This is a genomic window from Thiocapsa sp. C2-2m (assembly GCF_041903745.1).
Classification (GTDB): domain Bacteria; phylum Pseudomonadota; class Gammaproteobacteria; order Chromatiales; family Chromatiaceae; genus Thiocapsa; species Thiocapsa roseilacustris.
Window position 1 is genome coordinate 1 of the sequence record NZ_JBBWVD010000039.1, and the last position, 52,190, is coordinate 52,190.

At 63.0% G+C, this 52,190-nt stretch carries 47 protein-coding genes and 1 tRNA gene; 30 read left to right on the forward strand and 18 right to left on the reverse strand.

All coding sequences use genetic code 11. From position 1 onward, the window contains the following. Positions 1–203: 203 nt before the first annotated feature. From AADX97_RS23675 to moaA, 5 genes are all read left to right on the forward strand, one after another. Complete coding sequence (locus AADX97_RS23675; RefSeq protein ID WP_374236675.1) at positions 204–2,687, forward strand: molybdopterin-dependent oxidoreductase; 2,484 nt, start codon at positions 204–206, stop codon at positions 2,685–2,687. A gap of 209 nt (positions 2,688–2,896) precedes the next feature. Further along, positions 2,897–3,661 (forward strand): 4Fe-4S dicluster domain-containing protein, encoded by a 765-nt coding sequence (locus AADX97_RS23680; protein WP_374236674.1) that lies wholly within the window; start codon positions 2,897–2,899, stop codon positions 3,659–3,661. A gap of 143 nt (positions 3,662–3,804) precedes the next feature. Continuing rightward, on the forward strand, positions 3,805–4,959 hold the full coding sequence (gene nrfD, locus AADX97_RS23685; protein WP_374236673.1) for an NrfD/PsrC family molybdoenzyme membrane anchor subunit: 1,155 nt from the start codon (positions 3,805–3,807) through the stop codon (positions 4,957–4,959). A 183-nt stretch (positions 4,960–5,142) separates the two neighbouring features. Then, complete coding sequence (locus tag AADX97_RS23690) at positions 5,143–5,988, forward strand: molecular chaperone (RefSeq protein ID WP_374236672.1); 846 nt, start codon at positions 5,143–5,145, stop codon at positions 5,986–5,988. A gap of 466 nt (positions 5,989–6,454) precedes the next feature. Continuing rightward, the gene (gene moaA, locus AADX97_RS23695; RefSeq protein ID WP_374236671.1) at positions 6,455–7,441 is read left to right on the forward strand and encodes a GTP 3',8-cyclase MoaA; all 987 of its coding nucleotides are present in this window, start codon (positions 6,455–6,457) and stop codon (positions 7,439–7,441) included. A gap of 126 nt (positions 7,442–7,567) precedes the next feature. Here moaA and AADX97_RS23700 read toward each other — a convergent pair whose 3' ends face one another. Next, positions 7,568–7,825 carry a hypothetical protein gene (locus AADX97_RS23700; protein WP_374238609.1) on the reverse strand — a complete coding sequence of 86 codons (258 nt, stop codon included), beginning with the start codon at positions 7,823–7,825 and terminating at the stop codon, positions 7,568–7,570. Positions 7,826–7,827: 2 nt separating this feature from the next. Further along, a complete protein-coding gene (locus tag AADX97_RS23705; RefSeq protein ID WP_374236670.1) occupies positions 7,828–8,001 on the reverse strand; it encodes a hypothetical protein in 174 nt (57 codons plus the stop codon). 324 nt (positions 8,002–8,325) lie between these two features. On the opposite strand from AADX97_RS23705, the gene AADX97_RS23710 reads away from it, so the two are divergent. The 5 genes from AADX97_RS23710 (at position 8,326) to AADX97_RS23730 (ending at position 12,537) form a co-directional block, all read left to right on the forward strand. Further along, positions 8,326–9,273 carry a sulfurtransferase gene (locus tag AADX97_RS23710; RefSeq protein ID WP_374236669.1) on the forward strand — a complete coding sequence of 316 codons (948 nt, stop codon included), beginning with the start codon at positions 8,326–8,328 and terminating at the stop codon, positions 9,271–9,273. Between the two features lie 34 nt (positions 9,274–9,307). Next, on the forward strand, positions 9,308–9,814 hold the full coding sequence (locus AADX97_RS23715) for a hypothetical protein (RefSeq protein ID WP_374236668.1): 507 nt from the start codon (positions 9,308–9,310) through the stop codon (positions 9,812–9,814). A gap of 429 nt (positions 9,815–10,243) precedes the next feature. After that, positions 10,244–11,389: an ACR3 family arsenite efflux transporter gene (gene arsB / locus AADX97_RS23720; protein WP_374236667.1), complete on the forward strand. Its 1,146-nt coding sequence runs from the start codon at positions 10,244–10,246 to the stop codon at positions 11,387–11,389. A 6-nt stretch (positions 11,390–11,395) separates the two neighbouring features. Then, positions 11,396–11,836, forward strand: a complete 441-nt coding sequence (locus AADX97_RS23725) for a thioredoxin family protein (protein WP_374236666.1) — start codon at positions 11,396–11,398, stop codon at positions 11,834–11,836. Continuing rightward, positions 11,836–12,537: a cytochrome c biogenesis protein CcdA gene (locus tag AADX97_RS23730; RefSeq protein WP_374236665.1), complete on the forward strand. Its 702-nt coding sequence runs from the start codon at positions 11,836–11,838 to the stop codon at positions 12,535–12,537. The genes AADX97_RS23725 and AADX97_RS23730 overlap by 1 nt, the downstream gene beginning before the upstream one ends. A 166-nt stretch (positions 12,538–12,703) precedes the next feature. Here the strand turns inward: AADX97_RS23730 and AADX97_RS23735 are convergent, their stop codons facing one another. Then, positions 12,704–14,284 carry a peptide chain release factor 3 gene (locus AADX97_RS23735; protein WP_374236664.1) on the reverse strand — a complete coding sequence of 527 codons (1,581 nt, stop codon included), beginning with the start codon at positions 14,282–14,284 and terminating at the stop codon, positions 12,704–12,706. A 375-nt stretch (positions 14,285–14,659) separates the two neighbouring features. On the opposite strand from AADX97_RS23735, the gene rimI reads away from it, so the two are divergent. From rimI to AADX97_RS23755, 4 genes are all read left to right on the forward strand, one after another. Beyond that, positions 14,660–15,136 (forward strand): ribosomal protein S18-alanine N-acetyltransferase, encoded by a 477-nt coding sequence (gene rimI, locus AADX97_RS23740; protein WP_374236663.1) that lies wholly within the window; start codon positions 14,660–14,662, stop codon positions 15,134–15,136. A gap of 471 nt (positions 15,137–15,607) precedes the next feature. After that, positions 15,608–19,216: a pyruvate:ferredoxin (flavodoxin) oxidoreductase gene (gene nifJ / locus AADX97_RS23745; RefSeq protein ID WP_374236662.1), complete on the forward strand. Its 3,609-nt coding sequence runs from the start codon at positions 15,608–15,610 to the stop codon at positions 19,214–19,216. Positions 19,217–19,378: 162 nt separating this feature from the next. Further along, complete coding sequence (locus AADX97_RS23750) at positions 19,379–20,395, forward strand: dihydroorotate dehydrogenase-like protein (RefSeq protein ID WP_374236661.1); 1,017 nt, start codon at positions 19,379–19,381, stop codon at positions 20,393–20,395. 177 nt (positions 20,396–20,572) lie between these two features. Then, positions 20,573–21,364: a Uma2 family endonuclease gene (locus AADX97_RS23755; RefSeq protein WP_374236660.1), complete on the forward strand. Its 792-nt coding sequence runs from the start codon at positions 20,573–20,575 to the stop codon at positions 21,362–21,364. A gap of 125 nt (positions 21,365–21,489) precedes the next feature. Here the strand turns inward: AADX97_RS23755 and AADX97_RS23760 are convergent, their stop codons facing one another. After that, the gene (locus tag AADX97_RS23760) at positions 21,490–24,129 is read right to left on the reverse strand and encodes a DNA phosphorothioation-associated putative methyltransferase (protein WP_374236659.1); all 2,640 of its coding nucleotides are present in this window, start codon (positions 24,127–24,129) and stop codon (positions 21,490–21,492) included. 7 nt (positions 24,130–24,136) lie between these two features. Further along, positions 24,137–24,736: a Uma2 family endonuclease gene (locus AADX97_RS23765; protein ID WP_374236658.1), complete on the reverse strand. Its 600-nt coding sequence runs from the start codon at positions 24,734–24,736 to the stop codon at positions 24,137–24,139. A gap of 275 nt (positions 24,737–25,011) precedes the next feature. On the opposite strand from AADX97_RS23765, the gene AADX97_RS23770 reads away from it, so the two are divergent. Beyond that, positions 25,012–26,814 carry a diguanylate cyclase domain-containing protein gene (locus tag AADX97_RS23770; protein ID WP_374236657.1) on the forward strand — a complete coding sequence of 601 codons (1,803 nt, stop codon included), beginning with the start codon at positions 25,012–25,014 and terminating at the stop codon, positions 26,812–26,814. Between the two features lie 181 nt (positions 26,815–26,995). Here AADX97_RS23770 and AADX97_RS23775 read toward each other — a convergent pair whose 3' ends face one another. The 8 genes from AADX97_RS23775 to AADX97_RS23810 all read right to left on the reverse strand — a co-directional run bounded on the left by AADX97_RS23775 (position 26,996) and on the right by AADX97_RS23810 (position 36,353). Beyond that, complete coding sequence (locus AADX97_RS23775; RefSeq protein WP_374236656.1) at positions 26,996–27,742, reverse strand: hypothetical protein; 747 nt, start codon at positions 27,740–27,742, stop codon at positions 26,996–26,998. Positions 27,743–27,827: 85 nt separating this feature from the next. Further along, entirely contained in the window at positions 27,828–28,850 is a 1,023-nt protein-coding gene (locus AADX97_RS23780) for an Rpn family recombination-promoting nuclease/putative transposase (protein ID WP_374236655.1), read from the reverse strand. Positions 28,851–29,206: 356 nt separating this feature from the next. Continuing rightward, positions 29,207–30,205 (reverse strand): Rpn family recombination-promoting nuclease/putative transposase, encoded by a 999-nt coding sequence (locus AADX97_RS23785; RefSeq protein WP_374236654.1) that lies wholly within the window; start codon positions 30,203–30,205, stop codon positions 29,207–29,209. A 101-nt stretch (positions 30,206–30,306) separates the two neighbouring features. Further along, positions 30,307–33,237, reverse strand: a complete 2,931-nt coding sequence (locus tag AADX97_RS23790; protein WP_374236653.1) for a DEAD/DEAH box helicase family protein — start codon at positions 33,235–33,237, stop codon at positions 30,307–30,309. Then, a complete protein-coding gene (locus AADX97_RS23795) occupies positions 33,234–33,833 on the reverse strand; it encodes a class I SAM-dependent methyltransferase (RefSeq protein ID WP_374236652.1) in 600 nt (199 codons plus the stop codon). The genes AADX97_RS23790 and AADX97_RS23795 overlap by 4 nt, the downstream gene beginning before the upstream one ends. Before the next feature lie 24 nt (positions 33,834–33,857). After that, the gene (locus tag AADX97_RS23800) at positions 33,858–34,337 is read right to left on the reverse strand and encodes a hypothetical protein (RefSeq protein WP_374236651.1); all 480 of its coding nucleotides are present in this window, start codon (positions 34,335–34,337) and stop codon (positions 33,858–33,860) included. Positions 34,338–34,459: 122 nt separating this feature from the next. Continuing rightward, positions 34,460–35,416: an Rpn family recombination-promoting nuclease/putative transposase gene (locus tag AADX97_RS23805; protein WP_374236650.1), complete on the reverse strand. Its 957-nt coding sequence runs from the start codon at positions 35,414–35,416 to the stop codon at positions 34,460–34,462. Positions 35,417–35,450: 34 nt separating this feature from the next. Next, positions 35,451–36,353, reverse strand: a complete 903-nt coding sequence (locus tag AADX97_RS23810) for a DUF4007 family protein (RefSeq protein ID WP_374236649.1) — start codon at positions 36,351–36,353, stop codon at positions 35,451–35,453. A 225-nt stretch (positions 36,354–36,578) separates the two neighbouring features. Between AADX97_RS23810 and AADX97_RS23815 the strand changes: the two genes are divergently transcribed. Together AADX97_RS23815 and AADX97_RS23820 are read left to right on the forward strand one after the other, a co-directional pair. Further along, positions 36,579–36,947, forward strand: a complete 369-nt coding sequence (locus tag AADX97_RS23815) for a hypothetical protein (RefSeq protein WP_374238856.1) — start codon at positions 36,579–36,581, stop codon at positions 36,945–36,947. A gap of 3 nt (positions 36,948–36,950) precedes the next feature. Beyond that, positions 36,951–37,394, forward strand: coding sequence for an ATP-binding protein (locus AADX97_RS23820; protein ID WP_374236647.1), 444 nt, complete (start codon positions 36,951–36,953; stop codon positions 37,392–37,394). Positions 37,395–37,525: 131 nt separating this feature from the next. Here the strand turns inward: AADX97_RS23820 and AADX97_RS23825 are convergent, their stop codons facing one another. The 5 genes from AADX97_RS23825 to soxB form a co-directional block, all read right to left on the reverse strand. Continuing rightward, a complete protein-coding gene (locus tag AADX97_RS23825) occupies positions 37,526–37,771 on the reverse strand; it encodes a prevent-host-death protein (RefSeq protein ID WP_374236676.1) in 246 nt (81 codons plus the stop codon). A 77-nt stretch (positions 37,772–37,848) separates the two neighbouring features. After that, the gene (locus tag AADX97_RS23830) at positions 37,849–39,000 is read right to left on the reverse strand and encodes a cysteine desulfurase family protein (RefSeq protein WP_374236646.1); all 1,152 of its coding nucleotides are present in this window, start codon (positions 38,998–39,000) and stop codon (positions 37,849–37,851) included. Positions 39,001–39,375: 375 nt separating this feature from the next. Beyond that, the gene (locus AADX97_RS23835; protein WP_374236645.1) at positions 39,376–41,109 is read right to left on the reverse strand and encodes a cation acetate symporter; all 1,734 of its coding nucleotides are present in this window, start codon (positions 41,107–41,109) and stop codon (positions 39,376–39,378) included. Then, positions 41,106–41,414, reverse strand: a complete 309-nt coding sequence (locus AADX97_RS23840; RefSeq protein ID WP_374236644.1) for a DUF485 domain-containing protein — start codon at positions 41,412–41,414, stop codon at positions 41,106–41,108. Before AADX97_RS23840 ends, AADX97_RS23835 begins: the two co-directional genes overlap by 4 nt. Before the next feature lie 497 nt (positions 41,415–41,911). After that, a complete protein-coding gene (soxB, locus tag AADX97_RS23845; RefSeq protein WP_374236643.1) occupies positions 41,912–43,690 on the reverse strand; it encodes a thiosulfohydrolase SoxB in 1,779 nt (592 codons plus the stop codon). Positions 43,691–44,028: 338 nt separating this feature from the next. Between soxB and soxX the strand changes: the two genes are divergently transcribed. From soxX to AADX97_RS23910, 13 genes are all read left to right on the forward strand, one after another. Continuing rightward, positions 44,029–44,409, forward strand: a complete 381-nt coding sequence (soxX, locus tag AADX97_RS23850; RefSeq protein ID WP_374236642.1) for a sulfur oxidation c-type cytochrome SoxX — start codon at positions 44,029–44,031, stop codon at positions 44,407–44,409. A 26-nt stretch (positions 44,410–44,435) separates the two neighbouring features. After that, positions 44,436–45,275 carry a sulfur oxidation c-type cytochrome SoxA gene (soxA, locus tag AADX97_RS23855; RefSeq protein WP_374236641.1) on the forward strand — a complete coding sequence of 280 codons (840 nt, stop codon included), beginning with the start codon at positions 44,436–44,438 and terminating at the stop codon, positions 45,273–45,275. 90 nt (positions 45,276–45,365) lie between these two features. Next, positions 45,366–45,917, forward strand: coding sequence for a hypothetical protein (locus AADX97_RS23860; protein ID WP_374236640.1), 552 nt, complete (start codon positions 45,366–45,368; stop codon positions 45,915–45,917). 68 nt (positions 45,918–45,985) lie between these two features. Next, positions 45,986–46,660 (forward strand): rhodanese-like domain-containing protein, encoded by a 675-nt coding sequence (locus tag AADX97_RS23865; RefSeq protein WP_374236639.1) that lies wholly within the window; start codon positions 45,986–45,988, stop codon positions 46,658–46,660. A 126-nt stretch (positions 46,661–46,786) separates the two neighbouring features. Beyond that, positions 46,787–46,871 (forward strand) — tRNA-Leu (locus AADX97_RS23870). 102 nt (positions 46,872–46,973) lie between these two features. After that, the gene (gene traN, locus AADX97_RS23875; RefSeq protein ID WP_374239330.1) at positions 46,974–47,393 is read left to right on the forward strand and encodes a conjugal transfer protein TraN; all 420 of its coding nucleotides are present in this window, start codon (positions 46,974–46,976) and stop codon (positions 47,391–47,393) included. Between the two features lie 69 nt (positions 47,394–47,462). After that, positions 47,463–47,732: a DUF1778 domain-containing protein gene (locus AADX97_RS23880; RefSeq protein WP_374236637.1), complete on the forward strand. Its 270-nt coding sequence runs from the start codon at positions 47,463–47,465 to the stop codon at positions 47,730–47,732. After that, positions 47,729–48,253: a GNAT family N-acetyltransferase gene (locus AADX97_RS23885; protein WP_374236636.1), complete on the forward strand. Its 525-nt coding sequence runs from the start codon at positions 47,729–47,731 to the stop codon at positions 48,251–48,253. The genes AADX97_RS23880 and AADX97_RS23885 overlap by 4 nt, the downstream gene beginning before the upstream one ends. 58 nt (positions 48,254–48,311) lie before the next feature. Next, positions 48,312–49,127: a phosphodiester glycosidase family protein gene (locus AADX97_RS23890; protein ID WP_374236635.1), complete on the forward strand. Its 816-nt coding sequence runs from the start codon at positions 48,312–48,314 to the stop codon at positions 49,125–49,127. A 397-nt stretch (positions 49,128–49,524) separates the two neighbouring features. Continuing rightward, positions 49,525–49,692, forward strand: coding sequence for a hypothetical protein (locus tag AADX97_RS23895; RefSeq protein WP_374236634.1), 168 nt, complete (start codon positions 49,525–49,527; stop codon positions 49,690–49,692). A gap of 330 nt (positions 49,693–50,022) precedes the next feature. Beyond that, complete coding sequence (locus tag AADX97_RS23900; protein ID WP_374236633.1) at positions 50,023–50,277, forward strand: hypothetical protein; 255 nt, start codon at positions 50,023–50,025, stop codon at positions 50,275–50,277. Positions 50,278–50,298: 21 nt separating this feature from the next. Continuing rightward, entirely contained in the window at positions 50,299–51,522 is a 1,224-nt protein-coding gene (locus AADX97_RS23905) for an oleate hydratase (protein ID WP_374236632.1), read from the forward strand. Positions 51,523–51,546: 24 nt separating this feature from the next. Further along, a complete protein-coding gene (locus AADX97_RS23910; protein WP_374236631.1) occupies positions 51,547–52,047 on the forward strand; it encodes an oleate hydratase in 501 nt (166 codons plus the stop codon). The last annotated feature ends 143 nt before the right edge of the window (positions 52,048–52,190 follow it).

The following is a 52,190-nucleotide window of genomic DNA, read 5'->3' on the forward strand; positions in this document are numbered from 1 at the left end:
TCGGCACTACAGGCGTTTTTGCACAAACCGCTTTCGCGTAATCAGATACTTAACCGACTAACCGGGGTCAAAATGGACCGAAAATCGCGAAATCCAGGGTCGAATAGTCGAAGTCGGGCTAGTAGCTGATAGCTGATAGCTGATAGCTGATAGCCGGAGGCTAACGAATCCCACCCAACAACAAAAACCAAAGGAGACCACCGATGGACATCCTGAGCACAGGACTCTCGCGCCGCCGCTTCCTGCAGGCCAGCGGCACGGCCGGCACCTTGGGCGCGGTCGGACTGGGCGGAGGCGCCCTGACCACGCTGCGCGAGGCCGAGGCGCAAGCGGCCACCACGCCCGGCGAGACCAAGATCACCAAAAACATCTGCCATCAGTGCCCGGCGCGTTGCGGCATCGATGTCTACACCACCGATGGACGCGTGCATGCCATCTACGGCAGCACCGAGCACCCCATCTCCAACGGCAAGCTCTGCCCCAAGGGGCCGCTCGGAACCTACATCCTCTACGATCCCGACCGCTTCAAGGGGCCGATGAAGCGCACCAACCCGAACAAGGGGCGCGACGAGGACCCCGGCTTCGTGCCCATCTCCTGGGAGGAGGCGCTCGACACGGTCGCCGAGCGGTTGAATACGCTGCGCGACAAGGGCGAGTCGCATCGGTTCGCACTTTGCTACGGCCGCGGCTGGGGCGCCTCCTGCGCCGGTTTGCAGGGCACCTTCGGAGAGCTCTATGGCTCGCCGAATGTCGCCATCGGTCACTCATCGATGTGCTCGGACGGCAGCATTCTGTCGAAAAAGGCGCTCGACGGGATCGGCAGCTACAACGCCTATGACTACGCCAACGCCAACATGCTCCTGATGTTCGGCGTCGGCTTCCTGGAAGCCTTCCGGCCCTACAACAACAACATGCAGATGTGGGGCTACATCCGCGGCGTGAAGGTGCCCAAGACCCGGATCACCGCCGTCGACATCCACATCAACACCACGCTCGCCGGCTCGGATCGGGCGCTCATGATCAAGCCCGGCACCGACGGCGCGCTGGCGCTGGCGATCGCCCATGTGATTCTCACCGAGGGACTCTGGGAGCGCGCGTTCGTCGGCGACTTCACGGACGGGGTGAATCGCTTCAAGACCGGCGAGACAGTCGATCCGGGCCTGTTCGAGGAGAAATGGGTCAAAGGCCTGGTCGACTGGTGGAACATCGAGCTCAAGGACCGCACCCCGGCCTGGGCCGCCGAGGTCACCGACCTCTACGAGCGCGACATCCTGGCCACCGCTCGCGAGTTCGGCACGACCCGGCCGAGCATCGCGCTCTTCGAGCGCGGCGCCCACGCCCATTCCAACGGCGTGCTGAACGGCATGACGATCCATGCGCTCAACGCCCTGGTCGGCTCCTTCTACGCCATGGGCGGACTCATGTATCAGATGGGTCCCTCGTACGGACCCATGCCGGTCGATGCGAAAGACTTCACCGACGACTATGCCGCGAACGGCCCCTGGAAGACGCAGCCGCGCATCGATCTGAAGGGTGACAAGGACGGCTATCTGCTCGCCAACAACATGCTTCAGGAACTCGGACCCAACTCGCTCGCGGGCAAGCCCTACAAGCTCGACACCGTCATGTTCTACCTGACCAACCCGATTTGGACCGCCCCCAACGGTCAGGTCTGGGAGGAGGCGCTCAAGGAGCTGTTCGTCATCGATACCTCGCCCTTCCCGGGCGAGTCGGCCATGTTCGCCGATCTGATCCTGCCCGATCACACCTATCTGGAGCGCCTGCAGGACGCACCGACCTACCCCTTCAAGGGCTGGCCGATGGCGCAGCTTCGGGTGCCGGCCGTCAAGCCGCTTTACGACACCCAGTACTACGGCGACACCCTGATCGAAATCGGCAAGCGCATCAAAGGACCGATGGGCGATTACTACAAGGCGCTCGACAACACCGAGAACGTCATCCGCCATCTGGCCAAGGGCTTCGCGACGGACCCGGGTGACAACGGGGTCAATGACTTCGAGAGCTGGAAGGAAAAGGGCGTCTGGTACAAGAAGCCCTACATCTATCGCTTCGTCGACGGCGACTTCTACACCTGGGACGGCCAGGACTACGCCACCCTCATGACCGAGGAGGAGGTGAAGGAAAACCTCTTCAAGACCGACTCGGGCAAGTTCGAGCTGCGTTCCGGTTGGCTCGAGTCCAATGCCGACTGGATTGCGCAGAAGACCGGGCGCGACCCGAGAAAGTTGATGTTCCCGCATTGGGAAGAGCCGGTCCATCCTGGCGGCGGTGACCTTTATATGGTCACGCCCAAGGTCGCGATGCATGCCGAGGGTCGCGGTGCGAATCTCCCCGTCGCCATCGCCAACCTGCAACCCGTGCTGGGCGGGAGCAAGACCGCCTACATCGAGATCAATCCGCAAACCGCGCGCGAGCGCGGCATCGCGAACGGCGCGAGGGTCCGCCTGACATCCGACCTCGGCAGTATCGAAGGCTATTGCAAGTATTACGAGGGCTGCCGGCCAGACACCATCGTTTACCCGATGGAGCACGGCCACTGGGCGATGGGCCGCTGGGCCAAGGATCGCCTGCCGGGGCATTGCGGCGAGATCACGGTCAATCAGTCCGACCGAATCACGGGCCAGTGCAGCTACTACACCACCAAGGTGAGCATCGCCCCTGCTTGAGCATTGAGCCGCGCCTGAGCGCAATCGTGGCGTTTGAGAGTCGAGCACTGTTCGGCGGGTATCAAAGACCTCTTCCGAGCGCGGCTCAAGACATTAAAAGAATCACTTGAATCGCGTCGCGCCGACGCCTCGGAGTGCATGCGAGACCGACCAAACGTTCGATGCTTTCCCGTCGCACCGAACGCGATTCAACAAACGAGGATTCAGAAATGGCGAAATGGGGAATGGTCATCGATCTGGACACGTGCACCGGCTGCCAAGCCTGCACGACGGCCTGCGCGATGGAGAACAACCGCCTGCCCGGCGAGAACTGGCAGGACGTGCTCTTCTATCACGAGGGCACCTATCCGAACGTGAAGCTGATGTGGTTCCCGCGACCCTGCATGCACTGCGAGAACCCCTCCTGCGTGTCGGTCTGCCCGACCAAGGCGACCTACAAGGATCCGGACGGCGGCTTCGTGCTGATGGACTACAACAAGTGCATCGGCTGCAAATACTGCCAGGTCGCCTGCCCGTACGGCGTGCGCTTCTATGTCGACGAGAAGGCGGTGGTGCAGCCGGATATCCGCGGGGTCTTCCCGAGCGAGGCGGGCCGCCAGTGGGATCCGCCCTACAAGGGTCCGCAGGATGATCCCTCGCGCGGGATCGGCATCCAGCCGCACGGCGTCGTCTCCAAGTGCACCTTCTGCTACCACAAGGTCAGCAAGGCGCCGAAGGGTGTGGCCGATCTCGACGAGGATATTCCGGAGCTCAAGGAGTACGTACCGGCCTGCGTGCGGGTCTGCGCCCCGAAGGCCCGCTTCTTCGGCGACCTGGATCAGCCCAACAGCAACGTTAACAAGATGATCGCGGACAAGCGCGGCGTGCGCCTGAAGGACGAGACCGGCAACAAACCGCAGGTCTACTACCTCTCGGGCGGCGCGACGGCCTCGGTGCCGTCGTTGCGCAGCATGAGCGATTCGGACAAGGGCTAAACCGCGTCCAGAGCGACATGCGTCATTTTCACTTTGTGTCGGGATTAGGGAGTCTTCCGAACCTCGTGGAGACGCGGTTTAGAATTTTAAATTTTTTAGAACTTTAGACCGCGCTGGGCGCGGTTTAAGGGGAGAAGATCACGATGACCAGCGTCACCGTTTCAAACAAAGAGATCACCGGCAAACAGCTCGGCATCATGCTGCTCGCCCTGATCGGGCTCGGCATTGCCGGCGGGATTGCCATCAGCAACCTGATGGCGGAGGGCCACGCGGCCTACAACAGCAGCAACCTCGGGCTCTTCTGGGGCTTTCCGATTGTGATCTACGACTATTTTCTGTTGACCTCCACGGGGCTGGCGATGATCGCCTCGATGGCCCTGCTCTTCGGCGGGGAGGACTTTCGCCCCATCGTTCGGCGCGCGCTCTGGCTGGCGCTGGCCGGCCTGATCGGCGGGGTCGCGGTCCTGATGATGGAGCTGGGCCATCCGCTGCGCGCACTTTGGGCGATCCCCTTCAGCTTCGCCTTCAGCTCGCCGCTCTATTGGAAGGTCATGGCGGTGAGCTTCTATGTCCTGTCGCTCCTGATCCTGCAGGTGCGAATGATGAAGCCGGATTGGCGCATGCAGGATCTGCGGATCAACGCGATGGTCACACTGGCGCTGGCACTCGGCGTCACGGCCATCGCAGGTGTCGTCTACGGCTCGCAAAGCTTTCGGCCCTTCTGGGCCTCGGGCGATATCCCGGTCGCCTTCATCTTCGAGTCGCTCCTGGGCGGGCTGGCCTTCATCATCTTCTTCACCTATCTCGCCTACGCCTTCAACGCGGCGGCGGTTCCGGCCAGCGTCAAACGACTCTTCAACGACCGCTTGTCAGGTCTGCTGGCCCTGGCGATCTTCATCCATCTTCTGTTCGTCCTCGCACGGATGAGCAGCGGCCTTTACGGGAATGCCGAGGGCCTGCAGGTCTGGCAGGCGATCGCAACCTCCCCGCTCTTCTTTGCCGAGATCTTCATCGGTCTGCTGTTGCCGCTCGTGCTGCTGGTGAATCCCGGCACGCGCACCCGCCCCTGGGCACAGATCCTCGCCGCGCTGCTGGTGATGAATGCACTGCTGATCTCGCGCTACGAATACATCATCGGCGGTCAGCTGGTACCGCTGTTCAAGGGGTCCTGGGCACCGGAGCTGCTGAGCTATGTCCCATCGCCCACCGAGTGGCTGCTCCTGCTGGTCGCCATCTTCCTGTCGAATGCGGTCAACGCCTTCGGGGAGGTGACCTTGCGTCTCGGGCGCGAGGGCTGATCCGGGTCGGTCGAGCTCGGTGCGCGTTGCCTCGGCACCGATGGGTTTCCAAGATCTCTCACGGAGACGCGGAGACAAAAGGCATGTGCTCGGCGCGTTCCGTGTCTCCGTGTCTCCGTGTCTCCGTGAGAGACGTTCCGCAAGTTTTTTGAGGTTGACCCTATGACGACCGATGCGATTCGCGTGAGCACATCCGAGTTTTTTCTCTGTCTGGCTCGAGCCTTCGCGATCCCGCAGGCTGCGGACAGCCTGGAGCTGCTTCGCGATGCCTTGCCGGACGACCTGGCCGAGCTGGCCTCGGACTGTGGCTACGAGATCGACGAACCACTGTCGGACTACCGGGCAGCGATCGCCGAGATCGCCGACACAGACCGCCTGTTGGTGATCTATTCGCGGCTCTTTCTGGTGCCGGGCGACCAGCACCCAAGCCTGAGCACGGGCGCCTATCTGGACGGCACGGTCGCCGGCGGCAGCGTCACCGCGATGGAGACCTGCTATCGGCGTTGCGGACTGGAGAAGGACGCGGCCCTGCAGGATCTGCCGGATCACCTTTCGATCCAGCTGGAGTTCTTGGCCCGATTGTTCGCCGCCGAGTCGCAGGCAAGCATCACCGGCGAGGCACCCCCGCCGATCGCGGCCAGCGAATTTCTTTCCAGTTTTGTCGCCCGGTGGATCGTCCCCTTCCGCGCCGACCTCGAAGAGGCGGGCCGTCGATTCAAGCTGGCCGACAACCCCTATCGGCATCTTGCGCGGATCCTCGAGAGCGCCGTTCGGGCCGAGGTTACGCTGAATCCGATCGAGGCGGCGCCCGCCCCGGCTATCGATCCCGAGATCGCACGCCTGCGCAGCCAGCTCGCCGGCAAAGCCATCACCGAAGAGGATCTGGCAATCATCCGGGCACGTCTGGAGGCCGACGGTCTACCCAGCGATCATGTGGCGATCCCGGTCGACGACCGCGACCGTCTCATGGGGCTCTCGACCATGGTCCCGCCGGCCGCACCGTCGCATCGGATGGCGTCTCCCGGCTGAGCACCGGCGAGCACGGCTCCGCGGCGAGCGCGCTTCGGAACCATGCGGTCGCGGAAGCTGCCGATCGTCCTCGTCGCGTGCCTGACCAGCACCGCGCTGCGCGCCGAGCTGTCCGGCTTGCTGGTCACTCCGGCCATCGTGGCACGTGGCGCAGAGCGCCAGGGGCATGCGTGACACTGCAGAGCGGGTGTCACGAGCGACTGATGATTTGTTGCCGGCTCATGTGCTCGTCCAGCACGGAAGATGGGTTGAAACCGTTCGTTGTCGTTGTCGTTTTCGACCATCGATGCCGCTCCGACCACGACAACGACAACGATAATGATCTCGGACAGTCTCGGATCTCTGCACGGCTTCACGACCGACATAACGCGAATCTTGCCTGGACCAACCCCACTATGCGAAGAACGCTGTTGACCTGCGCAGCTCGACACCTGACCCCAAACCTCGAGTCTCATCGGATCACCGCATGAACGACCAGACCCTCACCGATCCCTATGGCCGACGCATCGCCTACCTGCGCCTGTCCGTCACCGACCGCTGCGACCTGCGCTGCGGCTATTGCCTGCCGAAAGGCTTCAAGGGGTTCGAGGAGCCCGAGCACTGGCTCAGGTTCGAGGAAATCACCCGCGTGGTCGGTGCCTTCACCGCGCTGGGGGTGGGCCGTGTGCGCATCACCGGCGGCGAGCCGCTGGTGCGGCGCAATCTGCCCGAGCTGGCCGCCGGGCTGTCGGCGCTACCCGGCCTGGATGATCTCTCCATCTCCAGCAACTGCACCCGCATGGAGTCGCTCGCCGAGCCGCTCTATCGTGCCGGCGTGCGCCGGCTCAATGTCAGCCTCGACAGCCTGCGCCCCGAGGTCTTCAAGCAGGTCACCGGCGGGGATCTGGACAAGGTGCTGCGCGGCATCGCGGCGGCACGTGAAGTCGGCTTCGCACCCATCCGCGTCAATACCGTCGCGATGCGCGGTGTGAACGACGAGGAGATCGAGGACATCCTCGGCTACTGCGCGGACAACGGCTTCACGCTACGCCTGATCGAGACCATGCCGATGGGCGCGACCGGTCAAGCCGCGCGGGATCAGTATCTCGATCTCCAGACGGTGCGTCGCCGCTTGGAGCAGCATTTCACCTTGATCCCGGACATCCTTCCGGGCGGCGGCCCGGCGCGCTACTTCCGCCTCGGCGCGACCGAGACCCGGATCGGCTTCATCACCCCGATCTCGCAGCACTTCTGCGAAACCTGCAACCGGGTGCGCCTCACGGTCGACGGCACCCTCTATCTGTGTCTCGGTCAGGAGAGCAGCTACGCGCTGCGGCCGCTGCTGCGCGACGGAATCGGGGATGACGAACTGCTTGAGCATCTGAAACAGGCCATCGCACTGAAACCCGAGCGCCATGAGTTCAACGAGCGCCCTGAGAAGGTCATCCGGTTTATGTCGATGACGGGCGGATGAATCCCGGACGCGTTCCAGATTGCTGGCTGCCTGCTCGACGGCCGAGGGCTGTCGCTATCCGTGATGCGTCACCGGCAGCCCTGCGCGAATCCTCATGTCCGCCGTTTCGCTCGACGAATCACCGGGTCACCTTGGGTTCGCCGCCCCCACGTGCGATCGGGTATGATCGTGCGCAATGAAAGACGCAATCCAGCCGTTGCCCGAGTTCCTGACCGCGGCGCTCGCGTCCTTCGCGAGCTTGCCGACGAAGGCTTGCTGGAGCGATCGCGCACTCATCTCCGCCTCGTCGGCGCTCGCCCGGGCGACTGAAGCCTGGTCGACCCCCGTGCCGCCCCGCCATCGGCTCGACAACACTACCGGAAAACACTGTTGTCGTGTCGACATGGTTACTCCGTATCTTTGGTCTTGGTGAACAAACCAAGCTCATATTCCAAGTTGTAGTGTCCGAAGACCAGATTCGCCTCGCGAAGCAGCTCCTCGAACAGGTCTCGGGGATCCTCGCCCGCCTCGATGCGATGGTCCACCAGGGTCTGTAGCACCTCTTTGAAACTCTTCTTCATCGTATTCTCCGCAGGGATTGTTTTCTTTGACAGATTGCTTCCACAGGCCCTCATGGTCCGAGTATAGGCCAAGCCACGGAACGCGCCGCACAGCTACGCGGCCGCCGAAGCCGCGTATGAGACCGAATCTAAATCATGTCCCCTATCCGCCTCCCCTGCTAGGTTCGTAGCGCTCGGCATCCTGCGAGCATCAAGAACGCAATACACAAGGGGATAGAACCGATGAGACACTTCTCCAGCCTCGCCCTGCCCGGGTCGGCGCATAGAATGTGTCCGGCCCGCAACACCACCCGACGAATCAACACGCCATCAGAGGAGACTGTCATGTCGCACAGGCTGTATCGGGCACTCCTGCCAATCGGGTTCGCCGCGCTGCTCGCGTTGGCGATCGCGCCCACCCAAGCGCTCGCCAATCCGGACTTCCTGGTCGATGCCGACTGGCTCGCGGACGCGTTGGACGACGACAACACGATCGTTCTTGAGGTGCGCTATCACCCACATCGGTACTTCACCGTCGGCCACATCCCCGGCGCGGTCCAGGTCCAGCGCTTCAAGGATCTCGGCGACAACGACGCGAGCCCGATCATGCGCTTTCCCTCCCGCGAGACCTTCCAGGAGACTCTGCGCCGTTGGGGCGTCAACGACGACTCGACACTCGTGATCTATGACGATTCCAGCACGGCGCTGGCGGCACGACTCTGTTTCCTGCTCGACCTCTACGGCTTCGACATGGACCGGGTGAAGGTCCTCAACGGCGGGACCACGGAATGGACAGGCTTCAACGAGCTGGAGACGGAGCCGACGCCCCCGAAAGCCCCCGGCACGGTGACCCTGAAGGACGCCGACCCGGCGCTCTTCATCGAATGGCCCGCCGTCTATGACGATGTCGTCTCGCGCCGCGATCCAGGGGTGGTCCTGCTCGACGCGCGCCCGACCGACATGTACACCGGCGAGGTCATCCGGCACTCGATCATGGGCGGCCACATTCCGGGGGCCATCAATGTCGTGAGTCTCGACGGCGTCGATGGACAGACCGGCAAATGGCGCAGCGACGAAAGCCTCGCCGCACTCTATGCCGGCATCCCCAAGGACAAGCGGATCTATGTCTACTGCCACGACGGCTTCCGGATGGGCCTGGCCTATCTGCAGCTCAAGCATCTCGGCTACGAGGACGTGCGGCTCTACAACGGCGGCTGGTCGCACTGGGGCAACGAGCTGACCCTGCCGGTCGTCGAGGGTCCCGAGCCTTACGGCGGCGACTTTGCGCTCTAATCATCGGCACAGCGTCGGCGGCCGATGGATCGGCTTGCTGACGCTGGTTTGCGCACCTGCGGCAGCACTGGGTCTGCAGGCCACGGAGGTCGCAAACGGGATCTACGCACTGGTCGGACCTACCGAGAATCGCACCTACGACAACTATGCCATCAATGCCAACCTGGGCTTTATCGTCACCCCCGAGGGCGTGGTCCTGGTCGACAGCGGCGCGACGGTCCAATCAGGACCGCTGATCGAGCAAGCGCACAGCCGAATCCGCGCCTGGCGCGACACCTTTCACGCGATGGAGGCGTTGGAGCCGAAGGTCGTCGTCCCCGGACACGGCAACCCGGCTGATCTCGCCAAGGCCAAGCGCGACACCGGTGACTATCTGGATTGGCTGGTGCGGGAGGTCGAGGGCGCACTCGGCAACTGGGAACCGATCGACGAGACGGTCGAACGGCTGGCCGAGGCACCGGACTTCGCGCATCTGGAGCATTTCGAAGGCTGGAATCAGCGCAACCTCAACCAGACCTATCTACAGTTGGAGGCCGAGTAGCCGGCGGTTCGCTCGATGGGCCTCGTTTACTGGACCGGCCACCCGAGCCTTAAGCGAATTCCGGAAACCTTCATGCCACGGGCGTAGGTTGTGCCGAGCCGTGCGAGGCACAACCAACCGTCGGCGCAAGTTGTGCTTCCTATCGTCAGCACAACCTACGGGTATGGACGTTTGCAGAAATCGCCTTAAAGTGGCTCGTGACATCCGCACCGCGGTGTCACGCATGCCTCGCGGCGCTCCGCGCCACGTGCCACTGAGGCCGAATCCTTGAACGAGGCCCGCTCGACGGTCTCACGCTTGTCGCTGATCCCACGCGTCGGCATCCAGTTTCCCATATATACGAATCACCGGATATGATCCTCGACAGCACGCGCGCCGATCCGGATCCCGGCCCGGCGCGCCCTTCTCGAGTCCAACTGCGAGGGCATCATGAGCAGCCAATGCGAAACCACCGGCAAACACGCCGCGGGCGAACCCATGGGGTTCTTCGAACGGTATCTGACCCTCTGGGTCTTCCTCTGCATCCTAATCGGCATCGGTCTGGGACACCTGGCGCCCGGAGCCTTCCATGTGGTCGCGGCAGTCGAGGTCGCACAGATCAACCTGCCGGTGGCGGTGCTCATCTGGCTGATGATCATCCCGATGCTGCTGAAGATCGACCTGAAGGCGCTCAAGGGCGTGACCGAGCACTGGCGCGGGGTCGGCGTCACGCTATTCATCAACTGGGGCGTGAAACCCTTCTCGATGGCCCTGCTGGCCTGGCTCTTCATCGGCTGGCTGTTCCGGCCCTATCTGCCGCCCGAGCAGGTCGATTCCTATATCGCCGGGCTGATCCTGTTGGCCGCCGCGCCCTGCACGGCCATGGTCTTCGTCTGGAGTAACCTGTCGCGCGGCGAGCCGCATTTCACCCTGACCCAGGTCGCGCTGAACGACGTCATCATGGTGTTCGCCTTCGCGCCGATCGTCGGACTCCTGCTCGGGTTGGCCGCGATCACGGTGCCCTGGGACACCCTGCTGTTGTCGGTGCTGCTTTACATCGTGGTGCCGCTGATCATCGCGAATGTCTGGCGTACGGTTCTCCTGAAACAGGACCCGAGCGGCGAGATGCTGCGCCGGGTGATGGCGTTTATTCAGCCGCTCTCGCTGATCGCCCTTCTGACCACGCTGGTCCTGCTGTTCGGCTTCCAGGGCGAGCAGATCATCGCCCAGCCGCTGATCATCGCCCTGTTGGCGGTGCCGATCCTGATCCAGGTCTTCTTCAACTCGGGACTCGCCTATCTTCTCAACCGCGCGGTGCGCTCCCCGCACTGCGTGGCGGGGCCCTCCGCCCTGATCGGCGCGAGCAACTTCTTCGAGCTGGCCGTGGCCACGGCCATCGCGCTCTTCGGCTTCAACTCGGGGGCCGCACTCGCGACCGTCGTCGGGGTGCTGATCGAGGTCCCGGTGATGCTGCTCGTGGTCCATGTCGTGGTGCGCACCCAAGGCTGGTACGAGTCGCGCACGGGGATTCCAACCTACGCCGAGTGCTGCCCGCCGGTCGCGGCCTCGCCCGCACGCACCGGCTCGGCCGGTTGAGGGGCGATGATGGAGACCTTCACACGCCTTCTTCCCGCCCTCGCCGTCCTGATCCTGGTGCTCGCCGGCGCCGGACTCTATCGCTGGCTCGGCAGTCCCTCCGGTACAACCCCGATCCCGCGGGCGACCGAGATCACCGCCGACGGTCGGCCCGTCCTGGTCGAGCTGGGCTCCACCTCCTGCGCGAGCTGCGTCGCCATGCATCGCGTGCTCGACGAGCTTCAATCCAGCCACGGTGATCGCCTGCAGCTGGTCTCCATCAACATCCTGGAGCAGCCGGAGCTGGTGCGTCTCTGGAAGGTGATGGCGATTCCGACCCAGGTCTTCCTCGACGGAGAGGGACGCGAGCTCGGGCGACACATCGGGTTTATCTCGGCGGACGCCATCCGTGAGCGCTTTGCGGCGGCCGGGCTGCCGCTCGGCCCGGCTGCTGCGGACGACTCCTGATGGAGTGGCTCGCACACCTGTCGCAGGCGTTGTCCGGCGCCGCCTGGTTGGCGGCGCTGGCGGCACTCGCCTGGGGCTTTGCGAGCATCTGGCTCAGCCCTTGTCATCTGGCCGGCATACCGCTGCTGGTCGGCTATCTGGCGGGCACGCCCGCGCCGAGCCGGGAGCGTGCGCGCCGCGAGTCGCTCATCATCTTGGCCTTCGCACTGGGTGTGCTGATCAGCCTGGTCCCGCTCGGCGCCGCAACCCTCTGGCTCGGGCGCATCGCCGGCGATGTCGGGGTCTCAAGTAATTATCTGGTCGCCGCCCTCTGTCTCCTGGCCGGACTCTATCTCCTGGACTGGCTGCCGATTACCTGGCGCGGCGGCCTGCCCCAACCCAAGTCCAGGGGACCGACCACCGCCCTGCTGCTCGGATTGATCTTCGGTCTGGCCCTGGGTCCCTGTGCCTTTGCCTGGATCGCGCCGCTGCTGGGCGTGGTGTGGATGCAGTCCGCCGAGGGGCTGGTGGCCTTGCCGCTCCTCCTGCTCGTCCTCTTCGCCTTGGGACACTGCGGCGGCGTCCTGCTCGCGGCCGGCTCTCTGCACGGCGTTCAACGCTGGCTCGATACCCTGGGACGGGTCCGCGGCTTCGGATACGGACGGACCGCTTGCGGTGTCCTGCTGTTGGTCGCGGCCGGATACCTGATCGCGAGCGCCTGAGCGGCACCGTCCGCACAACAACAGGGTCCGCACAGCGGACCCTAGGGTCGCATGCTGCGCCGGATTGCGCTCCGCCCAAAAACCACAGTATGGGGTCCGCTGCGCGGACCATTAGTGGCTCACTCGAAGCGAGGAGCGCACCGATCGCACGCCGACCGCAACCCGATTACAGCTCGCGCGTTGCAAGAAACCGCACATCGGGCCAGCGCTCTTGGGCCAGATCCAGGTTGACCCGAGTCGGCGCCAGATAGACCAACTGGTCGTCGCCGTCCAGTGCGAGGTTCTCGTAGTTCTTCTCCTTGAATTGCTCGAGCCGTTTCGAGTCCTCGCAGACGACCCAGCGCGCGGTCTTGACGTTGGCGGGCTCGAACAGTGCCTCGACGCCGTACTCGTCTTTGAGGCGATAAGCGGCGACATCGAACTGCAGAATGCCGACGGCACCCAGGATCATGTCGTTGTTCTTGAGCGGCCTGAAGACCTGGGTCGCGCCCTCCTCGGAAAGCTGAACCACGCCCTTTTGCAGGGCCTTCATCCGCAGCGGGTCCTTCAGCACGACGCGTCGGAACAACTCCGGGGCGAAGTACGGGATGCCGCCGTATTTCAGCTCCTCGCCCTCGCTGAAGGTATCGCCGATCTGGATCGTGCCGTGGTTGTGCAACCCGATGATGTCGCCCGGCCAAGCCTCTTCCACGTGGCGACGCTCGTCGGCCTGGAAGGTGATGGCGTTCGCGACCTGAATGGACTTGCCGATGCGCACGTGCCGCATCTTCATGCCCTTCTTGTAGCTACCCGAGCAGACGCGCAGAAAGGCCACGCGGTCACGATGGGCCGGGTCCATGTTCGCCTGGATCTTGAAGACAAAGCCGGTGAAGGCGTCCTCGGCCGGTTCCACCGGACGTTGCAAGGTCGCGCGAGGACGCGGCGGCGGTGCGTACTCGACGAAGGCATCGAGCAGCTCGCGAACCCCGAAGTTGTTGATCGCCGAGCCGAAGAACACCGGGGTCTGCCGACCTGCGATGTAGGCCTCGAGGTCAAGCGGATGGCTCGCACCCTGGACCAGCTCCATCTCGATGCGCAACTCGTCGGCCTGATCGCCGAGCATCGCGTCCATCCGCGGGTTATCGAGACCCTGGATGATCTCGCCTTCGGTGATACGCCCGCCGTGCTGAGCGCTGAAGAGATGGGTGCGATCGAAGCGCAGGTCGTAGACGCCTTTGAAACGTTTGCCCATCCCGATCGGCCATGTAACGGGCGCGCATTGGATTTTGAGGATATTCTCGACCTCGTCGAGCACCTCGATGGCGTCGCGGCCCTCGCGGTCGAGCTTGTTGATGAAGGTCAGGATCGGGGTGTCGCGCAGCCGGCAGACCTCCATTAGTTTGATGGTTCGCTCCTCGACGCCTTTGGCGACGTCGATGACCATCAGGGCCGAATCGACCGCGGTCAGGGTGCGATAGGTGTCCTCCGAGAAATCCTGGTGTCCGGGGGTGTCGAGCAGGTTGACGATGCTCTCGCCATAGGGAAACTGCATCACCGAAGAGGTGACGGAGATGCCGCGCTCCTTCTCAAGTTCCATCCAATCCGAGGTCGCATGCCGAGCCGCCTTGCGCCCCTTCACCGTCCCCGCGAGCTGGATGGCACCCCCGAACAGCAGCAACTTCTCGGTCAGGGTGGTCTTGCCGGCGTCCGGGTGGGAGATGATGGCGAAGGTACGACGCCGGTGGAGTTGTTCTTGGAGCTCGCTCATGGGGGATCTTTGCAGTCTCGGCTGCGTGCGACTAAACCAAGGAATTATAGACTTGAAGAGCCCGCTGTTCACCTGGAGCGCGCGTTATCCTTTCCACCTATCAGTTGATGTCGGCACCCTGGCTCCAGCTCGACATGCCTCTCACGGAGACGCGGAGGGCACGGAGAATCTAAGATCTTCCATGCGCACGCTCCATGTCTTAGCGTCTCCGTGTCTCCGTGAGAGTCAAAAACTGACCCTTGCCAAGCGCGTTAGCGGGTCAGCCTGACGCTCCGGGCGGTATACTCTTGGGTCAGTATGTACGCCACGGCGCAGCACCATCACCCGGAACAGACGATTCGAGCCGATCAGACGATGCAAGAAGCCCGTTCGACGATGCAAAAAGCCCGCGCCGAGCCCGCCCTTCCGCTCGCCCTGCGCCTCAGAGCCATGAGCGAGCAGGATGTCAAGACCGTTTGCGCAGCCGATCGCGCCGCTTACGAGCATCCGTGGACGGAAGGCATTTTTCGCGACTGTCTGCGGGTCGGCTACTCCTGCTGGGTGGGCGAGCTCGAAGGTGAGATCGTCGCCCATGCCGCGATGGCGGTCGCCGTCGGCGAGTGTCACATTCTCAATCTCTGCATTCATCCCGACTGGCAAGGCCGAGGGCTCGGCCGCCGCCTGCTCCGCCATTTGATGACGTTCGCACGCACGCGGCGGGCGGACAGCGCCTTCCTCGAGGTGCGCGCTTCAAACAGCCGTGCCCGCGCGCTCTACGCCTCCGAGGGATTCTGCGAGATCGGCCTACGGCCCGGCTATTACCCCGCCACCAAGGGGCGCGAAGACGCGGTCGTGCTGGCGCGCGCGTTGTAGATCGCGCTGACGACAGGAAGCACAACACAGCCCTGCGCCGGCGCTGGTGGACTGAGCTACGCTCGTCCCCTACGGCTCCGATCAGCGACGCCGCCCGGTTCCGCTCTTCGGTGTCACGTGCACATTAGACCGACCGCCCAAACCGTCAGTCGCTTGTGACACCCGCTCTGCGGTTTCACGCATGCCTCATGGCGCTGCGCGACCCGTGCCGAGATGGCCGGAGCAAGCGCGAACCCCGAGATGGGCACCAAAAGGGTGCGGAGAATACCGACCTGATTCGGATCATGCCGGGGTCGATTCGCTTGAACGCGCTCGAAATCGACGGTCAATCCATCCGCGTTTCGGGCTATAGTTGACGCCGTTACTCGGCTCCCGTCTCGCATCGGGCTGCGCTTGCCGCCGAGTCGGAGTACAGCGCAGCCCCTCCGCGTTGCCGGTCTAACCTACCCTATTCATCCGGGGATCGCTCTGATGTCGCAAAAGCTCATGGTAACCGTCGACGGCAACGAGGCCGTGGCCTACGTCGCTCACTTGACCAACGAAGTCATCGCCATCTATCCCATCACGCCGTCCTCGAACATGGGCGAATGGGCGGACGAGTGGTCGTCGCTCGGGATTCCGAATCTTTGGGGTACGATCCCCGATGTCGTGGAGATGCAGAGCGAGGCCGGCGCGGCCGGCGCGATCCACGGGGCACTACAGGGCGGCTCGCTGGCGACGACCTTTACGGCCTCGCAGGGTCTGCTGCTGATGATCCCGAACATGTACAAGATCGCCGGCGAGCTGAGCCCGACGGTCTTTCATGTCTCGGCGCGTTCGCTTGCGGCACAGGGTCTGTCGATCTTCGGCGATCATTCGGACGTCATGGCTTGCCGCGCGACCGGCTATGCCATGTTCTGCTCGGCCTCCGTCCAGGAGGCCATGGATTTTGCGCTCATCGCGCAGGCCGCGACCCTGGAAAGCCGCGTCCCCTTCCTGCACTTCTTCGATGGGTTCAGAACCTCGCACGAGGTCACCAAGATCGAGCAGGTCTCGCACGAGACGATCCGCGCACTGATCGACGAGGAGCTGGTGAGCGCCTGCCGCGCGCGCGCACTCAATCCCGATCATCCAGTGATCCGCGGCACCTCGCAGAATCCGGACGTCTATTTCCAAGGACGCGAGACCGTCAACCCCTATTACGACGCCGTTCCCGGCATCGTGCAGCGCATCATGGATCGCTTCGCCGCGCTCACCGGCCGTCAGTACGGGCTCTTCGAGTATCTCGGCGCACCGGATGCGGAACGTGTGATTCTGCTGATGGGCTCGGGGATCGGCGCCGCTCAGGAAGCGGTGGAGCATCTCGTGGACCACGGCGAGAAGGTCGGCCTGATCAAGATCCGGCTCTACCGCCCCTTCGATGCAGGCGCCCTCCTTTCGGCTATTCCGGTCACCGCGACGCATCTGGCCGTGCTGGATCGCTGCAAAGAGCCGGGCGCCGACGGCGAGCCGCTGTACAAGGACGTTGTCACCGCGCTGGCCCAAGCCTTCGCCGACGGCCGTGTCGCCACCATGCCGCGCGTGGTCGGCGGGCGCTACGGGCTCTCGTCCAAAGAGTTCACCCCGGCCATGGTCAAGGGCATCTTCGACGAGTTGGCGGCGCCCAAGCCCAAAAACCCCTTCACGGTCGGCATCATCGACGACGTCGGCCACACTAGCCTGGCTTGGGATCCGGACTTCAAACCGGCGGCGATGGCTGGCGTCACGGCCTGCGTCTTCTTCGGCTTGGGCTCGGACGGCACCGTCTCGGCCAACAAGAACTCGATCAAGATCATCAGCGAAGAGACGCCCAACTTCGGTCAGGGCTACTTCGAGTACGACTCCAAGAAGGCCGGTGCCGTCACCATCAGTCATCTGCGATTCGGCCCGAAACCGATCAACAGCACCTACCTGATCGGCGAGAACGAAGCGAGCTTCGTCGCCTGTCATCAGCCGACCTTCCTGACGCGTTTCGACATGCTCGATCATGCGCGTCCGGGTGCTGTATTCCTCCTGAACTCGCACACGCCGCCCGACCGAATCTGGGACGAGCTCCCGCGCAAGATGCAGCAGGCGATCATCGACAAGGGTCTCGACTTCTACGTGATCGACGCCTACGGGATCGCGGGCGTCACCGGTATGGGCCGGCGCATCAACACCATTATGCAGACCTGCTTCTTCGCCATTTCGGGCATCCTGCCCAAGGACGAGGCAATCGACCACATCAAACACGCGGTCGAGAAGACCTACGGGAAAAAGGGTCAGAGTCTGTTGGAGCGCAACTACAAGGCGATCGATGCCGCACTCGCCGGGCTGCATCAGGTCAGCGTCCCGGCTCAACCCACCAGCGCCTTCGAGCGCCCTCCGGTGGTGCCGATCTCCGCCCCCGACTTCGTGCGCAATGTGACCGCCACGCTGATTGCCGGCAAAGGCAACAGTCTGCCGGTCAGTCTGATGCCGGCCGACGGCACCTGGCCGACCGGCACGACCCGCTACGAGAAGCGCAACATCGCCCTCGAGCTGCCGAAATGGGAGGACGACCTCTGCACCCATTGCGGCAAATGCCCGCTGGTCTGCCCCCATGCCGCCATCCGCGCCAAGGTCTATCCGGTCGCGCTCACGGACGCGGCGCCGGCGAGCTTCCAGCACGTCCAGATCAAGGGCAAAGACTTCCCGGCCGATCATCACATCACCTATCAGGTCGCCCCGGACGACTGCACCGGCTGCGGTCTCTGCGTCGAGGTCTGCCCGATCCGCGATCGCAAGGACCCCAACCGCAAGGCGCTCAACATGGTGCCGGCCGAGCAGACGCACGCCGTCGAGCAGGCCAACTGGGACTTCTTCCTGACCCTACCGGAATACGATCGCACCAAGCTCGACGGCACCAAGATCAAGCACGCCATGATGCTTGAGCCGCTGTTTGAGTTCTCCGGCGCCTGCGTGGGCTGCGGCGAGACACCCTACGTCAAGCTCGCGACCCAGTTGTTCGGCGACCGCATGCTGATCGGCAACGCCACCGGCTGCTCCTCGATCTACGGCGGCAACCTGCCGACGACCCCCTACACCACCAACACCGAGGGCCGAGGACCGGCGTGGAACAACTCGCTGTTCGAAGACAACGCCGAGTTCGGAATGGGCTTGCGGCTCGCCATCGATAAACAGGCGGCCCATGCCCGCGAGATCATCAAGCGGCTCGCACCCAAGATCGGCGAGGATCTGGCCGAGGGCCTGCTCACGGCCGACCAGTCCGACGAGGCCGGGATCTTCGAGCAGCGCGAGCGCGTGCTCGCGCTCAAGGAGAAGCTCAAGGGCATCCCGGACCTGGACGCACGGACCCTCGAGGCCATCTGCGACCAGATCGTCAAACGCAGCGTCTGGATCATCGGCGGCGACGGCTGGGCCTACGACATCGGCTACGGCGGCGTTGATCACGTCCTCGCCAGCGGGCGGAATGTGAACCTCTTGATCCTGGATACGGAGGTCTATTCCAACACCGGCGGCCAGACCTCCAAGGCGACCCCGATGGGTGCGGTCGCGAAGTTCTCCGCCGCCGGCAAGTCGACCTTCAAGAAGGACCTCGCCATGATGGCGATGGCCTACGAGAACGTCTATGTCGCCCAGGTCGCCTTCGGTGCCAAGGACGTGCAGACGGTTCGCGCCTTTATCGAGGCCGAATCCTTCGACGGTCCCTCGGTCATCATCTGTTACTCGCCCTGCATCGCGCACGGCGTGGACCTGTCCAAAAACCTGCGTCAGCAGGACATGGCGGTCAACTCGGGACACTGGGGCCTATTCAGGTTCGACCCGCGCCGGCTCGCCGCGGGCGAGAATCCGTTGCACATCGACAGCAAGCCGCCGAGCATCCCGTATCGCGACTTCGTCTCCTCTGAAACCCGCTTCAGCGTCCTCACCCGAACCCATCCGGAGGCCGCCGAGCGCTATCTGCAACTCGCCCAGAAGCACGTCCAGACCCGCTTCACGCTCTACGAGCAGTTGGCGCAGCTAGCCGTACAGAAGGCACCCGCGCCGGCCCAGAAGCCGACCGCGCCCAAGGAGAGCTGACACGCGCATGCAGGCGCATCGGGGCGACGGACCCGATCCGGCATCATCGGCGCAGGTGCAGCCGCACCGCGCCGACACCCGCCGGATCAGCCCAACGCCATGGCCCCGACGCGCGCTCATCCGGCACCCTATTCGTCGTATACCTTTTCCGGAGCAATCGCTATGGATCTCACGACCACCTATCTCGGACTGACGATCAAGAACCCGCTGGTCCCCTCCGCCTCGCCCCTGTCCAAGAGCGTTGCCATCGCACGCGAGCTTGAAGACAACGGCGCCGCAGCCATCATCATGTGGTCGCTCTTCGAAGAGGCCGTGACCGCCGAATCCGAAAGCATGGTGCGCTTCCTGCACCACCAGGACATTGGTTTCGGCGAGGCTGACAGCGGCTTTTTGCCCGTTCATCAGGATTTCGAGGGCGCGCTTGAGCGGTATCTGGACAACATCCGCAAGCTCAAGGAGTCACTGGACATCCCCGTTATCGCCAGCCTCAACGGCGTCACACCCGGCGGCTGGATCAAGCACGCGACCGAGCTGCAACAGGCCGGTGCCGATGCACTGGAGCTCAACGTCTACTATGTGGCCGGGGATATCACCCAAACCGGACTCCAGGTCGAGGAGCGTTATCTTGACCTCCTCCGCGAACTGCGCGGGCATGTGCAGATTCCCATCAACATGAAGCTCTCCCCGACTTTCAGCTCCATCGGCAACTTCGTCGGCCAGGTCGCCGCCGCCGGCGCCAACGGCGTCGCCCTCTTCAACCGCTTCTATCAGCCCGACATCAACATCGACAGCCTGCGTCTGCAATCGAGCCTCCACCCCTCGACATCCGCCGAGGCCCTGCTCGCCATGCGCTGGATCGCCATCCTTTACGGTCGCTTCGATGGCCTCTCACTCGGCGCGACCGGCGGTGTGCACACGGCCGCAGACGCCATCAAGCTGCTGCTTGCGGGGTCGGACGTGGTCCACCTGTGCAGCGTTCTACTCTCAAAAGGACCGGCCTACACGGCACACATCCTCAGCGGCATCGAGGACTGGATGGAGGAGCAGGGATTCGAGTCCATCGAGGACTTCCGCGGACGCGTCAGCGCCATCGCAGTCCCCAACCCGGCGGAGCTCGAGCGCGCCAACTACGTCAACATCCTGGACAGCTACAGCTTTTCACCGGGTGTGATGGTGTAGGACCTTAAGAAACTCGTGACACCCGCTACGCGGTGTCACGCATGCCCCCTGGCGCTCTGCGCCACGTCCTGGCATGGCCGGAGTCACGAACACGGCTAGGAAAGGAACAAGGGGCGGCTGCGATTGGTCTATCATTGAGCTTGAATATCAAGAGATTCATCTTGCCGGGAGACGCAGATGCCGCACCGACCACGCACCGATCGACAGGGTCCGTTTCACGTCGACCAACTCCGCGAAGGCGATCGCTACGAGCTCTCCAGCGGTCACCCGATCTATTGCGCGCCCTCCGGGCGCGAGCATGCCGGAACCAATTTGATCGGCGCGGCAGCACTGGAGAGCGACCCGGATGTCGAATGGGCCGGTGTCGATGCGGGTTTCACCCCGGATTCTGGGACGTTGCGCGCACCCGACGTCGCGATCGGCCAAAGAGGCGCGGAACGGGGCTGGATCCCGGGCGCGCCGCCATTGGCAGTCGAGTATGCCGCTCGCGGACAGGACGAGCAGGAATTGCAGGACAAGATTGCGGAGTTGTTGCAGAGCGGCACCCAGCAGGTCTGGGTGGTTCGTCTGATCGGTCCGCGACGGGTCGAGGTCTATCGGCCCGGCGAAACGATGCGCTTGGTCGGTCCCGGCGAGATCCTGAGTGCGCCGGGTCTGCTGCGTAACCCGGTCCCGATCGAGGCGCTCTACGACCGCGATGCCGCACACCGCGCGACGCTGCGCAACCTGCTGCAGCGCGAGGGTTACGAGAGTCTGGACGCCGTGCGTCAAGAAGGGATTGTTGAGGGAATCAATCAAGGGATCAGCCAAGGCATCGCCGAGTCGATCCTCGCCTTGCTCACCGACCGTGAACTCGTCGTCGACCCACCGACGCGCGAACGCATCCTCGGCGAGCAGGATCTCGCGCAGTTGATGCGCTGGCTCATCGCCGCGACTCAGGTCCAGGAAGCGCAGAGGCTGCTCGATTAGGAGAACAGTAGGTTGGGCAAAGCGCAGCCTGCCCAACGCGCACCGGCATCGGGAGTAGCAGTTGGGCACGCTGCGCTTTGCCCAACCTACGACTGCACCTCGAACCCCGCACCCCGAACCCCCCATTACCCATCCGAATCGACAAACCGCTCGACCGGCACGCACTTGGGCACCAGCCGACCGCTTGGGCCCGGCAGCATCAACACCACCTGACGGCTTTGCTCGGGTCCATAGCTCACATGGATCGGCTTGTCGTTGCCGTAGAAGTAGAGCCGGTCGAAGGGCGTTTCGCCGACGACCCAACGCGCGACCTCAAGCATATCCTCGTCCTCGACCAGACAATCCACGGCGGCGCCCAGACGCGGACAGATGGGATGACCCAGCCGATTGCGCTCATGCGCAGCGTGCTGATCGCGCTTCGGATCGATCCGCCCCGGGATCGCCTTCGCCAGCGGTGCGGAGCAGAACCCGTAGGTCAGTCGAATCATCCCGAAGTACTCGATCACCGGATCCAGGACCTGCGTGGCCAGATCGCACAGCGCCGTGTAGCTTTCAGGTTGCTCAGGGCAGTTGGCAAGCCCTGTTGCGGCCTGCGTCTCCCCGCATTCGATCAAGTGACGGTAGCTGAGAAAACGTCCGCACGGGGCGTCCAGGTCCGGGATCGTCCGGGAACGGACCAAGGCGCCATCCTCGATCGACCAGCGCCGTTGCTCCAGCAACGCATCAAGAACACCCGGCGCCGGCCCATACCCCGACGCCGGCAGCACACCAAGCGCATCGAGCGCCTCGTCGAACGCGAGTTGCTCCGGATACCCGTCGCACTCCTCGTTGATATAGCGTGACTTGCGATACAGATACGGCGGCTCGAAGTCATCGCCGTATGCGAAATAATCGATGTCCTGCTCGCGCAGCTTGATCTTGACCCGCTCGATCATCCGCGGCAGCGCCCTGCCCTCGAAATCGTCGTACCGCATCAGGCTCAGCTTGCCCGAGCCGATGTGGATCTTCACCAGATCCGCCTCGCGGATATCGCCGTAGAGCATCGATGCGGCACCGACATAGACCCGCAGAAGCGCCGGGAGCTGCTCGACCAATCGGCTGTGCAGTTGCAGCGAGGCGCCCGGATCGAGCCACCCCAGACCATGTTCGGACGCCGAACGGCAGGCGGCAGCGATCGCCTCGGTGTCGGCGATCCGGAAAAGCTGCGTGCGACCGGCCTCCAACGCGGCCGGATAGTCGCCGAAGAACGCCTTGATGTCGCGCTGCAATCCCGCGTCGAGATGCTTGTAGGGACGCCGCCGACTGAACTGCTGAAGCGCAAAATAGACCTCCAGGTCAGCGATGCGCGCCTGCTCGGCCCCCGCCAGCGCAGCCTCCGCACCTTCCTGTCCCTTCTGATCGGCGAGGAAACGCAGCGCCTTGCCGAGACTGCCGAAGCCCTCGATCAAGGGCAGCAGATCATCGACCTCGATCTTCTCCGGCGTTCGCCCCAGACGCAACCAGGTCTCCCAGAGGCGCTCCAACGGCTCGCGATAGGCATCAAAGCGTTCCGCCGCGCGATCGCGCCGAGCCGGCCGCTCACGCGGGGGCAGCGCGGGGCGCGTGCTCGGCACCCTGAGCCGATTGCTTCTGCGGCTATAGCGCTCCACCAGAAACCGCTGCTCCGCGTCTTTGTCGCGGAACACATAGAGCACGCCCGGCGCAACCGGGATCGGCTCCTCGTCCAGCACTTGCTCCAGATACGTCTTGATCTCGGACTGGGTGTAATAGCGCTGGAAGGTGCCGCGCTGCGTCATGACGCCGTCGCGAAACCGCTCCCCGCGCGGGTCGTTTTGGTTGGCGAGCATCACCGACACGACCAACAGCCGCTCGGCGAGCGACCAGGCCCGCGTCAAGGCCACCAGCCGCTCGTCGAAATCCTCGATCACGTTGATCACGAAACCGAGATTGACGATATCGGCTGCAGCGATCGGCTCTTCCGGCGCGAAATAGGGATCCCATCCGGAGGCTTCCAGCCCGTTCTCGCACAAGCCGCGAACATCGTCGCCGCGCCCGCAGCCGTAGTCGAACAGGCGATAGCGGCCATCCAGAAAGCCATGCCGCGCCAGCGTCTGCACGGGCGCCGAGAAGCCATAGCGCACCATCGCGGTGCGGTGTCGCGCCGCCTCCCAATCGAGCGCACCGCCGAGTCCGACGAGGGCGCGCGACACGACGCCGCCCTCCCCCGCCTCGGACCCGGTCAAGTCGCCGTCGGCAGCCTCGCCCGCGACACCGTCGAGATTACCGATCGGGACCAGCGTGTGGCCCTCGATCCGATACCCGGCATCCGCGACCAGCGCCTCCCACTGACGCCGATAACCGATGCGCTTGGGGTCATCGAACAGACCGATCGACTCGGCCTGTTCCGTCAATGCGACATAGTCGGCGCGGCTCGGATGATCGCCCGGCAGCAGCAGCTCCTTGCGATGCAGGATGGGCGGGTTCAGCGAGTCTTCGTAGGTGCGATAGCCCGTCTCCCCTGTTGCGCGATCCACACGCCAGCTCTCCTTCAGCGCCGGGAAGGGGGTCTCGAAAAAATCCGGATAGTTGAGGAAGGCGACCTCGGAGCCGTCCTCGGCAACGCGCACGACATTGAATGCAGGCTCGACCGACGCCCGAAGCATCTCGAGTGCCGCGGCCACGCCAGCCATCAACTCGGGCTCGGCGCGGTCCAGCAACGTTCGATGCAGGTAGCGTCGGCCTGCGACCGTCTTTCCGAAACTCATCGGTTCGTCAGTCCCCCGTGCTCATCGTCGGGTCCGTCTCGGGAGCCGGCCAGTCGATCTCCAGACCATCGATCACACCGACAGGGGTCTGTCCTTCCAGGCCCTGCACGTCCGGCTTCCCGTAAACGCCGTCCGCACCGAGCCGATAGATCGTCAGCACCCGATCGACCGGGTGCAGCAGCCAGTATTCGCGCACACCATGACGCTCGTAGAGTGCTGGCTTACGGACCTGATCATGAACGGCACTGGACGCCGAGAGGATCTCGACGATCCAATCCGGCGCTCCGCGGCACCCCTTCACATCGAGCTTATGCGGATCGCAGATCACGGCGACATCGGGCTGCACCACCGTGTCGACCCGAGCGTCGGACTCGTCGTGCTTCGGCAGACGCACGTCGAAGGGGGCAACATAGACCCGGCACGAGCGCCCCTGAAGCGCATTGGCAACCTGGCGTACCAGCTCAACCACGAACTCCTGATGCAGTCGCGTCGGCGCTGGCGCCATCGCGAATGCTTCACCGTCGATCAGCTCCCAGCGTTCGTCCTCGGGCCAGAGACAATAATCACCGTAGGTGAAAGAACCGGTTTTGAGTGCGGCTTGACGCATGACAGTTTCTCCGTTGAAACAGCATCGGCACCGAGCGATCTTGATCATAACGCCGACCGGCAGGCTGAACGAGCGCGAGCAACGTGGAACACAATCACAGCGAATCCCTCGGCTCAGCATCGATCACAGCACAAACGCGACCGAACGAGCCTGTTCACCCGGACGCTCGATTCGTCTCGCGGCGACTGCGCACCACACCGGAGCAGACGACAAAGCCTGATATAGAGGGTCTGATATGATGACGACTCGCGAGGGATTTTCTGAGAACAACGACGTTGCTGAGTCCTAAAGGCGCATCGGCCGATAACCCGCGAGGTTCCGCCGTACAGACGCTCGGCACCCTGATCAAGGTGGTGATCGTCGCGATCCTGGTCAGCCTGACCCTCACCGTGCTGATGCTTCTGCATGCGGGGCGTATTCAGGACCAGACCGCTGCAGAGGCATCCTTGCGGCAGCTCGACGGGCTGCTCCGCATGAAGGGCCGCCACCTGGCCAACCACGTCAGGGATTATGCCGCTTGGAACGACGCCATCGAAGGCGTGATCAAGGCGCGGGACCGGCAATGGTGGGACGACAACCCCGGCCAGTATGCGCTCTCGACATTCGACCTCTCGCTCACCCTCGCCGCCGACGGCAGCGACCGGATCTATTTCATCTCGACCCCCGACGGAACCCGAAGCGCACCATCCGAGCTCACCCTCGGCACGTCCACGACGGCATTGCTGGACATGGAACGGCGCAGCCTTTCCTCCTCGGTTCCGGGCGAGGCAACGACGGGGTTTATAGAGCTGAACGGAACCCTGTATTTGGCGGCCGCCAGCCGATTCCTCCACGAAGAGGATTTCACAGCACCCGCCGAAGCCCCCGGCGCAGTGATGCTCTTTGCACTCGCGCTCGATGACAGGGTTCTTCCGGAGCTCGGCGACATCATGGGCGTCGACGGACTGGTCCGCGATGCGGCGCCTGAGTCCGGCGAGTCTCGCATGCCGCTCTCACTCGTCGACGGGACCACTGCGGGAATCCTGACGTGGACCCCGTCGGCGCCGGGTGGGTCCATGATCGCAAGCGTACTGCCCATCGCGCTGCTCGCCTTCGCGAGCGTCGCCGGACTGACCCTGGTCTTCGCCTTTCGCGCACGCAGCCTCGCCCGGCGTTTGTCCGCCGACGAGGCCGAGCGACGCGAGCTGTCGCAGCGCTACGAATCCATCCTCGAGACCGCCGGCGACGGCATCTTCGGCATCGATCGCGACGGGCGCATCCTGTTCGTCAATGCCGCGGCCGCGACGATGCTCGGTCTGCCGCGCACTGAGATCCAAGGACAGGACGCCAACCACTTGCTCCTGTGCCGACCGTTCGATGGACCCTCCGAACAGACCGACGAGGCACCCCTGCTGCGCGCACTGACAAGCGGTCGCGCCGAGGTCTCGGATACCGAGTGTTTTCGCCGCGCGGACCGAAGCACCTTCCCGGTCGAATACGCCGTCACACCCATGCTGCTCGGGGACACCCCGACCGGCGCGGTGGTCGTCTTTCGCGACATCACCAAACGGCGGCAGACCGAAGAGGAGATGCTCTATCGCGCCAATTTCGATGCCGTCACCGGCCTGCCCAACCGCAACCTCCTTCTCGAACGCCTGAATCAGGAGCTGAAACGGGCCCGCCGCGAGGCCACACGCGTCGGGGTCCTCTTCATCGACCTCGACGACTTCAAACAGGTGAACGACTCGCTCGGACACGACGCGGGTGATCTCCTGCTGCGCCAAGTGGCCGAGCGTCTGCAGCAGTCCGCGCGCGACACCGACACCGTCGCTCGATTTGCAGGGGACGAGTTCGTGGTCGTCACCGCACACATCGCGGACCGGACCTGCCTGCAGACGGTCGCCGAGAAGCTGCTCCACATCCTTCATGAACCCTTCGCGATCGGGAACGCAGCCGTGCAGATCGGAGGCAGCATCGGAATCGCTATCTTCCCGGACCACGGCGACAATCCACAGACACTGCTCACCCGGGCAGACCTTGCTATGTACCAGGCCAAGGCTGCCGGACGTGGGGCCTATCGGTTTGCGGGCATTGCCTGAGCAAAGGCCAGTGGATGATGCACCGCCGCTTGCCACCTATCGATTAACGCAGGCACCCCGGCTCCAGCTCGACATGCTTCTCACGGAGACAGGGTGAATCCGAACGCTTTCCTGCGCATGTTTCATGTCTCCGTGTTTCCGTGAGAGATTCCGGAAACTGATCGGTGCTTTGGCACAGCCTTCAGCCCGAGCTCACTCTCCCGGCAAGCCATTCAAACAGCGCCTGCCGACGCTCGGCCGACAGCCGCTCGATCCGCGCCATGATCTCGTCCATGCTCATCTGATCGTAATGCCCGTTCAGCGCCGCGGCGAGCGGCGCGAGCACGGCATGCTCTTCCGGCGACAGGGTCTCGGGCGGGTTCTGCAGGTCCTTCAAAAAGGCTTCTGTCCGATGTTTGTCGAGTGCACCGATCTCCCGGATCTCGGGAAGGCCCCGGCGCCAGGTCTCGATGCGCGTCTGCCGAGCCTGCCCGTCGAGAGCCGCTATGCGCTGGGCAACCATCTCCAAGAGCTGCTCGACCACTTCACGGTCTTCGCTCGACAGATAGGCCGGCGCCACGTTGAGCTCCGACTCGATCCGGGCGCAGCCGTCGCGGGCGAGTGTCGGAATCTTATCCGCAAGCGCGCGACGCGGGCTCAACCATTCGGTGGAGCGCCGACGCGCGGCATCGATGCGTTCAGGGCCGAGCGCCCGATACACCGAGGCCAGATCCCAGGCGGGATCGATCTCGCGCGCGGCAAGCTCCTCCGCCAGAGCGGCCGACTGGTGCTCGATCTGCTGAGCGAGGATCTCGGCCAGCCGCTCGGGGGACATGTCGCCGGTTTCCCATGTCTCGAGATCTGCCGCGATCCGCTGGAGCTGGAGCGCCAGCTCGCTCACCTCTGACTCATCGCGCGTGCCAATGAAGATCTCGCGCAGTCGATTCACTCGCGCGAGCGCCTCCTGCAGCGCGCTCTCGGTCTTCGGGACGTCTGGAAAACCCGCATCGAGCAAGGCCGACGCTGGGCACGACTCAATGTTCTCCCGTCGCCCCGAACACATCCTCCAGGCATCGCGCGCCCAGCACCTGCAGGGCCCATTGTTCCAACTGATCCGGGGAAGCGCTGCGTATCCTCTCTTCGATCTCGGGCGGGACCAGGCCGAACCGTTGCTGGACCAAGAGATGCAGTAGCTTGGCTTGGCCTTGGCCGATGCCCTGCTTGATGCCCCGCTCGGTGCCCTGCTCGATGCCTTGCTCGATGCCTTGCTCGATGCCTTTCTGTTGCGCCATCCGCTCGATGCTGCTCAAGTAATGCATGTGCTTTTCCTCGTCGAATTGCTGGACTTCGGACCACAACTGCTGCTCCAGTCCCTCCGGCAGCGTCAGTACCCAGTCGATGAACCGGAACAACTCAAGAATATCCTGGCGGGCGAAACCGCGTCGGTAGAGGCTGCGGATCAGCCCCAGCTTGGCCTGATAGCGATCGACTGGCGATCGGGCGGTCTCCCGGGCACTGAGGTGGGCCAGGGTGACGACGGCAAAGGGATTGGCCGAGGACTCGAGCTCCGTTCGGCGTGTCCGATAGGCGGCCAAGCTGACCAAGGGAAAGCGCAGACCCATGCGGCAACCCCATCGCGCATAGCCAAACTCACCGTGGTTGCGCCGACTCGGTTCACCCAGCACCGCCAGACTCACGACCGGTTTGGCGTAGCGATCATAGAGCCGATAGTTGTAGACAAACATGCGCTGGGCGAAATCCGCTTGGTTGCGCCCCTGGACTTCGACATGCACCAGCAGCCAGTCCTCTTCTCCCTCAAAACTGGTGACGCGGATCAGCGAGTCGGCCCAGCGGCGACCGAGTTTCGCATCGCGGACCACCTTTTGTAGTTCCTTGTCGAGCAGGCTGTAGCCGTGCGTCCAGTCGATGCCGGCATGGGCATCGGGGAAGAAGAAGGCCAGAAAGTCGGGGAAGTAGCGTTCCAAGACCGTCTTCCACGGGGAGTCATAATCAGCCACGACGGCATGCTGGTGGGTACTCGGAGCCGGGTCGTTCATGACGTGCTCTCTCGCGGAAGACAATGAAACCCGTCGCGAAGCGACACCCCCCCGGGATAGACGACTTGCAGTCGTCCTCTTCAGCCGTCCCGACGGCCTGCGGGGTCGAGTTCGACGCAACCCTCTCGGCAACCGTGCTCAACGCGCCTCAGCAGGTCGTGCGAGAGAGTTCCGCCGGGCGTTTTTTTCGGAAATGGCTTTGACGATGGGGCGAGGGCAACTGAAGTCGCCTATGCCCCGAAACGCCCCGACACGCTGGGCGTTGCTTTCTCGGAAAGCACCTTAGGGATGAGACGGGTATGCCGGGGTTCGCAAGCTCACCCCAGCCTACACGTTTCGTTTTTTTGAATCGTTCCTCAGTGTTCTCCCGTCGCACCGAACACATCCTCCAGGCATTGCGCGTCCAGGATCTGCAGCGCCCATTGTTCCAATTGGTCCGGGCGCGCACTGCTGATCAGCGCTTCGATGTCGGGCGGGATCCGGCCGAAACGTTGCTGGACCAAGACATGAAGCAGCTTGGCTTGGCCCTCGCCGATGCCCTGCTTGATGCCCTGCTTGATGCCCTGCTCGGTGCCTTTCTGCTGCGCCATCCGCTCGATGCTGCTCAAGTAATGCATGTGCTTCTCCTCGTCGAATTGCTGGATTTCGGACCACAACTGCTGCTCCAGTCCCTCGGGGAGCGTCAGGACCCAGTCGATGAACCGGAATAACTCAAGAATATCCTGGCGTGCGAAACCGCGCCGATAGAGGCTGCGGATCAGCCCCAGCTTGGCCCGATAGCGGTCGGCTTCCGATCCGGCGGTCTCCAGGGCGCTCAGGTGCGCCAGGGTGACGACGGCAAAGGGATTGTCCGAGGACTCAAGCTCCGTTCGGCGTGTCCGATAGGCGGCTAAGCTGACCAAGGGAAACCGCAGACCCATGCGGCAACCCCAACGCGCATAGCCAAACTCACCGTAGTCGACCTGACTCGGTTCACCAAGCACCGCCAGACTCACCACCGGCTTGGCGTAACGATCGTAGAGCCGATAATTGTAGACAAACATGCGCCGGGCGAAATCTGCTTGGTTCTGGCCTTGGACTTCGACATGCACCAGCAGCCAGTCCTCGTCGCCCTCCCGGCTGGTGACGCGGATCAGCGAATCGGCCCAGCGGCGACCGAGCTTGGCATCGCGCACCACCTTTTGAAGCTCCTTGTCGAGCAGGCTGTAACCGTGCGTCCAGTCGATGCCGGCATGAGCGTCGGGGAAGAAGAAGGCCAGAAAGTCGGGGAAGTAGCGTTCCAAGACCGTCTTCCACGGGGAGTCATAATCAGCCACGACGGCATGCTGGTGGGTACTCGGGGCCGGGTCGTTCATGACATGCTCTCTCGCAGAAGACCTTGAAGCCCGTCGCGAAGCGGCGACGCCCCTGGGATAGACGACTTGCAGTCGTCCTCTTCAGCCGTCCCGATGGCCTGCTAGGCATTGCACATCTCCACGGCGTCAAGTACCGCCTTCAATCTCGCCAATGGCCGCATGTCCTCGTCCGCCTCAATCTCCGGATAGTCCGGGTGATTGGCCTTGAGTTGATAGCGGCCGTCCGCCGTCTTAATGACACGACGCAGCAGGTATTGATCCTCGCCGGCGTCTTGACGCTCGATGGCAACGATTTGTCCGTTGAGCGTACCGGCCTGCGTCGGTGCAATCCGCTCCAACAGAAGGTAGTCGCCATCGTGGATCGGTCGCGATCCGCCGTCCATGGAGTGACCGACGGCGCGCGCGACGAAATCGCGTTCAGGATCGAGGCGACCGTAACCCTGATCGTCAAAGGCGCAACGCTGCTCTGAGTCGCCGCGACCTCGCCGAAAATGACCGCAGGCGATGCGAAGGTCCGGATAGTACGGCAGCTCGACGCGTGCCGGTGTCGACGCGGTCGGGCGCGAGAAGGGCAGCACGCGCGCCGATTCGGTCGATTGCACCTCAGCCCGCTCCGGACCCTCTTCGCCTGCCGTGGTCTTGGTTAGACGCGGCTCGTAGGCCGCAAATCGGTAGTCGACCAGTTCTCGGACCATGGATTGGAAGGTATCGAGATCCTCGCCGGCCACATCAAAGGTAGGGCTAAAGCGACCTTCGCGGACCTCGAACCAGGCTCGGCTCTGTCCCGAACGGTTGCCCCCTGTCCAGGCGTTGATTGGGTTGGCTCGCCAGTAACGCAGCCACTGCCCCGCCTTGGCGTCGTCCAAATCCTGCAAATCCGTTCTGAGATCCGGGATGAAGCGACGTCTCCGCCGGAAGACAGTACGGGCGTGCTCGGCCAGTTCTTCGACCGACAGGGGCTGGCGAAAGCCGTCGTGGTCCAGGAGTGATTCGAGCAGCACGGCTTTGAAGCTGCGGGTCATCGCCGTGGTCTCGGCCTCGCGGAGGAAATCGGTTTGCCGCTCAAGACAGCGTGACTCCTCCGTGTCGAGATCGTCCTGATCCTGCAGCAAGGTAAACCACTGACCGTGGAGCCGTCGCAGCTCCGGAATGCACGATCCGCTGCGGTAAAACTCAGCGAGGGTCGGACGGCGACCGAGAGATTCTCGCAGAGCCTGATAGTCGGATGTCGGTCCCCGTCCTTGAAGACGCGCGAGGAAATCGATGATGGCAAGATCGTAGGTCGCAAAGCAACCAGGCGGCAGAGGCAGATCGCCGTTACGCGCCTTGCGCGCGAAGTCCGCCAGTGCGGCGTAACCCGACCCAACGTCGAAGAGCGCCTGTGGTTTGTTGAGAAAGCCTTTGTGATTGCCGATGAAGTCCAGCACGACCAGGTGATCCTTGTCCGGGGCTCGCCGAAGTCCACGTCCCAATTGTTGGAGGAACAGGACCTTCGATTCCGTCGGGCGCAGCATCATGACGGTATCGATGGCCGGTAAGTCCACGCCCTCGTTGAAGAGATCCACCGAAAAAATCACCTGAAGATCGCCCCGTTCGAGCTGCTCCAGGGCTGCGCTGCGATCAAGCGATGAACCCTGATAGACCGCAGCGGCGCGGATGCCCTCTTTCCGGAAGCGCTCGGCCATAAAATCCGCATGACGTCGCGAGACGCAGAACGCCAGGGTCCGGCTTTGGGCCTTCTCCTGCCACTGTGCCAAGGCATGACGGGCACGCCCGAGTGTCGCAAGCTTGTTCGAAAGCGACTCGGGATCGAAGCGCCCGTTGCGCCAGGGAATCTCCTGATAGTCGACGGTTTCGTCGTAGATGCCGTAATAGCGGAACCGGCACAACAGCCCCAAGGTGATTCCGTCGAACAGATTGCGACCGTAGACCAGATTGTCGTCGCACAGACTCAGGATGTCCGACTGATCCGTCCGCTCGGGGGTCGCGGTCAGGCCAAGCAGGAAACGCGGTTTGAAATGACCGAGCAGACGTCGATAGGTCGGTGCCGCAGCATGATGAAATTCGTCGACGACGACATAATCGAAGTGATCCGGCGCGAACCGATCAAGATGACGCGACTGCCCGAGCGTCTGTACCGACGCAAACAGGAGGTCCACATCGGCATCTTTGCGTTCGCCGGTATAGCGCCCAACCCGGCGGCCGGGTTGAACCAGCTGAAAACTCGACTCGGCTTGGAGCAGGATCTCCTCGCGATGGGCGACGAAAAGGAGTCGCGCGACGGATAGGCGCTCGCTGTCGAAGGCGGCCAGGAAGGTCTTGCCGATGCCAGTCGCCATTACTACCAAGCCGCGCAGATAGCCTGCGGCGCGGGTCGCATCGAGTGCCGCGAGCGCTTCGAGCTGGACCGCGTTCGGCGTCGGCCGCGGGGCCTCCGGCTCGTCCCAATCCGGGAAAACCGGCAGGTGGCGAAGCACAGAGCGACGCTCGTCGTAGTCGTCGATCCAGGTATCATCGAGTCGTCGGACCCGAGGATGAGCGATCAACGACTCGAATTCGGCGCAGATCTGATGGAGTGGCCCATCCCCCGCCGATTCGGAATCGGCGATGCGATCGACCCGATAGTTCCACTCAAGCCCGTCCGTGAGTGCAGTGCGGCTAATGTTGCTGGAGCCGACGAAGGCGCAGCCCCAGACCTCGCGCCCATCCTGCGTTTGGATGGCGATATAGGCTTTGAGATGAAAGCTCTGGTCGCCGGATTCGAAAACGCGGATATCGGCGCCGCGCTCGCCAAGCAGCATCAACCGACGCAGGGCTTGCGGCTCGGTGACATCCAGGTAATCACTGGTCAGGATGCGCAAACGTGCGGCGCGGTATTGAAGGGCGTCGGCGAGCGCATCGAAGAGCAGTGCCAGTCCGCTCGACTTGATAAAGGCGACCGCGAGATCGATTCGATCGGCGCGCCGGATCGCTTCCAGTAGATGAGGGAGAAAGGGGTCGCGGCGACCGCCGGTCGCGAGATAACCGCTCATGCGTCCGCTTCGAGCCGGAGCACGGTATTGAGCCAACGCTCGGACTCGCGACCGGGACGTCGGTCGGACGTCACCCAGCTCTCGACCTCGACGAACAGGCCGACCTGCTCCAGCAGCTCGGCCAAACCGGCTTCGTCAAGATCGGTGAAATGACGCCCATTGCGCATCTGCTCGCCACGCCCGTATTTGAACGAGGCATAGAGGATTCCGCCAGGTTTCAGGGCGCGGCCAAGTCGGTGCATGACATCCGGCAGCTCGGCGATCGGGACATGCAGGAGGCTGGCACAGGCCCAAATCCCATCGAAAGCTTGGCGCCAAGCGATCTCCTGGAAACGCAACACAACGACGGGTGCGCCAGAATGCGCCTCAGCGACTGCCGCCATGGCGGGAGACGCATCGAAGGCCGTGACCTGAAAGCCGCGATCCGCGAAGGCGCGCGCGTCTCGGCCCGAACCACAGCCTGCGTCCAGAATCCGAGCGTTGGCGTGCAGGCGCGGAAGGAAGCGCGCATAGAGCGGCCCCATGTCGACCGACTGGGTGTCGAGCACGAAAGTTTCGGCCTGATCCCTGTAGTAGCCGAGGGTTTCGTCGTTCATGGTGTCGTCGTTCGTCGTCGCGGATTAGGACTCGAACTTGAGAAGGATATCCTCGACCAGGGCGTCAGGCAGCCCAGCTTGTTCAACGGCGAGCGCGAGGCCGAGCATCAACTGCCGAATCAGCGAGTCCGGGATGCCGGTGATGGCGACCCGCAGGAAGCCGCGTCCGGTCGGTTGGGTCGCGCAAAAACGGGCCGCGAGATCGGCATCGGCGGTCTCGAGCACCGCCATCGACACGCGATGCTGCTCGGCCGCGGGCTCCGACAAGACGGCGGCGGCGAAGAGGCCGAACACCGATTTGCCGGTGCCGTAGGGTCCGATCAGCGAGAAGGCGCGCGGACGTGCGCCCGGGCACAGACCGGCCACCATGCGGTTCAACGCCTGTAAGGCGCGCGAGGTGGGAACATAGGCCCGGATCAGATCCGGCGCGTCGGCATCGCGCGTGAGGTTGATCGAGCGCGTGTAGGCGGTGCCGATGTGGATAACACGATCCAATGTGGTCACGTCGCGGTCCTTCTGGGTTTGTTGTGTTGCTGGTTGGATGCGGGTGTCTGATTCCATGACATCTCGGACCGCTTCACTGTCGACCTCGATCACCTTCGGAGCCTGTCACGCGCCCTGCGTTCTCAATGCGCGCTCGGCAGATCGCGTAGCACTTGGATCTCTTCCAAGGACAGTTTGCTGATGTCGGCAATGGTTGCGTCGTCGAAATCGGTTTTCCGGATCAGCTCCAGGGCGGTTTCACGGCGGCCTTCTTCACGCCCTTCTTGACGCCCTTCTTGACGCCCACGTTCGAGAATCTCCGCATTCCATTGCTCGACGCGTTGCTGCAACATGACATGCACCTCGTTGTAGTCATCAATGCTCGGAAGTCGGATTCCGGGGCGCTTCTTGCGGATGAAGCTTCGGTAGATCCAGCGCCCAAAGGCGCGCTTGAGGCTGTCCAGCGCGGCACTGTCCAACAGCTCGACGAGGCGCGCGTAGACGGCGAGCCAGGTCGCCTCGTCGCGTGCCTTTTCCAAGCGGAACAACGCCGCCACCAGATTGCGCACCTCCGGCGGATAGGCCTCGTCACGCGCGATCGCCCCCTCATCCAACAACAGGTAGGACCATTGTGGTCGGTAGCGTTCCAGTCCACCCGGAACGGGCTCGATCAGAGAGAACAGCTCGGTCTGCGCCGTCCAGCGGGGCTCGCCGTTGTAGAGCACGATCGGCAGCACCGGCGGCAAGCGCCCGCTCGGGCTCAATGCGGCTTGAGCGATCAGATCCTGGTAGAGCAGGGTCGCGTAGTTCGCGATCCGCACCGCCATGAAGCGATCCTCGGTACTTTGAAACTCGATCAGAATATAGACGTATAGCCAACCGTACGACCAGCGGACACGCCAGATGACGTCGTCCTCGCGATCGCGGTAATCATCCGTGACAAAGCTACCCTTGACGGGCTCCAACGTGCCGAGATCGATTGACCGCACCCAATCGTCCCGCACGAAGCCGGTCAGCAGATCGCGGACCATCTCGGCATGCGAGAACAGCTGCCGATAGCTGTGGTCGTGATGGCGCGGCGGGGCCTGCTTGCGCGTCATGGGAACATTGCACGGTCGACGCTGAAGAGCGCGCTCATGCGGCGGCCCGCCCGCGGTAGTGCTGCGAGAGGATGTCGATCGGGTCGATGACCTCGCCGCGTCGGTAAAGCTGGTGCACGCCGGCGGTGTCGCGCAGCTCGTAGCTGCGAGGGTCCTGCTCAATGACGCGGGCGAGTCCGGTCATGAGGCCGTCTTCGGTCAGACGGAAGACCGCACCCGGGGCGGCCCAGCCCTCGTCGCTGTAAAGGACGACGCGCATCGGCAGGGCCGGCTGCTGCGGCTGCGCGGCGAAGCGTTGTGCGAGCGCGAACTGCAGCGCAACCGGCGGCAGTGCCGGGCGTGCACCGCGCAGGCTGCGATAACCGGCGTCGGGGTCGCTCTCGACAAGCCCGAGCTGCGCGAAGGGCGAGTCGAGATGCTCGTCGGTGCGCCCCGCCTCGGCGGCGTACATGCGCAGCAGCGTGGAGATGTCGGATTTCAGGGTGCTCGCCGATCGCGGCGCCTTCAGCTCCTGCTCGGTGAACTCGCCGATGGCGCGCAGGGCATCGGAATCGCGAAACCGCGGCATGGGGAAGCGGTTGAAGAACCAAAAGAAGCCGGTTGCGGACTCGGCGTTGGAGGCGATCAGCCAGTGGAGGATCCAGAGTGTGGCGTCGTCTTCCAGATAAGGGTCGCCGCGCGAGCCGAGCAAGGTGGTGCCGAGCCGTGTCGGCGTGCCGCGTCCGCTGTCGAAGGTGACCAAACCGGTGACCTGCAGCCAGTAGTGGATGGCGTTGACCATGTTGCGCCCAACACCGAGACGGATCATGGCGTCTTCGGGCCGTGTGAAGATCTCGGGATCGTCCGCCAGCGTCTCGAAGCCTTTGGGCAGCCAGCCGTAGCGCAGCGGAAAGGTCTCGTGGCGCCCGAAGGTAGCCTTGGCGCGGTTGAGCTTCATGGGGCGGAGGGTTTCCCGAGCAGGGTCAACATCAGTGTTGCAACGCGGTTCCTACGCAGGGTCCGTCCAAGGGGTCTGCGACCTTTGGGACGAAGGTTACAGGAACACGGAGGCGACGCCAAGGCATAGGGGCTCGAAGAATAAAGCAATCGGCGCCGAGCAGCCTGGACAGGTCATGGAAGCTTTCTGCCATGCTTTGTCTGTTTCCGGGAATGGATGTCAATGATGTACGAGAGTATTTCCGACCTGCTCAAACAAATTGCCTTCGATGAGCAAACAGTGCCAGACACATCGCTGAATGATTTAAACCCTAAACTCTGGAGCCGGTTCAGAACGGTTGTCTCGCCCAACGATGATCGGGAATTTCTTGAAAAGATGAAACTGATTACCATAGATGAATACGGGGCCATCCGAGCGACAGTCAGCGGCATTCTGATGGCGTCTGATGCGCCGGAATCCTTCATGCCCAGCGCGTTTATTCAGGCGGTTTGTTATCGAGGAACCGAACGCAACGCCGCCTATCAACTAGACACCAAGGACATCACCGGACCCTTGGATGTGCAGATTCGGGACGCCTGGAAGTTCGTGGAGTGAAACATGCGAGTCTATGCCATCAAGGCGCCCAACCGTATCGAAACACCGCAGTTTTCGCTGAATGCGGTCTTCGAGGCGGTTGTCAACGCAGTCGCCCACCGGGATTATTCCGTTTACGGCTCCAAGATTCGCCTTCACCTGTTCTCGGATCGACTTGAGCTCTTCTCGCCAGGCGCGATCCCCAACACCATGACCATCGAGAGCATCTCGGAACGGCAATCAACAAGGAACGAGCTGATCAGCTCATTGCTGGCGCGTTGCCCGATGAATGTCAACGCCATTGGCAGTCAGCGGAGCTTCATCATGGACAAGCGTGGCGAGGGCGTGCCGATCATTCTCATCGAAAGCGAGAGATTATCGGGGAAGAAACCGGAGTACCGGCTGATCGATGATGCCGAGGTCAAACTGACAATCTTTGCGGCGCCGTCGCCTCATGGCGAGGATTGATCATGACTCCGACCGCGACCGCCCAGGTACGCCGGATTCATCCGGCCCCCGGGGACGAGTGACTTCAGTCGCCCGAACGCGCCCGCGCGGCGAGCTGAAGTCCGCCGCCCCAACTCTCCCCGAGGTGCCGACTAAAGTCGGCGTACCCAGAGAGCCTGCATCAACGCATCGGCGTCCTCGTAGCGATTTGTTCGGCCGGCCTCAAGATCTGCCAAAGACTCACGTAGGCGTTCTCTCGTCGCGTCACAGTGGGCCTCCAGCAGCTCAGCATAGGCCGCTTCACTGAGCACAACATCGCTCGGGCGGTTGTTCTTGATGATATGGACCGGGCCCTCGCGGAGTGCCTCGTCAACGGCGGAGATCCCACGGCGCTTGATGTCTTAAGCTGGAATGCTGTTCACGTTTGCTCCCGTACTTATTTCGATACTTGATTGAGCATAGGATTAGGTGCCAGTCAATCCTGCAAGTCACGAATCCGGGCGATGGCCTGTCGTACGGCTTCGGCGGCTTGGTCGATCTGGGCCTCGGTGTGGTCGCGACCGAAGCTGATGCGCACCGCGCCGTACAGCGCGCCATCCTCGATCCCCATCGCGCGCAGGACGTGAGAGGGCTCGATGGCGCCGGAGGAGCAGGCGGATCCGGAGCCGATGGCGATCTCGGCAGCGAGCTGATTGATGAGTGCGTCGCTCGGGACGCCCTCGAAGGAGAGATTGAGGATGTAGGGCGATGTCCGGGCCGGGTCGCCGTTGATGTGAGCGCGGAGATCCTCGCCGATGCATTGCAGGAAACGCTGCTTGAGTCCGGCCACGCGCAGCAGATCCTGCTCGCGATGCGCCGCGGCGCGGGTGATCGCGCTGCTCAGGCCGACGATCTGATGGGTCGCGAGTGTCCCGGGACGCAGTCCGTACTCTTGGCTTCCGCCTTCCATCAGGGGGCGAAGCCGGATATGCCGACGGTCGCGCACGACGAGACAGCCGACACCCTTCGGGCCATAGAACTTATGCGCGGAGAGCGACAGGAGGTCGATCGGCGTCTGCGCGAGGTCGATCGCGAATTTGCCCGCGCCTTGCGCCGCATCGACATGCAAGAGAACGCCGGCCTCCGCGACCGCGGCGGCGACCTCGGCGATCGGCTGCATGACGCCGGTCTCGTTGTTGGTGTGCATCAGCGAGACCATCAGGGTGTCGGGACGCAGGGCCGCGAGGATGGACTCGGGTGTCACCCAGCCGCCGCGGTTCGGCTTCAGGTAGGTGGTCTCCACGCCGTCGGACTCCAGTCCCCGACAACAGGCAAGCACGGCCTTGTGCTCGATCGCGGAGGTGACCAGGTGTCGCCCCTGTGCGCGATAGGCCAAGGCGATACCGCGCAGGCCGAGGTTGTTCGCCTCGGTCGCTCCGGCCGTGAAGATGACCTCGTCGGTGTCGCACCCGAGCTCCGCGGCGACCGCCGCGCGCGCGGCCTCGACATGGTGCGCTGCGTCTCGGCCTTGCGGGTGAGTTGTCGAGGAGGGATTGCCGGGGACGTTGCGCAGGACATCAATCATGTCATCGATGACGTCGGGATCGACCGCAGTGGTTGCGGCTGTATCGAAGTAGAGCGGCTGCATGGTGTTTGGCTGATGGCGTGTTGGGTGTCGACATCGACAGGTCGCCGTTCGGGGCAGCCAAGTAAGCCTTAGGTGTGGTCGATACGCAAGGCGCCGGGTGTCCGTTGATCTACCCACGGCAAGTCAACGGACACCCGGCGCCTTGTGAACGACTCCCGCGGCGCGGGGGATGAGACTGCGTCCTGCGTTTGCGCGAGGAGGATGGGTTTCGCTGTGCTCTACCCATCCTACCTCGCTACTTAGGCGAATTCCGGAAACCCTTATACCAAGGCCGTAGGTTGTGCCGAGCCGTGCGAGGCACAACCAAACGTCGGCGCAAGTTGTGCTTCCTATCGTCAGCACAACCTACGGGTATGGAATTTTGCGGAAATCACCTTAGTGGCTTGCTGCGCCCTCCGCGCCGATGCCGGTTTCGCAACGGATCCGCTGGGCGGCATAGGCCGCCCGATCGATCTTGGCGCGCTCGGAGTTGTCGAGGATCGAGAAGATCCAGATGCAGAAGAAGGCGATCGGGATCGAGATGATCGCCGGATTGTCGAGCGGGATCAGACCGACCGGAACCGCAACACCGTCGGCGTTGACCGCCGTGAAGCCGAGCACGTCGCCCCACACTGCCTTGGAGACGATGGTGAGACCGACCGCACTGATGAGTCCGGCGAAACCGCCGATCAGCGCACCGCGCGTCGTCATCTTGCCCCAGAAGATCGAGGCCACCAGCACCGGGAAGTTGGCGCTCGCCGCGATCGCGAAGGCTAATCCGACCATAAAGGCGACGTTCTGGGATTCGAATGCGATGCCCAGACCGATCGCGAGCACGCCAAGGGCCAGCGTCGCGATGCGCGAGACCTGGATTTCGGTCGTCTCGTTGCTGCGACCGCGCGCGATCACGTTGGCGTAGAGATCATGCGAGATCGCCGATGCACCGGCGAGGGTCAGACCCGCGACCACGGCAAGGATGGTTGCGAAGGCGACCGCCGAGATGAAGCCGAGGAAGAGGTTTCCGCCGACCGCTTCGGCCAGATTGATGGCGACCATATTGGTGCCGCCCAGCAGGCCGCTAATCAACTGATCCTTGATCACGGAACCATCTGCCGCAAGCGCCTCGGGCTTGAAGAACTGCGGATTCTGCGACAGCAGCACGATCGCGGCGAAGCCGATGATGAAGGTCAGGATGTAGAAGTAGCCGATGAAGCCCGTGGCGTAGAAGACCGATTTGCGCGCCTCTTTGGCATTCGGAACGGTGAAAAACCGCATCAGGATATGCGGCAGGCCGGCGGTACCGAACATGAGGGCCAAACCCAGCGAGATGGCGTTGATCGGATCCTTGACCAGGGAGCCTGGACCCATGATGGCGTCGCCCTTAGGGCTGATTTCCACCGCCTGTCTGAACATCTCCTCGGGGGAGAAGTTGAAGGTGGCGAGCGCGGCCACGGCCATGAAGGTCGCACCCGAGAGCAGCAGGACGGCCTTGATGATCTGGACCCAGGTCGTGGCGGTCATACCGCCGAAGATGACGTAGGTCATCATGAGGAGTCCAACCGAAACCACCGCGATCCAGTAATCCAATCCGAACAGCAACTGAATCAGCTTGCCCGCACCGACCATCTGAGCGATCAGGTAGAAGGCGACGACCACCAGCGACGAGATGGCCGCCATGGTGCGGATCTGGGTCTGACCGAAGCGGTACGAGGTGACGTCGGCGAAGGTGAACTTGCCGAGGTTGCGAATCTGCTCGGCCATGAGGAACATGATCACCGGCCAGCCGACCAGGAAGCCGATGGAGTAGATCAGTCCGTCATAACCGGATGCGAAGACCAGACCGGAGATACCCAGGAAGGACGCTGCCGACATGAAGTCGCCCGCGATGGCCAGGCCGTTCTGCATGCCGGTAATGCCGCCACCTGCGGTATAGAAATCACTTGCCGAACGCGTTCGCTTGGACGCCCAGTAGGTGATGCCCAGGGTGGCGCCGACGAAGATCATGAACATCACGATGGCAGTGATGTTCACGCTGCTCTGAGCGACTGTGCCAGTCAACGCAGGCGCCGCGGCGATTCCGAACGGGACCAGGAGGGCGGCAAGAACGCCCCACATTCCGAGACGTGTCATTCGAAATCCTCCTGGATCTCTTTGGTCAGACGATCGAATTGCCCGTTCGCACGGGCGACGTAGATGCCGGTCAGGATGAAGGCACTCAAGATGATCAGGATGCCGACCGGCATGCCGACGGTCATGGTCCAGCCTTCGGCCACCGGAGTGGCCAGCCATGCCGGTTGGAAGGCGATGACGAGGATGAACCCGTAATAGATGATCAGAATGGCGGCGGTCAGGGTCCAAGCGAAGCGCTTACGCGCGCCGATCAGCTCCCGATAACGCGGATGTGCCGTGATGGCATCGACCGTGTGTTGCTTCATAAGGGTACCTTTGGAGGCGGTTGTTTTCGATCGTCCGACGCGCGCCATATCAGACACCATCGATCGGCATCAGAAAAAGCGTCACATGGAATCAGGACCTACGGCACCCGGGAGGTCTCGGCGGACGGGGCGCAGTGTCCCCGATGGGATGACTTGATCAGACGATCGCAGGGGACGGGGAGCGCGCGATTGTGTTGGTCGGACGGGACTGCGTCAATAATCCATGCATTCTTTTTATCTATCCGAAGAATTGTTGAATCCGATGGCGCAACGGGGGATCGTTTTGTAACGTGTCAGCAACGACGCTGACACCGAACCCAATCGTTGGCGTTGTCGTTGTCGATTACGATTGCGACAACGAAAACGTCTGGCAGGGGTATGGTCTCGTCGAGTTGTTTAACCGGGGGATCGGGTGGCCCGCGACGGACACCCGAACGGGGCGATCCGCCGCAGGTCGGGGCGGGGTCGGACGGCGTCGCGCCGCCGACCCCGCAACGTCACATGAAGGGGTAATCCGCGATACCCGGATTACCGGTGACGTTCTTGAGCTTCGGCGTGTTCAGCTTCTCGATCTTCACGGTCTTGATGTCGCGCAGATAGGTCGCGACCGTGTCCCAGATCGGCTCGCCCGGCGATTGACTGCCGACCGTTGCCCAGCCGGCGACCACGTAGGTCTTGTCCGCCTCGATCTTGGTGCCGTCGTCGAGCGCCATGTCCAGGATGCGCTCGCCCATCGAGGCGCTCGGGTCGCAGACATAATCCATCCCGCCGAGGCGGACCATGTCCCCACCCTGCTGCACGTAGGGGTCCGGATTGAAGAGATTGTCGCAAACGTCCTCGAGGATCAGCTTGATCTCCGCGCCGGTCATCTCGCGCCGGTAGGTCTCCGGGTAGGTGATGCAGGTCTGATCCATGACGTTGTCCATCGTGATCTTCTGACCCGGCAGCACCGTCGTTCCCCATCGGAAGCCGGGCGACAGACTGATCTGGGCATCGTTGACCTTGCGCAGCGCGTCGCAGATGACCTGATCGAAGGTGCCGTTGAAGTTGCCGCGACGAAACAGGGTCTCCTCCGCGGTCGCCAGTTCTTCTTCGAGCTGGGCCTTGTAGGGCGCACGCACGCCGGTGATGTACTCGACCATCTCGGCATTCGGGGCCAGCAGGTTGGAGAAGACCGGCAGCAGGCGATAGCGGAAATCCACCAGCTTGCCGTCCTTCACCTCCATGTCCATCACGCCGAGGAACTTGCCGTTGGAGCCTGCGTTGGTGACGAGTGTCTTGCCGGACGCGTTCTCGACGACGGTCGGCGCCGGCATGCCGTCATGCGTGTGACCGCCGAAGATGACGTCGATGCCCGTCACGCGCGAGGCCATCTTCAGATCGACGTCCATGCCGTTGTGCGAGAGCACGACCACCAGGTCCGGCTTCTCATCCTCCCGCACTCGATCGACGACCTCCTGCATCGAGCCGTCGTCGATGCCGAAGGTCCAGTCCGGCATGAAACGCTGCGGGTTGGCGATCGGCGTGTAGGGGAATGCCTGCCCGACCACGGCGACCTTCACCCCGCCGACCTCTTTGATGGTGTAGGGCTTGAATGCGCGCCCGAGGTCTTCGTCGAAGCCGGGGAAATCCGCGAAGCGGTAGTCGAAGAGTGCCTCCTCGCGCACCTTGACGTTCTGGGCCACGAAGTCGCCATTGAACTCGCCGACGTTCTTGATGACCTCCTCGTCAAGATAGGTGAACTCCCAGTGACCGGTCATGACGTCGACGCCGAGCAGGTTGCAGGCGCCGACCATATCCATGCCGCGGGTCCAGTAGGCCGTCCCCGAGCCCTGCCAGGTGTCGCCGCCGTCCAGCAGCAGGCTGTTGCCGTCGCCGCGCTCGGTGCGAATCCGGTCAACCAAGGTCTTGAGGTGAGCAAAACCACCGACGGTGCCGTACTTCTCTGCACCGGCATCGAAGTCGAGGAAGGTGAAGGCATGCGCCTCGATGCCGCCCGGATCCACTCCGAAGTGCTTGAGAAACGCCTCGCCCACCACGTGCGGCGCCTGCCCGAAGGCCGGTCCGATACCGAGGTTGACGTTCGGTTCGCGGAAGTAGACCGGGTTCAACTGGGCGTGTGTGTCGGTGATATGCAGGAGTGTGACGTTGCCGAACTTCGGAACCTCGTAGAGGTCGGCCGGCATCCGCTTTGCGGCGAAGACCGACGAGGGAAACATCCCGGCGGCGCCGGCGATTCCCATGAGTCGCACGAATTCACGTCTTGAAAGTGACATTGGCTTTTGAGTCCTCCGTTTGGCTGCAAGTGCGCCCCCTGCCACTGGGGCCGACGGCGTGGTAAATCCCGACTAGTATGCCCGGTCATGGGTCTCGAATGCCATCGCCGAGCCCACTGTGGGTCAGATCCTCGTCTCTGGATATCCTCGTTTTACACCACACTTCGAGCGTCGGACAATTTCAATTCGACGTGTTAGGATCCGTCCGACAGAACATCGCGGCGTCACCGAGCGACCGCGGGAAGACCGCGCGACGACGCGGAGATCAGACAAGAAAACAGGGCACGGAGCAACTCCGAGCCATGTCGTTACAGCAGAGACCTTAGGAGGCTTTACCCATGCTGTCCCTACGCCCGATCCGAGCGACCGTGATCGCTCTTGGTCTTGGATTATCCACACTCGCCGTCGTTGCTGCGGCGGCCGACATGCCTCAACTCGACCTCAACGGGGACGCCGCGGCAGGAAAGGTCATTGCCGAAGACCGCGGCAAAGGCAACTGTCTCGCCTGTCATATGATCGTCGGCGCCGAAAGCCCCGGAGCCATCGGTCCGGCCCTGATCGCCATGCAGACCCGCTATCCGAGCAAGGAAGCCCTCGCACGCCAGATCTGGGACGCGACCGTCAAGGCGCCCGAGGCCGCAATGCCGCCGTTCGGCAAGCACGAGATCTTGAGCAACAAGGAATTCGTGGACGTCGTCGAATATATCTGGTCACTCTGAGAGTGACCTTAGGAGGCAAACATACAATGTCTAAGTTATTGCTGTCGCTCACCGCTGTCGGTCTCGCCTGCTCGCTCTCCATTCCGGCGCTCGCCTCGACACCCGAGGAAGACAAGGCGACCTTCCAAGCCTACTTCACCGAGCGCTTCCCGACCGTACCCGTTCAGGATTTCGCCAACGGCGTCTATGCGGTGGATCCCGTCGGACGCGAAAACTGGGAGGCGATCGAGGAGTTCCCGCCCTACGAGAATGCACTCACTGCCGGCGAGGAGATGTGGAACACGCCGTTCGCCAACGGCAAGACCTACGCGGACTGTTTCCCGGATGGCCCGGCGATCGTCGGCAAATACCCCTTCTGGGATAAAGACCGCGGAATGGTCATCACCTTGCCGCTCGCCATCAACGAGTGTCTCGAGGCCAACGGCGAGAAGCCTCTTAACTACGCCAAGGGTCCGATGGCGGACATCACGGCCTACATGGCGTACGAATCCCGCGGCCAGGTGACGAACGTGGAGATTCCCGCTGACGACCCCCGCGCGGTCGCGGCCTTCGAGGCGGGTAAGGAGTTCTACTTCGCACGTCGCGGGCAGTTCAACTTCTCATGCAGTCATTGTCACTTCGGCAACTCCGGCACGACCCTTCGCACCGAGATGCTCAGCCCGGCCTTCGGCCACACGACCCACTGGCCGGTCTATCGCTCCAAGTGGGGTGAAATGGGTACGCTGCATCGTCGCTATAAAGGCTGCAACGAGCAGGTGCGCGCGGCACCCTTCCCGCTTCAGGGCGAGGAGTATCGCAACCTTGAGTTCTTCATGACCTACGTGAACAACGGCTTGGAGCTCAATGGGCCCGGTGCGCGCAAGTAACGCACACCAATAACACCGACCACCTAAGGCACGAGGGTGCGCCGCTGCGGCGCACCCTTTGGAGAGCGCACGAGAGGAGTCCCAAATAAAATGTCGATTCGCAGTGTAGTCAGAACGATCTTCATCGGCGGCCTGTTGGTCGCCCTGCCCGTCACCAGCGCATGGGCGACCCACAGGTCCGAAGCCGAGCAGGCTATCGAGGAAGCGAAGGTTGCGCATGCGGCCGCCGAGACAGCGGGCGTCGCCTCCGAGGAAACCGCATCGCTGATCAAAGAGGCCGAGGCGATCATGCCGGAGCGCCAGTTCACAAAGGCGCGTGAGTTGGCGATCAAGGCGACGAAGCAGGATACCTTCGCCGTCGAGCAAGCCCAAGGCGCCACCGTCGACACCGACGCGGCGAAACAGGCCGAAGAGGCGATCGCCGCAGCGGAGGCGGCACGCAAGAAGGCGAGCTCGGTTCGGGGCGAGTGGCGCGATACCGGGAAGATCATCAAGGAGGCGCAGGACCTTGCCAAGTCAGGCGATTTCGCCGCTGCAGTCGCTCTGGCCGACAAGGCAAGGCGTCAAGGCGAAATGGGCTACGAGCAAGCCATCCGTGAGCAAGGGGCGACCTTCCCCACCTACGTGAAGAAAACGCCGTAAGGGGATAACCGGGTCGCATCAAACCCGTAACGGCCGACCCTCTTCAAACCGGATTAAGGAGAACCACGATGCTGAAACAGACCACCACGGCAACGCTTTTGATCGTCCTTGCGAGCACCTTGCCAGGCACTCTGCTCGCTGCCGACAACCGTATCTCGGCGAACATCGAGTCCATGGATGTCATCCACAACGGCCAAACCGTGACCATCCAACGCGGTCACGACCGTGACGCGACCCTTCCCGCAATGTTCCAAAAGACCGATCGCGGGTGCCCTCCATTCTGCGTGCAACCGATCGTCGCACACCCCGGCGTCGGCACCATCGGCGAGCTCGAAGTCCTTGACTACCTGAACCGCAAGTCCAAGGGCGACAACAGCATCCTCATCGTCGACTCGCGTACGCCCGACTGGGTCATGCGCGGGACCGTCCCCGGCTCGATGAACATCCCCTGGAACATGATCAGCTCGGATGCCGCCGGAACCTTCGAAACACCCGAGCAGGCCGAGGCACTGCAACAGATCCTGGCCGACGAGTTCAATGGCAGCTTCGACGCGGAAAAGGGAACCTGGGACTTTACAAACGCCAAGACCCTCATTCTCTTCTGCAATGGGATCTGGTGCGGGCAGTCCACCGACAACATCAAAACCCTCGTCGATCTCGGCTATCCGGTTCATAAGCTCAAGTGGTATCGTGGCGGCATGCAGGACTGGGTCAGCGTCGGCCTGACCACCGTCAAGCCCTGACCGGCATTGTCTTAGGTCCTCGGGGAGCCGAACGGCAGCATCACGCAAAAAAGGCGCCTTCGGGCGCCTTTCGTTGTTTAATCCAAAGTTAACCATCTCCTCGGATCCGCAGTAGAATAACGGCGCGCGCGGGTGGCGGAACTGGTAGACGCACTGGATTTAGGTTCCAGCGGAGCAATCCGTGGGGGTTCGAGTCCCCCCTCGCGCACCAATAATATCAATGGCTTGGATCATCCGATCCGCGCCATTTCGGTGGCCTCGTCCGCAGCGTGACTAAAAGGTGACATATTCGCAGAGCGGGACGCTGCGTCGCTTGCCCGATTTGGTATGGCGTCCTTCGAGGTGGATCAGCTTTTGCTGCTTCAACACCCCGCTCGCGCGGATCCTCAACCAGCAGATCCGCCCGCAGCTCGGGCGCGACTGGGGCGAGGCCGAATCACCGGAGTGCTCCGGGATCGACATCCGGGACTTTGCCCGGGTCGACTGGACCCGGGTGAATCTCGACGAGTGGCTGGCGATCCTCTACGAGACCGGACACTTCCCGACCCTGGAGACCCTTACCGTCGAGGACCTCACCGGCGCGGGCAGCGCGCTGACCGTCCGCAGCGAGGGCCGAGCGGATGCGGCGACGCGCACCACGCAACGCAGCGACGGACTCGACAGCGAGGAGGTCCGCAAGGAGGCCGAGTCCGAGCTGTGGCGGGAGACGCTTCCGGCTCTGCCGGCCGAGTAGGCGGGACTCTTGACATGTATTGCAGAGCGCTATACGTTTTCCGGCATCATGATCGATCCGAGGATGCCGATGAACAGCCCGTCGACCAGTCTCATGGTCCGTCTCGACGCCGTCAGCAAGGACAGCGTTGCGCAGGCGGCGAAGCTGCGCCACGTCAGCATCAGCGATTACGTGCGGACGGTCGTCGTCGCTCAGGCGCAACGCGAGCTGAGTGCCGCCCAGCAGCGCGTCATCGCCCTGACCGCCGACGAGCAGCTCGCCTTTTGGCAGGCGCTCGACGAGCCGGCTCGGCTCAGCGACGCACAGCAGGCGCTCGGTGCCTTGATGCGGGGCGAATGAACGCCGTCCGTTTCCCGGACGGCTACCGTCTCGAACCCCTTCGAAAGAGCCACCCGCGGTCGGTCTTCCGCTGCGGTCAAGCACAGGTCGACGACTGGCTCGCCACCAAAGCGCTGCAGAATCAGGACAAGCGTCTGTCTGCAACGAAGGCGCTGATCGCAGCACCGGACAACATTGCGGGGTTCTATACGCTCGCGACCGCTCAGGTTGACTTCTCCGACCTGCCGCCGGAGCTCATCCGACACCTGCACCGCCGGGATCTTCCGGTGGCGGTGTTGGCCTGGCTCGGCGTGGACGCGCGTCACCAAGGTTTGGGTCTCGGGAACCGCCTGCTCGCGCAGGCGCTCGTGGATTGTCACCTGGCGAGCCGAATCTTCCCGGTCGTGGCAGTCATCCTCGACTGCATCGACGCGCCGGCCAAGGCGTTCTATCGGCGCTGGGACTTCCGCGCGCTGCCGGGGTACCGGCAACGCCTCTACCTGAGTTGGAAGCAGCTCGACGCCATGATGCAGGACCAGTGAAAGGATTCCGGCAGCCGGGTCGATGAAGACGTCGATCCGACGAGAGCGAGCCGGTCGCATGCGCAGGTCGTTCAACGCCCGTCCGGCGTGGCCGCGCATTCTCCTCCTGGCCCTTCTGCTGCAGGCTTCGAACGCGCTCGCCGCGGACTGGACGCCTGCAGGGGAATCACAGCGGCAGGACATCAGCGCCGACCTCGCCTACGCCAAGCGCGCCGCGGTGCGCCCGTCGGACGGCAAACAGGTCACTGCACACCTCGCCTTCTTCACCTCGCGGGCGTTCCGCTTGGAGGTCATCGATCTTGGAGCTGGTCCCGAACCGGCTCACCAGACGCTGGAGGCGGCCTTCCGCGCCGAGGGCTGTATTGCCGGGGTCAACGGCGGCTTCTTCCACCCGGATTGGCAACCGGCCGGGCTCGTGATGTCCAAAGGAGAGCGGATCAACCGCTTCGAGACGGCGAAACTCCTGAGCGGCGTGATCTACAGCGACGAGCACGGCATCCACCTCGTCCGGCGTGGCCGGTTCCAAGATCACCCGGGCATCACCGCCTTGTTGCAGACCGGACCCTATCTCGTGGAAAGCGGACGCCCGGTGCGTGGCCTGTCCGCCTCCGATCCGCGGCGCCGCACCTTCGTCGCCACGGATTGGCGCGGACACTGGGTCATCGGTGCGACCATGAGCACTCTCACCCTCGCCGAGCTCGCGGAAAGCCTCGCCTCCCCGAATGCCCTGACGCCTTGGCGGGTCGATCGCGCCATCAACCTCGACGGCGGATCCTCGACGGGATTCTTCTTCGACCGCAACGCCGACCACGCTCCTGTGACCCTGCAACCCAGGAAACGTGTGAGGAACCTGCTGGGAATCTGCGCGCGTTGAACCGTGCCGAGCGAGCCGGACCGCACCGCTTGGCCTCCTGTGCGGATGCGGGTTCCGGAAGTTTGAAGATGATCGAACAGCCGACCCGGAGCGCGCGCCCCGCTTCACGAAAAGCGAGTCATTCGTCCTGCCGACCCGTCTCCCCGGCCAGGCGTAAGACCTCGACGACCAGCGCATCCGAGAGCCGATAGCCGTGTCGCGAAAGGGCTGCCAACACCGAACCGACAGACTCCAGCAGGCTTAGCCCAAGTTTAACACGGTCGGGGCCAATTTCATGCCCGCATGCGATCTATGCTATTGATTCATCAGTACACGACAGCCTCGCCGTGATAAAGTCGTGCCATATTATTTCCACCTGGCCCTAGGCGCCCGGCAGCGCAGGGGCTAGCGTACGGGCATGTACATCCGTCGCACGCACACCCGCAACAGCGCCACCGGCGAGCGCTACCACACCCACCGGCTGGTGCGCTCCACGCGGGTCGGCAGCAAGGTCCGCAAGATCACCCTCTTGAACCTGGGCCGCCATTTCGCGGTGCCCCCGGCAGTGGCCGACACTGTGCGTTAGCCTGGAGGAGGATGCACGCCGGTGAAGCGTCCGGGACATCCGCGGCCCGCGCTCACCGCATTCCATCACCGGAAAACGACATCACCGGTGGAATATTCCCCGCAAAAATGGCCGGTGGATTGCGGATCAGGATGGGAAACAACACCATGTTCACCCAGCACGCCAAGTGGCTCAAGGTGTGCGATCACCTTCCCAGGCGCCGCCCCATCGCCTCGCTTAGGTGATTTCCGCAAACTTCCATACCCGTAGGTTGTGCTGACGATAGGAAGCACAACTTGCGCCGACGGTTGGTTGTGCCTCGCGCGGCTCGGCACAACCTACGCCGTTGGTATGAGGGTTTCCGGTATTCGCCTTAATGATCTGCTGTCCTCCCCTGCTTGGCGTCAGGATCACAAGGGCTTCAGCCATCTGGATCCCGGCTTCATCGACCACGTCATCAACACAAAGGCGGAGGTCATCCGGGTCTATCTGCCCCCCGATGCCAACACCCTGCTCTCGGTGACCGATCAGTGCCTGCGCCATCGCCATGATGTCTTGGCGTCGACCAAGCAAAGACCGACCGGCGGGTCATCTCCAACCCCGTAAGGCCAACAAAAGGTGCGCTTGATGTACTACAGCAACGGCAACGATGAAGCCTTCGCCCGTCCGCGCAAACCCAAGGGTACGGAGAACAGAACGGCCTGGCTTGTCGGCTCGGGCCTGGCTGCACTGGCGGGCGCGGCCTTCCTGATCCGCGACGGCCAGATGCCGGGCAACCGGATCACCATCCTGGAGCAGCATCAGTTGCCCGGTTGCGCGCTGGACGGCATCAAGGAGCCGAACAAGGGCTTCGTGATCCGCGGCGGGCGCGAGATGGAAGAGCACTTCGAATGCCTGTGGGACCTATACCGCTCGATCCCGTCGCTGGAGATCGAGGGTGCCAGCGTGCTCGACGAGTTCTATTGGCTCGACAAGGACGATCCGAACTCCTCTTTGCAGCGCGCCACGGTGAATCGCGGCGAGGACGCGCACACCGACGGCCTGTTCACGCTCAGCGAGCAGGCGCAGAAGGAGATCGTCAAGCTCTTCCTGGCCACCGGCTGGGACGGCGTCGAAGGCGGCGTCGATCTTGGTCCCGACGACCTGGTGTTCATGACCATCGGCTCGCTCACCGAGAACTCCGACAACGGCGACCACCACACACCGGCCAATCTGAATGTCGGGCCTGCACCGGCATGGGATCTTTGGCGGCGCATCGCCGCTAAGGATCCGGCGTTCGGGCACCCGGACGTGTTCGGCTCGCACATCCCCGAGACCAAATGGGAGTCGGCCACCGTCACGACGCTCGATGAGCGCATCCCGAAGTACATCCAGAAGATCGCCAAGCGCGATCCGTTCAGCGGTAAGGTGGTGACTGGCGGCATCGTGACCGCGAAGGACTCATCCTGGCTGCTCAGTTGGACGGTGAACCGGCAGCCGCACTTCAAGCAGCAGCCCAAGGGCCAGATCGTGGTTTGGGTCTACGCGCTGTTCGTCGAGCAACCCGGCGACTACGTAAAGAAACCGATGCAGGACTGCAGCGGCGAAGAGATCACCCGGGAATGGCTCTACCACCTGGGCGTGCCGGTCGAGGACATCCCCGAACTGGCCGCAACGGGTGCGATAACCGTCCCGGTGATGATGCCGTACGTGACCGCCTTCTTCATGCCACGCCAGGCCGGTGATCGCCCGGATGTGGTGCCCGAGGGCGCTGTCAACTTCGCCTTCATTGGGCAGTTCGCGGAATCCAAGGAGCGCGACTGCATCTTCACCACCGAGTACTCCGTCCGAGCGCCGATGGAGGCTGTCTAAACCCTGCTCGACGTCGAGCGCGGCGTGCCGGAGGTCTTCAACTCCACCTACGACATTCGCATGCTCCTGTCCGCGATCGGCCGCCTGCGCGACGGCAAGGACATGGAAAAGAGAGAGGATTCTTCTGTCAACGCCTATCTGAATGGTCTTGGCTTGGGTGCCATTGCTGCTGCGATGTACCTGATCCGGAAGGCGGACTTCAATCCATCCAAGATCCATATCTTTGAGCAACATGGCGAGAAGGATCGTGTTGAAGGAAGCTGTGATGCCTCGAAGGTGATCGTGAACGACCAACCGGCATACTTCATGCGGGGCAGCCGCATGTTTGAAGACAAGGTATACCCATGCACCAAAGAACTGTGGTCCATGATTCCCTACAATGATCATGAATCCTGTCTACAAGACCATGAGAAGAACCATGAAGAATGCAGACTTCACACAGTCGTTCGCCTTCTGCATGGGAATGGCAAGAAGGACACCGGATATCGACTCAATGCCGTTAAGTTAGCGTTTTTTCAATTATAAATCGCTGAAAATGTTAGAATCATTCTGTATTCACAACCCGATGCGAGGGCACCCAAATGGTACTCAAACCCAAGGCGACTGAGTTCACTCCCACTGAAATCGCACACATAACGGGAATTTTCTTCTATCTATAGGGCTATAAG

Bases quoted from the DNA above. Each gene is read 5' to 3' on its own strand.
- AADX97_RS23680 (WP_374236674.1), top strand. From the start codon at position 2,897: ATGGCGAAATGGGGAATGGTCATCGATCTGGACACGTGCACCGGCTGC.
- nifJ (WP_374236662.1), top strand. From the start codon at position 15,608: ATGTCGCAAAAGCTCATGGTAACCGTCGACGGCAACGAGGCCGTGGCC.
- soxA (WP_374236641.1), top strand. From the start codon at position 44,436: ATGTCTAAGTTATTGCTGTCGCTCACCGCTGTCGGTCTCGCCTGCTCG.
- AADX97_RS23705 (WP_374236670.1), bottom strand. From the start codon at position 8,001: ATGAAGAAGAGTTTCAAAGAGGTGCTACAGACCCTGGTGGACCATCGC.
- AADX97_RS23865 (WP_374236639.1), top strand. From the start codon at position 45,986: ATGCTGAAACAGACCACCACGGCAACGCTTTTGATCGTCCTTGCGAGC.
- AADX97_RS23755 (WP_374236660.1), top strand. From the start codon at position 20,573: ATGCCGCACCGACCACGCACCGATCGACAGGGTCCGTTTCACGTCGAC.
- AADX97_RS23835 (WP_374236645.1), bottom strand. From the start codon at position 41,109: ATGACACGTCTCGGAATGTGGGGCGTTCTTGCCGCCCTCCTGGTCCCG.
- AADX97_RS23905 (WP_374236632.1), top strand. From the start codon at position 50,299: ATGTACTACAGCAACGGCAACGATGAAGCCTTCGCCCGTCCGCGCAAA.
- soxX (WP_374236642.1), top strand. From the start codon at position 44,029: ATGCTGTCCCTACGCCCGATCCGAGCGACCGTGATCGCTCTTGGTCTT.
- AADX97_RS23805 (WP_374236650.1), bottom strand. From the start codon at position 35,416: ATGACGCGCAAGCAGGCCCCGCCGCGCCATCACGACCACAGCTATCGG.
- AADX97_RS23785 (WP_374236654.1), bottom strand. From the start codon at position 30,205: ATGAACGACCCGGCCCCGAGTACCCACCAGCATGCCGTCGTGGCTGAT.
- AADX97_RS23735 (WP_374236664.1), bottom strand. From the start codon at position 14,284: ATGAGCGAGCTCCAAGAACAACTCCACCGGCGTCGTACCTTCGCCATC.
- AADX97_RS23675 (WP_374236675.1), top strand. From the start codon at position 204: ATGGACATCCTGAGCACAGGACTCTCGCGCCGCCGCTTCCTGCAGGCC.
- rimI (WP_374236663.1), top strand. From the start codon at position 14,660: ATGCAAAAAGCCCGCGCCGAGCCCGCCCTTCCGCTCGCCCTGCGCCTC.
- arsB (WP_374236667.1), top strand. From the start codon at position 10,244: ATGAGCAGCCAATGCGAAACCACCGGCAAACACGCCGCGGGCGAACCC.
- AADX97_RS23860 (WP_374236640.1), top strand. From the start codon at position 45,366: ATGTCGATTCGCAGTGTAGTCAGAACGATCTTCATCGGCGGCCTGTTG.
- AADX97_RS23725 (WP_374236666.1), top strand. From the start codon at position 11,396: ATGATGGAGACCTTCACACGCCTTCTTCCCGCCCTCGCCGTCCTGATC.
- AADX97_RS23750 (WP_374236661.1), top strand. From the start codon at position 19,379: ATGGATCTCACGACCACCTATCTCGGACTGACGATCAAGAACCCGCTG.
- AADX97_RS23760 (WP_374236659.1), bottom strand. From the start codon at position 24,129: ATGAGTTTCGGAAAGACGGTCGCAGGCCGACGCTACCTGCATCGAACG.
- AADX97_RS23880 (WP_374236637.1), top strand. From the start codon at position 47,463: ATGAACAGCCCGTCGACCAGTCTCATGGTCCGTCTCGACGCCGTCAGC.
- AADX97_RS23765 (WP_374236658.1), bottom strand. From the start codon at position 24,736: ATGCGTCAAGCCGCACTCAAAACCGGTTCTTTCACCTACGGTGATTAT.
- AADX97_RS23840 (WP_374236644.1), bottom strand. From the start codon at position 41,414: ATGAAGCAACACACGGTCGATGCCATCACGGCACATCCGCGTTATCGG.
- soxB (WP_374236643.1), bottom strand. From the start codon at position 43,690: ATGTCACTTTCAAGACGTGAATTCGTGCGACTCATGGGAATCGCCGGC.
- nrfD (WP_374236673.1), top strand. From the start codon at position 3,805: ATGACCAGCGTCACCGTTTCAAACAAAGAGATCACCGGCAAACAGCTC.
- AADX97_RS23710 (WP_374236669.1), top strand. From the start codon at position 8,326: ATGTCGCACAGGCTGTATCGGGCACTCCTGCCAATCGGGTTCGCCGCG.
- AADX97_RS23795 (WP_374236652.1), bottom strand. From the start codon at position 33,833: ATGAACGACGAAACCCTCGGCTACTACAGGGATCAGGCCGAAACTTTC.
- moaA (WP_374236671.1), top strand. From the start codon at position 6,455: ATGAACGACCAGACCCTCACCGATCCCTATGGCCGACGCATCGCCTAC.
- AADX97_RS23820 (WP_374236647.1), top strand. From the start codon at position 36,951: ATGCGAGTCTATGCCATCAAGGCGCCCAACCGTATCGAAACACCGCAG.
- AADX97_RS23780 (WP_374236655.1), bottom strand. From the start codon at position 28,850: ATGAACGACCCGGCTCCGAGTACCCACCAGCATGCCGTCGTGGCTGAT.
- AADX97_RS23895 (WP_374236634.1), top strand. From the start codon at position 49,525: ATGTACATCCGTCGCACGCACACCCGCAACAGCGCCACCGGCGAGCGC.
- AADX97_RS23830 (WP_374236646.1), bottom strand. From the start codon at position 39,000: ATGCAGCCGCTCTACTTCGATACAGCCGCAACCACTGCGGTCGATCCC.
- AADX97_RS23815 (WP_374238856.1), top strand. From the start codon at position 36,579: ATGTACGAGAGTATTTCCGACCTGCTCAAACAAATTGCCTTCGATGAG.
- AADX97_RS23790 (WP_374236653.1), bottom strand. From the start codon at position 33,237: ATGAGCGGTTATCTCGCGACCGGCGGTCGCCGCGACCCCTTTCTCCCT.
- AADX97_RS23900 (WP_374236633.1), top strand. From the start codon at position 50,023: ATGAGGGTTTCCGGTATTCGCCTTAATGATCTGCTGTCCTCCCCTGCT.
- AADX97_RS23700 (WP_374238609.1), bottom strand. From the start codon at position 7,825: ATGTCGACACGACAACAGTGTTTTCCGGTAGTGTTGTCGAGCCGATGG.
- AADX97_RS23890 (WP_374236635.1), top strand. From the start codon at position 48,312: ATGCGCAGGTCGTTCAACGCCCGTCCGGCGTGGCCGCGCATTCTCCTC.
- AADX97_RS23810 (WP_374236649.1), bottom strand. From the start codon at position 36,353: ATGAAGCTCAACCGCGCCAAGGCTACCTTCGGGCGCCACGAGACCTTT.
- AADX97_RS23730 (WP_374236665.1), top strand. From the start codon at position 11,836: ATGGAGTGGCTCGCACACCTGTCGCAGGCGTTGTCCGGCGCCGCCTGG.
- AADX97_RS23885 (WP_374236636.1), top strand. From the start codon at position 47,729: ATGAACGCCGTCCGTTTCCCGGACGGCTACCGTCTCGAACCCCTTCGA.